Here is a 57,671-nt window from a genome sequence, read left to right on the forward strand (position 1 = left end):
TGCGGAGACGACTGGACCCGGAACGGTGACCGCTGTTAGGGGCTTGCCGCCGTAAGAGCGTAGCGATGTACGGCGCGACGAACTTAGAGACTGGCTGCCCGCACTTGGCAGGCAGGCTCTAAGTCGCACCGGAAACCGCGGTTTTTGCGGTTGGAGGTTTCGCCCTAGCAGCGGCCACCGTGGAGCGGTCCACCAGGTCGCAGTAAACCGCAGCACCCGCACCGGCCAGAACCGTCACCGAACCACCCAATCACCAAACCTACACTAAAGCTGGTAGAATAGCGGTATACATAACTTGGGGGTAACGAGGATGACGCAATACATAATTGGCGTGGATATCGGCACGACCAGTACCAAGGTGATTCTGTACGACGAAGCAGGCGCCCAGCTTGCTCGCGCCAACAACGGCTATGAGCTGTACCAGGACAGCACCGGCATGGCGGAGGAAGATCCCGACACGATTTATCAAGCGGTGATTCACGGGCTGGCCACGGTGATGCAAAGTGGCGGGGTGCCTGCTACCGACATTGCGGGTCTCGCTTTTTCCGCCGCCATGCACAGCATGATGCTGGTTGACGGCGACATGGCGCCATTGACCCGCCTGATGACGTGGGCCGACACGCGGGCCCGCGATGCTTACGATGTAATTTGTGATGCCTTCGATCAGGACAACCTTTTCGATCACGTCCCAATACCAGCGCACCCCATGACACCTTTGGCTAAACTCATCTGGTTGCGTGAACAGAATTCCGCTCTGCTCAGCCAGACACGGTACGTTTTGGGTATCAAGGAGTACGTGCTCCACCGTATGACCGGCGAGCTCGTTGAGGATTATTCCGTGGCGAGTGCCACCGGATTGATGGATGTGCAAACCATGCAGTGGTACGACGGCGCCCTCAAACTCACAGGTATCCGTCAGGAACAACTGCCGACTTTGGTAGATACGAATTACCAAATTCATGGGCTTCGTCATGCTGTAGCGGAGGCGACCGGCCTGGACGTTGCCACCACGGTGGTGGTTGGCGCCAGCGACGGTGCCTTAAGCAATTTGGGCTTAGGCGCGACGCAGCCGGGTGACGTGGCGGTCAACGTGGGGACGTCAGGTGCCGCCCGGGTCATTGTTGACCACGTTGTAACGGATCCCCATCACGCTTTGTTCACGTACTACGTGGCGCCGCATCAATGGTTGGTTGGCGGGGCGCTGAGTAACGGTGGCAACGTGTTGCGGTGGGCGCAGACGGCTTTGTTCCCGCACCTGCCAGACGCAGCCAGGCAGGTGGGTACGACCAGTGAGGCCACGCTCATGCACGCGGTGGCGGAATTGCCGGCGGGTGCGGATGGCGTCCTGTGCGTACCGTACTTCAACGGTTCCCGCGCGCCGTTGTGGGATCCCGATTCGCGGGCGTCATTCTACGGACTGAGCGCGCAGCACACCCGGCCGCACATGGCCCGCGCGGCGCTGGAGGGTGTGGCGTATGGGCTCAAAGTTGTGTTGGATGACCTAGAGGACTTAACTGGGCGCGCGGTAACCATCCGCGTGGGCGGAGGGTTGGCGCAAAGTGATGTATGGCGCACGATGTTGGCGGGTGTGCTGAACCAAGCGGTGATGGTGCCCGACAGCGTGGATAGTTCGGCTCTCGCGCTGCCATTATGGGACTACGCAGCCTGGGCATTGACGCGGCCGCGATGGAGCAGACGGCGCAGTCTGCGGGCAAAGTTGTGGAGCCGGATGAGGCCGATGCGGCGGCGTACGCGACTTTGTACGGTATCTGGAGTGAAATCATCTACAACAATGATGAAGTGGATGACCAGCTGGCAGCGTTTCAGGCCGGACGGAAGTGGGAGATTTAGTGCGAGAGCGAGTGTCTCATCAATTGCTTGCTATCTGCGAAGCCTCTGGTGGTAGTCTGATCACTGAATGCGTGACTGTACTTTACGGGTACCACGAATTCCCAACGTTTGTGTTTGTCCAAATTCAGCTGGGTGCCACGAACTGACGGGTGCCGGTAAAGTGGTGGTGGAGTGTGTCCGGAAACATGGTTGATACTGTAGCCTGAGGCCGCGTCGGTTGGTTGGTGAGTTGGAGGCGTGTGGGTCGGAGTGGTAACCACTGCCGGGGTGCAACGTTCTTATGGCTTTAGCCATTAGAACGCGACGAATTCTGAGACTGACCGGTGGTTTTTCGGGCAGGCTCAGAATCGCGGCGGAAACTCGCCCGCACTTGGCGAGTTGTAGCTTCGCCCTAGCAGTGGATTACCGCGGAGCGCCCACGAAAGCCGTAACTCACCAACCCGACCTACGCTGCCGGTTACCACCAGCCTAGCAATCTACGGAGTGGTTCACAAAGCCGCAACTCCACCACCACTTTGCCAGCACAGCACTCACTATACAAAAAAAACGTCCTGCAACCATCTGGCTGCAGGACGTTTCATTTACCTAAGCATTTTCTTTGGCAACGGGACGCCAGATACCCAGGATCAACCCGGCGACGACGGCACCGACAATCAGCGATACCAGGAACCCGACTTTCTGGTTCGTCAGGGCCAGGGCAACGATCCCACCGTGAGGGGCCGGCACGTTCACCCGGAACAGCTGGGTCAGGGCACCGGCAATTGCGGAACCGATGACGGAGCTACCAATGATGTGCACGGGGTCAGTGGCAGCAAACGGAATGGCGCCTTCAGTGATGAAGGTTAGACCCAAAGCGTAGTTGGAGATACCAGACTGACGTTCCTGTTCGGTGAACTTCTTCGGGAAGAACGTGGATGCTAGGGCGATAGCCAGTGGTGGAATCATCCCACCAACCATGACGGCGGCCATCCAGCGACCATCAGTGTAGTTGGATGCGGAGTAAATCCCGATGGCAAAAGTGTAAGCGGCTTTGTTGAAGGGGCCACCCATATCGATACTCATCATCGCGGCGAGGATTGTACCCACCAGGATGGCGTTACCAGTGCCCATGGATTCCAGGGCGCCAATCAAAGCACCGTTGATGGCAGCAAAGATTGGGTTCACGATGAAGAACATGACCAGACCAATTAACGCGAGGCCAATTACCGGATAGATCAGGATGGTTTTCATCCCGTCCAGACTGTGCGGCATGTTGGCGAACAACTTCTTCAGGCCAACAACCATCCAGCCGGCAACGAACCCGGCAACCAGGCCACCCAAGAATCCGGCTGGGTTCTGGGCTTTAACGAAGGATGCGGCGGTCAATGTCGCCATCCACCCACCAACGAACCCGGGCATGAGGGCCGGCCGGTCACCGATAGAGACGGCAATGTAGGCGGCTAGAACGGGAACCAAGAAACTGAAGGCGTAGTTACCCAGGTTGTTGGTGAACGTGAACAGTCCGGAGTGGGCACCCGCGTACCGTTCAAAGATGAAGGAGATGGCCATGATGATACCACCACCAACCACGAACGCAGCATGTTCGATACACCGTTCATCAGGTCCTTGTAGATGCGGTTCCACAAGCTGCCGGATTCTTCCTCTTCGTCATCCCCGCCGCACCGTTGCCGTGGAAGATGGCACCCTCGTCGTTCAAAGTGGTGTTAATCAACTCTTCTGGCTTCTTAATCCCGTCAATTACGGGGTGGTTGATCAGGTGCTTGCCGTCAAAGCGGTCCATATCGACCTTCTTGTCGGCTGCGATGATGACACCTTGGGCGCGCGCAATGTCGTTGGCGGTCAGCTTGTGCTTAACCCCTTCAGAGCCGTTGGTTTCGACCTTGATGTCGACGCCCATCTTTTCGGCTTGTTCCTTGAGCGCGGCTTCAGCCATGTACGTGTGTGCAATCCCGGTAGGACAGGCCGTTACGGCCACGATAAACGGCTTTGCGCCGGTCTGGATGGTCGCCGTTTGTGGGGCAGGGGCCGCTTCCTTAGCGTCGTCCGCCGCGTCTTTGGCTTCCTTAGCTGCCTGAGCGGCACTGAACAGGCTGACCACGTCGTCAGGTGTCTGGGCCTGCTTCAACTGGGCGACTAGGTCCGGGTTGATGAGCAGGGAGGATAATGCGGCGAGGGCCGCCAAGTGGGTGTTGTCGGCACCTTCAGGGGCGGCAATCATAAAGAACAGGTGGACCGGCTGGCCGTCCAGCGCGTTGAAGTCAATCCCGGCGTCGCTCTTGGCGAAGAGTACGGTCGCACGGCTTACGGCTTTGTCCTTAGCGTGCGGCATGGCGATGCCGTCACCGATACCGGTGGTGGATTCACCCTCACGCTTGCGGATGTCATCACCGTAAAGTTTGGCGTCAGTAATAATGCCTTGTTCGGCGTACTTGGCAACCATCTCATCGATGGCTTCCTCCTTGGTCGTGGCCTTGAGGTTCATAATCATGACGTCTTTAAGTAGTAGTTCGCGAATGTCCATGATAGTTGCTCCAATCCGTTTGGTTTATAGTTCTTCGATGCTGACGGTGGCCAGCACAGCGTCAATCTTTTCCTTATCGGCCAGGTCGGTTGAGAACGCGGTGGCGCTCCCGCAGGCGATGGCCGTTTTAAAACTCGTGAGTGCTTCGTGCGTCTGGGCAAAGGTGCCAGTGAAACCGGCCAACATGCTGTCGCCAGCCCCAACCCAGTTCTTAACGTCGCCCTTAGGTACGGTGCCGTGCCAGGCGTGGTCCTTAGTAATCATCAGTGCACCCGCACCAGCCATCGAGACGAGGACGTGTTGCGCGCCCATTTCGAGTAAGCGGCGACCACGTTCCACCACCTGCTGGAGGTCGGTGTACTCGTTGTCGGAGAAGAGTGCGGCCAGCTCGTGGTGGTTCGGTTTGACTACGAGCGGGTGCTCTGGCAACGTGTCTAGCAGCGCCTGACCGGTGGTGTCGATGACGAAGTCGGCCCCGTGTTGGTGAATCAGCGGAATCAGGTCGCGGTAGAACGAGTCGCCCAGGCCTTGCGGGATGCTACCAGCCATCACGACGACGTCTCCAGGCTGGAGGGCATCGAACTTAGCTTTGAACGCCGCAACGTTGTCCTCCGTAATGGTGGGGCCAGCGCCGTTCAGCTCGGTCTCGCTATCGGCTTTGAGCTTGACGTTAATCCGCGTGTCGCCGGCTGCTGGTGCAAAGTCGGTGTGTAGGCCCAGCGCGTGCAGGCTATCAGTGATGAATTCGCCGGTAAAGCCGCCGTTGAACCCCCAGGCTGTCGTGGGAATGTCGAGGGCCTGCAGAATCCGGGAGACGTTGATGCCTTTGCCCCCGGGCAGCTTGACGGCACTGGTGAGGCGGTTGACCGCCCCTAACTCCAGGTGGGGCAGGCCGATAACATAATCAATGGCGGGGTTCAGTGTGACTGAGTAAATCAAGTGCAGTACCTCTTTCTATTGCTGACGGACAGTCGGTGAATGTAGTGAATCAACGATGTTGCGACATTCATTGTACGGACTGCCCAGCGTCTCGATATCAGTGGTGATGATGGTGTGGGCCCGTAGCCCTACAATCTGGCTAAAGCTGGCCTGGTCGAACTTACTGTGGTCGGCCAGGATGAAGGTATCCACGGAGTGATCAATTGCCAGCCGCTTAATGGCGGCTTCCTCCGGGTCGGGGGTGGTGACCCCGTAGTCCGGGTGGATGCCGTTGGTACCAATAAAGGCGATGTTGAAGCGGAAGCGTTGCAGTTGCTGCGCTGCTTCGGCACCAATGACCGCTTTGGTGGTGGGCTTTAGTTGCCCCCCCAGCATGATGCTACGGATATTGTGGTCGGCCAGCAGTGATGCGTTATCAACCCCCGGGGTCACGACCGTGATGTCCGGAACGTCGTGCAGTAACGGCACCAGGTGCGCGGTCGTCGTGCCGGCGTCCAGGAAGATCAGGTCCCCGGCGCTGACGGCGGCCACCGCGGCTTGGGCAATCGCTGACTTAGCGTTAGTGTTCTGGTTGGCCTTCACCCGGACGGTCGGCTCGTCGCGCAGTCCGCCGCGGCGTTTGGCACCACCGTGGATCCGCTCGAGTAGACCTTCGTCCTCGAGGTCCGCCAAGTCGCGGCGGACGGTGGACGACGAGGTGGCCATGTCCGAGCAGAGGCTCTGGACGCTGACCATGCCGTCGCGGTCGAGCACGTGGAGAATATGGCGTTTGCGTTCGTCTGTAAGCACTTTCATCACCTTCCTGAACTTATTATACACGGAAAGTAACCATTGGCAACCATAAATGCGCAAAAAGCGTCAAAAAAAATGTCCAGGTGACCGCACAAACATTGCCGTTACAGCATTCGCCTATCGATGTAGTTTGCGAATTGGGTGCTGATTAACCGGTAAATACGACTTATTTACGTACATTAGGACATTAAAAGGCGACACCGTGCACACTTTTGGTGACTTTGTTTGGCAACCTATATCGAAAGAATTCAAAATAGTTGTAGCAAAGCGGCTATGGCGGGTGTACAATCTATTTAGAAAGATATCTAAATAGGGGGGCGAGCCAAATGGCAATGACCGAAACGTTAAAGGCGATTGCGGACCCGGTGCGGCGTGAGATTTTGGAGTTATTAAAGCAGCACTCATATTCTGCCGGCGAGATTGTCGACCACTTTGAACTGAGTCAAGCAACCGTGTCCTACCATTTAAAACTGTTGAAGCAAGCGGAATTAATTTCGGAGCGGCGTGAAAAAAAACTTTATCTACTATGACATTAATGCCAGCGTGTTCGAGGACGTGCTGACGTGGATTTACTCGATTGGAGGCTCACATCATGAATAAAACTAACCGTGTTCTGGCTTTTACGATTGCCGTTATCTGGCGCGTACTGTACGGGTGGGCCCATTATCCGGAATTACCAGCGCGCATGGCCACCCACTGGGGATTTAACAACCAGGTTAACGGGTGGATGCCTAAGGCGATGGCTGTTTACGGCATACCCGTGTTGATGACGTTGCTACAACTACTATTGGTCGGTATCACGCGGTTGAATGCTAACCATAAGGGCGAGGCGGTGCGCTTTGAACGGTTGCTGTACGCCATTATGCCGACGATTACAGTTATCCTGTACTTCACGACGATTCAGGCCAATCTGGGTAGTGATATCGACATTCGGCGGGTGGCAATCATCGTAGTGGCCATGATGTTCATGGGGATGGGTAACTACCTGCCAACAGTGCCCGCTGGCTATAACCGGACGCTGAATGGTATGCACAAAGCCGCGGCGGACCCTCGTACCTGGCCGCGAGTTGCCCGGGCGATGGGCTACACGATGGTCGGTGGTAGTTTGTTGATGATTGCCAGTCTGTTTGCACCCCCGATGGTGTCCGTGGCGGCGCTGGCAATCGCGGTGGTTTTGCTGCTGGCCGTGAGCTGGTGGGGGTACCGACTGTCGGTTCGGCAAGGATAATTATCGTGATGGCCGTGGAAATGAGGTCGTCCACCAAAAAAGCATCGGCCCACGTTGACGCGGGACGATGCTTTTTGGTGTGGCGGAGCGGTGACCAGCTAGTTGTCTTCACCGATGTTGAGAATCTCGGCGAACGTCAGTAGCAGCCACAATTTGGGACTAATGAGTTTGATTGTATTCGTGGGTGTAAGTCGCGCCAGGATGATCTGCGCGTGGCCCCCTTCAGGAAGGTAGTAGGCTGACACGAATCCAGCGTCACTAGTCGACCAGAAGTAGGGGATGGCCGTAGTTTGGTTGATAAATTCAAAAATTTCGATGTCGGTCCGGGCGGCAAGAAAGCGGCGAATACCACGTTCGTCAAAGCCGGTGTACTGGTGGCCCTTGGCGTCGCTTTTGTTGGTGCGGCGCTGTGCCACCAGTCTTTCCAGACAACTTTGTCGGCATCGGAGAGCGCTGCAATCACCTGGGTGACGGGGCGTGCGTCCTCCGGCTGGCGGTACGTCATCGAGATACGCGCATTGATGTTCAGCGTGTGCGCGATGATGATGGCCTCGGGATGACGCTTAATACGAGCGGCGGTGTTGCGGACCCGCCCCACGCGAGCGAGGTAGCGGACCACCTCCAACACGGTGAAGAATATCAGCACGCTCCACGGCCAAAACAGCACGATGTTAGCCGACCAGAAACTGGGGGTCGTTAATTGGTACCAGTACAGCGCCCCCAAAGTGGGATCGGATAGGTAGACGAACAGGCTGGTGAGTGCTAGGAGGATACTGACCGTCCACATGAGGTCGAGGATGGTGGTCCACAACCGGCGCACCCAAACCGTCGACCACACGACGCGGCCGCGGGTGAGTTGCTGCCGCAGTTGCGCAAGGAGCTCTTCTGATGTTCTGGCCACGGTAATCACCTCCACGACAGCCTTTGATGTGGTGCACTCCTGTTATTATATCAAAGACTGGGCTTGTGACCACCGATGGTTACCAGGATTAAACAGTTTTGGGCTCGAATTACGCCGGTTGAAGGGTGATAACTTTGGTTGCTACGGCGTCAATAAAGTGTTGGTCGTGCTCCGTGAGTAGCATGGTGGGTTGAACGGAATTGATGACGTCGATGAGTTGATCCTGGTTGAATACATCCAGGTAATTCAGCGGTTCGTCCCACACGTAGAGGCCGGTTGGCGTTGCCAGACTAGCAGCGAGCTCCACCTTTTTTTTGCTGACCGGCGGACATTTGCTCGATGGGCACCGCAAATACGGACCGTTCAACGCCTAGCTGCTTGAGGTTCCGAAGCAATTCTTGGTAATCAACGCCCCTTTGTTCGGCAAAGTCGCCGAGGAGACCGCGATTATCGGGAAAAAGCTGGCGGACGTGGCTTGCCTGTGCCGACTGCACGACGGTAATTTCGCCGTCAACGTGGCCGGCAAAGTTGCCCTGCAGCGCCTGATGAGTGAGGTCTTGCCCGCACCGTTCGGCCCCACGACGGCTACCTGTTCGCCGCGCTTCACGGTGAACGAAACCGGCGCGAACAGGGGCTGGTCGCCGTAACTCAGACTGAGGTTGCGGACGGTAATCAGGACGTCGTGGTGGTCCGGTGTGTACAGCATATGGAGCGGCTCGATGTACTCCACGTTTTGCAGCAGTTTTTCCTTGGCCGCAATTTCATCGTCCATACGGTGTTCCAGGTGCTTGGCCTTCTTCATGGTGCGCGCCGCCCGTGCGGTGATGAACCCCTTATCGGCGATGGTGCCGTCGCCCTGGGTGCTCCCCTTCACGTGGCGGTTACCGTGCTTGTCGGCCTCCCGGTTGCCGGACCAGTCCCGCTTGGCCCGCGCGGTGGCCTGCAGTCGCCCGATGTCTTTGCGCAGTTGGGACTGTTCCGCCTGCTCGCGTTGATCCTGCGCGTCTTTGGTTTGCGTATAGGTGGCAAAGTTGCCCTGCATCAGCGTGATGCCCTGTTTCTCGATGGCGAGGGTATGATCGGTGACGGCATTAAGAAAGTCGCGGTCGTGGGCGACAACGATGTAGCCCTGGCGCTTACCGTTCAGGTAGGTAGCCACTTGCTCGCGGCTAGCGTGGTCCAGGTGTTGGTGGGTTCGTCAATAAGCGGGAAGCTGGTGTTGTCGGCAAACAGTACGGCCAGCAGGAGCTTGGTTTGCTCGCCGCCGGATAGGCTGTCAAAGGGGCGGTAGAGGGTATCGCTGGGCACGCCCAGGAGCGTTAATTCACGCTCAACCATCCAGGTTTCGCTAGTGGTAATATCGTCGATCACCATCCACGCGTCACGGGAGGTGTCACGGACCGGTTGCGGAAAGTAGGTGACGGGTACGGGCACGTTGATGCTGCCGGTGCCGGTTAGTTGCCCACGCAATAGGTTGAGCAGGGTGGATTTACCGCGCGTTACGGCCGGTTAAACCGAGGTGCCAACTGGTATCGAGGTGATGCTTTGGTCGGTGAAAATATCGTCCTGGCCGGGATAGGCAAAGGTGAGGTGGTTAATAGTAATGGTGGACATGATGGACCTCCTTGGGGATACGCAAACGCCGCCAGTCCGGGTGGTGTAACCAGACTGGCGGCGCGTTTATACAAAGCGGGCATGGTGCCCCGACTTTGCGGACCGGACCTTGAAGCGTTGTTCTAACCAATCATGGCGACACCAAACGGAACCAGTACGTTGACTGGCGGCGTGGTGACATGCAACTGTGATTGGTTAGTTCTTCAATGGCCGCGGCCTCCTCTCGATTTCTACTGCCAATGTTATACCATGCCGACCTGACGTGCGTCAACGGTAGTGGTTGGTGACGGCAGCGTTGGTCGAGGTGGTGGGCTCCGGCTTACGTGGGTGCTCCGCGGTAACCACTGCTAGGGCGAAGCTACAACCCGCCAGGTGCGGGCGTGTTTCCGCCGCGATTCCAAGCCCGTCCGGAAAACCACCGGTCAGTCTCAGAAGTCGTCGCGTTCTAACGGCTAAAGCCAATGGAGCTCTCGGACTGGCTGCGCCATTCCTGCGAGAAGCAGGCAGTGGTTACCATTCCGACCCCACACGCCTCCGCTCACCAGCCCGACCGACGCGGCCGCCCGCTACTGTGTCCACAACCGCTACAGTCACGACACCCAGACCCAAAGTCCTCCCGCTGTTTCCCATTATATGTAGTAATGTCGGAAAACACCGTAGTTTGAGTGAACAATCGCGTGAACACTTCCTGCACGGGGAATACGGCGGGACTTCGAGGCGCGTTGTCAAAATTGACAGTCTAACTTCACACCGTGCCGGGCATGGATGGCCACGCTATTTTAACGTTATATCAAACTTATCTATTCATTGTAACGACTGACATCTACCGTTGGTCGTACTGGTGTGGTGGCTCCGGTCGCGGGGACCAGCCGCTCAACCGGAGCCATCACGCTAGTACGACCAGCCACTAGCAGTGGTCCACCAAGTCGCAGTATCCCACCAGCCAGAACCACCAATAGCACGACGAAGCCCCCGACCAAGGCAGGCCGGGGGCAACGTGTTAGTCTTCATCTAGATACTTAGCCAAGCGTCCGGCCTGGGTGGCGTCCACCGCGGCCGTGATGCGCGTGCCGTTATCGGTGTACTCAGTCGCGTCAATCTTGAGGTGGTCGTTAATGTAGCTGACCACCTGGCCGTCGCTAAACGGTATCAGGTAGCGGTGCGTTTCTTCGTGGGCGAACAGTTTCTCCTCGATTAGGGCCGCTAACTTCTCCAGTGACGCTTGGTCACGCGCGGAGAAAATCAGTTCCGAGTCGCCGACCATTTCGGGGTAGACGGTATCGGCACGCAGGTCGGCTTTGTTATCGATGATAATAGTGGGCACGTCGTGAATGCCGATGTCGGCCAAAGTCGCTTCGGTGACCGCCATCATGTCCTGGTAATGCGGGTCAGCGTAGTCCACCACGTGGAGTAGCAGGTCCGCGTTCTTGGCTTCGGCCAACGTGGCCTTGAAGGAATCCACCAGCTTGGTGGGTAACTTACTGACGAAGCGACCGTGTCGCTCAATAGGAACGCGCGGTTGCTCGGCAGCTCGATTTTGCGCACCGAGGTGTCGAGCGTGGCGAACAGCATGTCCTTCTCCTCGACGTTCTTGGTCTCACCCTGCTCGGCAAAGAGGTTGAGGAGACCGTTCATGGTGGTGGACTTACCGGCGTTGGTATAGCCGACTAGGGCGACCGTCGGCAGGTGGCTCTCGTTGCGCTGGGCGCTGCGGGTCTCCTCGTCTTTGGCCTCATCGGCGAGCTCCTGCTTCAAGCGACTGATGCGCTTGGTGAGGCGCCGTTTGTCCAGTTCGAGTTGTGTTTCACCACTACCACGGTTGGCGAGGCCAGCCCCACCAGCACCGGTACCAGCGCTTTGCTGGTCAAAGTTGGCGTTGCGCTGACGCAGCCGGGGCAGGGCGTACCGTAGCTGGGCGATTTCGACCTGGGTTTTGGCCTGCTTGGAGCGGGCGCGGGTCCCAAAGATGTCGAGAATCAGCTGGGTGCGGTCAATGACGTCCACGCCGATAATCTTTTCGAGGTTGCGCAGCTGGCTGGGAGTCAGCTCGTCGTTCACGATGATGGCTTGAGCGCCTTTCAGCCGGGCCAACTCGCCAATTTCTTCGGCTTTGCCTTTACCAAAATAGGTGGCGGCGATCACCTGGTCGACGTTCTGGCGCACGGAGTCGACCACCACGTAATTATTGGCCGCAGCGAGATTGGCCAGCTCGGTCATTGTGTAATCAAAGTTCGGTTGGCGCCGGGAGATGCCGGCGACGATGGCGTTGGTTTGTGTTTCGGGCATAAAAAAAATCCTCCTCACGGGCACGTCGGTTGAGCCAGCGTACCTGATGCGATGCTTGTGGTGTACCCCACAACATAGTAACTGTGCGATTGCGGGTGGTTAACAGGCATGAAAAAAAAGGGCCGCTGGGGCCCTACAGGTGCTCGATTACGGGCACACGTATCAGTCAGCGCACTGTTTCATTAACCTGCCAAAACAACACTTCTAATACGCATGTCCTTGCACCTCTTTCCGGAATAATTGTCCTCATTGTACCACATCCGTCCCCGTGTCTGGGGTGTTAGTGAACACAAAGTGGGGTGAACACGCGGGTGGACTTTGGGACTGCGGCTTACGTGCCCTCCGCCGTGGATTGCTACAGTAGTGTTGGCGGCCGCGTCGGTCGAACCGGTGAGCTGCGGCTTACGTGGGGTGCTCCATGGTAACCACTGCTAGGGCGAAGGCTCCAACCCGCCAAGTGCGGGCGTGTTTCCGCCGCGATTCAGAGCCTGACCGAAAGCCCACCGCCACTTTGCCAGCACTCCCCCAAAAAAACTATTTGGCCAGGAACATGTGCATGTAGACGCGGTAAGATAGGAGTCCGAAGACAATGATTGAGCCGACTAGCCAAGCAACGGCGATTATATCGGTGTGCTGGCCGACCACTGCCGCCTGGTCGAGTAGCCCGCGGGCCGCATTGACAATCGGAGTCATTGGTTGGTGGTCCGCAAAAATTTGGATGGGTTTCGCCATTCCTTTAGTAGGCATGAGGCCGAACTGACAAACAGCAGCATCAACAGAACGTACGAGAAACCACCCGCTGATGCGTAGTTATCCGCTTTGAGTGAAAACGGGACCGCCAGCAGCGTGATGCCCAGGCCAAAGAGGACGGACAGGCCCAGGAACATGAAGGCTGAACCAAGCGTTGCGTCGGTCCGGTAACCCATCGCCACGCCGACTAGGAAGACCAGCGCTTCGGCAATCAGCATAAAAATTACTGACGCCAACACGTGTGAACCAAGTATTACCCAGCGCGATATTGGCAGTGAGTGCAACCTATCCAGGAACCCCGACGTGCGGTCGAAGTTGATGCGCATGGACGTATAGGCTGAGCCCATCGCCATTGTCAGGAGCAAAAATCCGGGCAAAGCATAGCGCAGGTAGGCGGACGCGCCGTTACCGTTGCCAGTAACGATGTTGCCACCCATGACGTACACAAAGAACAGTAGCATGAACATCGGCATCGCAATCACGGTGATGATGGTGTCCGCATTCGTCAAATTTTGACGAATAATGCGCCCCGTGAGGACGCCGAGTTGCTTAATGGTTTTCATATTTTTCCACCTTTCCAGTGACGTCCAGAAAAACCGACTCCAGGTTAGTTTCGTCACGGTCGAAGTGCTCAACGTTAATTTGGGCGTCCAGTAGGCTTGCCAAAGCAGCGTTACCGCTGTCAGCGGATAGTGTCACACCGTGTTCGGCCTGCACATAGTGAATGCCTGCTTTAGACAAAGCCGTTCCTGCCGCATCCTGGTCGGAAGGGGCGACCTGCAGCGTGTACGTAGCGGCGACGCGTTGCTTGATTGCCGCCGGGGTGCCGTATTTAACAATGGTGCCGTCATGGATAAAGGCTATATGGTCGGATAGGGCGTCGGCCTCATCGAGGTACTGCGTGGTAAGGAAGACCGTTTTACCGGCATCGCGAATTTCGCGAATCATCTGCCAAAGCTCCAGCCGGTTCTGGGGATCCACCCGGTTGTGGGCTCGTCAAGAAATACGATTTGCGGATTGCCGATCAGTGACATCGCAATATCTAGGCGTCGGCGCATACCTCCTGAGTAGGTTTTAACTTTTCGGTGTAAAAAGTCGGTCAGGTTCAACCGTGTTGCGAGCACGGCAATCTCCGCCCGCTCGTTCCTGACCCCACGAAGTTGTGCAATTAGCCGCAGGTTTTCGGCACCGGAAAATTCGCCGTCAAGTGTGGCAGTTTGCGCGTTCAGGCTGATTAGCTTGCGCACTGCGTTGCCATCTTTGCGTGGGTCGAAGCCCATGATGCTCACGGTGCCAGAGTTTGGCAGGGAGAGTGTGGTCAAAATGTTGATCAGGGTGCTTTTGCCGGCACCGTTAGCGCCCAGCAAGGTGAAAATTTCACCTTGTTGGACGTCAAGGTTAACGCCTTTGAGTACTGAGAGCTCGCCAAAGTTTTTGGTAACGCCGCGGACTGTGATTGCGTTCATGATTGCTCAGCCTCCGCCACCTGTTTGCGCAGCTGATTGCGGTACTTTATCAGCCAGAGTTCGTCGGGGTATTGTGCCATGATGTTTTCGGCGAATTCTACCGGGTCATCACCGACAATTTGTAGGACGGGCACGTTCTCCGCTGCGTTTTCCTGGAAGATACGCAAAATTTCTTCAAGGACGTCCATCATGGCCCCACTGCGGGCGAAGTTCCACATATATTTGGTGAGGGCGGTTACGGTTGCTGCGTAAGGCGCGGGTAAGGCCGCGACGTCCTTAGTGAACTGCTTGTAGCGCTTTTTGTCCTTAATCATGTTGTTGATGCTACTTTTAATGTTAGGCATGGCTTTGCTCCTTCAATTTGTTCATGGTAGCGCCCAGAAAGTCCCATTTTTGCCAGAATTCGTGCAGGTATTGTTCACCTGCTGGGTTGAGTGTGTAGAACTTGCGGGGTGGGCCCATCTCGGACTTACGCCGGTCGACGTTCAGCAATCCCTTTTTCTCGAGTCGCAGAAGCACGGTGTAGACGGTACCTTCAACGATGTCTTCAAAGCCGAGGTCGACCAGGTAGGTGGTGATTTCGTATCCGTACGTTTCGCTTTGGGCAATACGCTGAAGGACGATACCTTCGAGTGCACCCTTCAATAATTCGGTTAGACCTTTCAATTCGTTCACCTCTCAAAAGCTGCTAGCTAGCTGGTTGCACTTAACGTTCGTTAGTAATTGTCGCCTACTCGGTAATACTAGGTACGGGTACATAGTAACGGTAGGTACTGGGAATGTCAATACGTCTAGTGTAGGTGACCCGAACCCGTGGGGTAGCGGAAGACGGGGTTCACGAGTACCTGTCTGTCTGCCGCAGTCCCCCCCGCAAGAATGGCCAGGTTGTATTTATACTCATCGTTGCTATACGGGGTAGGTAAATGTGCAACATAACTATCTGGTCAATGCAAGGATCAAGCTTCGAACTAACGGGTGCTGGCAAAGTGGTGGTGAAGTGGAGGCATTGTGCTGGAAGACGTGGTTGCAACATTAGTAGTTAGAGGCCGCGTCGGTCGGGTTGGTGAGTGGAGGTGTGTGGGTCGGAGCGGTAACCACTGCCGGGGGGTACCGCCGTAGGAACGCAGTGACGTACGGCGCGACGAATTCTGAGACTGACCGGCGGGCTTCCGGGCAGGCTCAGAATCGCACCGGAAACTCGCGTGTACTTGGCGAGTTGGAGGTTTCGCCCTAGCAGTGGATTACCGCGGAGTGCCCACGAAAGCCGTAACTCACCAACCCGACCAACGCGGCCGGCGACCACTGCTGTGGCAACTACGGCGCAGGGCACAAATCCGCAACCCCACCGCCACTTTGCCAGCACACCCACCCACCTTTGCCAAACCAGGGAAGTTTGGTAACATGGTTGAGGCACATTTACAATGCAATTTTTCATTAAAATACATATCGAGGACCAACCCATGCGTCGTTTTAGCAATAAGTCACCCGGTCGTCAGTCCAGTTGTTTGCTGTAAACACTAGACTGAGGACATAAAATATGAATAATCAACAATCGCAACAACGCTTCATCCCCTGGGTGATCGTCGGCCTGATGGACTTTGTGACCGTCATCGGCTTTGACGATATTATCTACAACTTCCAGAACCAGGGGCTCGTTGCCGTCTTCACGTGGGTCGTCATGACGGTGCTGTACGTGATTCCGTACAACCTGATTGTGGCCCACATGGCTCGCAGTTCGAGGATCGTGGCGGTGGCATTACCTCCTGGATGCGCGCGGTGAATGGGGACAAAGTTGGCTACTTTGCCGCGTGGTTCTACTGGATTACTGGTTTGCCGTACGTGGTGGACGTCGCCAACTCCGTCGTTATCTCGCTGGGGTGGATCATTACCGGTAACGGTGACATCCAAAGTCACCTGGGCAACGCCTGGTTTGGTATCCTAACGGCCGTTATCTTCGTTGGCTTCATCTGGTTCCAGCACCTGTTCAAGAACCGCTCGCTCGAGATTCTCAGTACCATTGGTGGTGGGGCCATGTTCCTGATGACCATTCTCTTCGTGGTCATGACGTTTGCGGGGTTGACCTCGGGTAAGCCGATTGCGACCCACCCGTTCAACTTGCACGCCTTTCTGCCGAAACACTTTGACTTCCGGTTCCTGGCCACCTTTGGCCTGTTTGTCTTTGCGATGAACGGCTCGGAAATCGCGGCACCGTACACCAAAGACATGAAGCACCCGTCCCGGGACTTCCCGAAAGCCCTCAAGATGATTGCCATCATGACCATGTTCCTAACGCTGTTTGGTACGTTCAGTCTGGGTGTGTACTTCAATGCGCACCACCTGCCGAATGACCTCAAGATGAACGGTTCGTACTACGCGTTCCAGGCTATTGGTCGCAGTACGGGATGGGTAACGTGTTGATGTACATCTTTGCCGCCGTCCAGGGTATCTACATGTTGGCACAACTGGCCGTGATTCTGGATGCGTCCACGCGGATCTTCCTGGGTGACGTGGCCAAGCAGTACATGCCCAAGCAGCTAACCAAGCTGACCAGCGACGGGTTGCCAATTAACGGTTACTGGCTGACCACCGCTATCTGTGGCATCATCATGGCGCTAGCGGGGATGTTGCCGCAGATTAACGACATCTTTAACTGGCTGTTGAACCTGAACGGGATCGTCAGCCCAGCCAGCACGCTGTTCCTGTTCTGGGCGTACATTATGGTTCGTAAGCACAACGAACAGTATCACGGTGGCGATTACGTCTACCTAAAACACCGGTGGGCCGGGTTGACCGTCGGCTGGTGGATGTTCGGTATCACCGCGCTGCTGGCTGTCCTTGGATTCTTCCCGGTCGACGCCGTGTTTGGTACGGGTAAGTGGACTATGGAAATGATCCTGAACATCGGGGTGACGGCCGGTATGATCGTCCTCGGTTTCCTGATGCCGTGGGTGGCAAAACGCCAGGCTGCGGCCCGTGGCGGTATCGCCTTTGGCAAAGGGACGTGGTACACCCTGACCGGTGTGATGCTGGTGGTACTGATTGGCCTGACCTCATGGGGGTTAGTTGAGTCGCTGCTACCAGCCAGCATGGGGCTCCTCCGCTGGCTCGTGGTACTGGCGGTCGACGCCGTGATTTTCGTAGTTGTTTGGGGGATGACCAAGGATGGTCGCACCCAGGTCAGCAGCTACCAGGATTAATTAATGGATACAAAGTAGGGGACGACGCCGTTGCGGTTGTGACGGGTGGCGTCCTTTTTGCGTGCCAGTGATTGTTCACTGCACTTTTCAGCCTTCCGCCCGATGAATCGGCGCGCAGAGACCAGTACTATAATAAGTGTTCCGCGGTTATCAACGTGTAGCCGCGTAGTAACTGTAAGTAATCAAACGGGAGGGTATCATTATGACTAACCAAAACGTCGTGTCTGTACGCGACCTAACAAAAACATACGGTAAGAAGGGTGAAAAGCAGTACCAAGCGTTAAAGGGGATTAGCTTTGACGTGGCGCCCGGCGAGTTTGTCGGCATCATGGGTGCAAGTGGCTCTGGGAAAACCACTTTGTTGAACCTATTGAGTACCCTGGATCAGCCAACGAGCGGCTCCGTCACCATTAACGGTACGGACGTGACGCAGTTGAGCGGCGACCAGTTAGCTGACTTCCGCGCGCAAACGATCGGATTCATTTTTCAGGACTTTAACTTGCTAGAAACCCTGACGGCGCGGGAAAACATTGCTTTGCCACTAGCACTGCAAAACGTTCCGTCCGGCCGTATCGCTGAGGACGTGGACGCCATCGCGCAACGGCTGGGCATTACGCCCATCTTGGATTCCTACCCGAGCGCCATCAGTGGTGGGCAAAAGCAGCGTGTCGCTGCGGCCCGTGCGTTGGTGCACAAGCCGGCCATCCTCTTTGGGGATGAACCGACGGGGGCCTTGGACTCCCAGAGCGCCCGGGAGTTACTGGAAACGATGAAAATGTTGAACACTGACCAGGAAGTACCCATCCTGCTTGTCACGCACGATCCGTTCTCGGCGAGCTACGCCCAGCGGATTTTGCTCATCAAGGACGGGGTGATCGGTCAGGAAATCAAGCGTGGGGACCGCAGCCGCGAGGAGTTTTACCGCGAACTGCTTGACGTCCTCGGCACGTTCCAGAACTAGGGGGTGTCGAGATGCTCAACAAACTAGCGTTATCGGGTATTAAAAGCCGCCTCCGTGATTACGTCGTGCTGTTTTCCGGCCTGGTCATCGGCAGCGCCATCTTCTACATGTTCATGGCGTTGGCGACCAACGACCAGTTCCAGAAGGCAAATTCGACGGTGTCCGTTACGCCGATTATCTTCGGCTTTGGGGCGGTATTACTCGCCATCATCACCTTTGTGTACATTATTTATGCCAACTCGTTCCTGCTCTCACTGCGGCAGCGGGATTACGCCCTGTTCATGATGCTGGGTGCAAAGTCGCGCAAGATCAGTCGCCTGATTTTTACCGAGACGCTGGCACTCGGTGTCGGCGCCACGCTGGTCGGGACCGCTATCGGTGTCGGGCTAACCGGTGGGGTGAGCCAACTGTTGCGGCAGATGCTGGATGCCCCCGCGCGACACCTGGTGAGCCTGTACTGGCCGGCGGTCCTGACGACCATCATCTTCTTTACCGTCCTGTTCTTCCTCGCGGCGTTGGTCAACGCCCGCAAGATGCGGCGGACGCCGGTGCTGGAGCTGCTCCATGCGGACACGCAGCCGGTCATCGTGCAGCGTCGGCCGGTACGGGAATTGCTGCTAGCTATTCTGGGTATCATCAGCCTCGGCGTTGGCTACTGGGCCATGAAGGCCATTAACCACCTGGGCATTAACAGTATTCCCATCGCGCTAGTCACCATTGTTTTGGGTAGCTTCCTGCTGGTCGGGGCCGTGGTGACATCCATTGTGGGGGCGCTACGACGCAACCACAAGTTCGCACAGAAGAACGTCCGTAGCTTTACCCTGGCCCAGATTGGGTTCCGGCTCCACTCGTACACCGCAATCTTGGCGGTGGTGTCCATCCTCTTTGCCTTAGCACTGGGTGCCATTACGGTCGGGCTGAACTTCTACCAGGAAACACCGACAATGACTAACGCACTGAGTACCTACGACGTGGTGCTGCACGACCCGACTACGGCCACGCAGCGTGAGGCCGACAAGTTGACGGGGGTTACCAGCAAGGTTACTTACGACGTCAAAGTGGATCAGTCCAACAACACCGCCTACTTCCAAGCGGATGAGGTGAACGCGCACCCGGTACTCGAGGTGAAGGCCAATTTTACCAAGCGTGACGTGATGCAGTATTCTCAGTACAAAGCGGATACGGCCAAGGAAAATACGGTCGAGTACCAGAACGCATTCTTAACGCTGACCACGATGAACATCGCGGGCGGCTCCAAACTGCGGTTTGTGGACGCGCAGTCTTATGCTCGCGCAGGTGGGCAGGTGCAGAAAGTGGTGACTTACCGGGTTAGTGATTTACGCGCCAACATTCCGGTCATGAAGAAAATCCATGAAATGGAAATTAAGCGTTACCCACAGCTGATGAAGCGTTCCGCACCGGATAAGTACACCATGTACACCATGATGAACGGGATGAACAGTGGCTTTGCCTTCATGGGCTTCTTCCTGGGGCTGGCGTTCCTCGCCATGCTTGCCAGCACGTTGATGTTCAAGATCCTGTCGGGGGCTGCCGCCGACAGGGCGCGTTACCGGATGCTATCCCGCATGGGTGTACGGCCCAAGCTGCTACGGAACTCGATTCGAACCGAAATCGGTGTCCTGTTCGGAGTGCCGGCAGTGCTGGGGGTAGTTCACGTATTGTTCGGACTCCAGCTGTTTAAAGCACTACTGATCAATCCGTATGCTGGTATCTGGGTGCCGTTTGCCATCTTTGCGGTGCTCTACATCCTGTATTACGTGCTCACCGTGTGGCTGTACAACGGGATTGTCCGTCCACGCGAGTAACCGCAATTAACGAACATTGAGCTAAAATCAAAGCGGGATGTCCACATTTTTACCATGCCGGACACATGTCAATTAATTTGGGCGTGCATTTAGGACGGTAATGGAGGATAATAGATGTGTGTTTCTCACGTGGGTGATGGCAAAGGCGCGGCGGAATGCTGTTTCGGCCGTGTCATGACATCAACCGATTAAACCAATTTTGATTATTAAAAAGCGTGTGCGTTTGCAACCAGCTTGCTGACGCGCACGCTTTTTCGTGTAAGAACTGGGCCAATGCAGTTTCGAACGATTTATGAAAAATGTGTGGCGATTGTTCTTGTTTTACGTGAATATCAGTGGTATCTTTTTTTTGTAAGCAGGGAACGGACCCTTAAAACAGAGGAGGACTTGTAGTGAAATTCACTAAGGTAGCGACTGTGGCGGCGGCCGCAGCATTGACGGTAGTTCTGGCAGCGTGTGGTTCGAGCTCGTCCAGCTCGAGCAAGACGAGTAAGCACTCGGTTGCGTTGGTCACCGATGGTGGTGGTGTCGACGACAAGAGTTTCAACCAGTCAGAATGGGAAGGGCTGGAAGCTTGGGGTAAGGCCAATGGTCTGAAGAAGGGCGTTGGTGGTTACAACTACGCCCAGAGCGATTCCGAGGCCGACTTTACGCCGAACGTTAACAAGATGGTGCAGGCTAAGTACGCTACCATTATTGGTAGTGGCTACAAGCTGAGCAAGACCATCAAGGCAGCGGCACAGAAGAACCCGAAGACCAACTTTGTCATCATTGATGACGTTATTAACGTGAAGAACGTCGCTAGCGCAACGTTTAAGGATAACGAAGCGGCCTTCTTGGCTGGTGTGGCTGCAGCTGAAACCACTAAGTCAGGCAAGGTTGGTTTCATCGGTGGTGTGCACGGTGCCGTTATCGACCGTTTTGAGGCTGGTTTCCGTCAGGGCGTTGAGCAGGTCAACAAGGACCAGAACAAGAAGGTTACTGTTGACGTGAAGTACGCTAACAGCTTTAGCAAGCCAGATGTTGGTCAGACGTTGGCACAGACGATGTACAACAACGACGAAGACATCATCTACCAGGCTGCTGGTGGTACTGGTTCCGGGGTCTTCTCCGCGGCCAAGAACGCCATCAAGTCCAAGAAGGTTTGGGTAATCGGTGTTGACCGTGACCAGACTGCCGAAGGTAAGTACAAGGGCGGCAACTTGACCCTGGCTTCCACGGTTAAGGGTGTGGACACGGCCGTTAAGGACCTGGCAACGGATGCTAAGAAAGGCAAGTTCCCTGGTGGCAAGACCATTGCGTACGGCCTGAAGGGTGACGGTGTTAAGTTGGCCCGCGACAACATGAGCGCCTCCGTATGGAAGGACGTTCAGAAGTACCGGACTGACATCATCAACGGCAAGATCAAGGTCGCTGAAACGCCATCCGCATTGAAGTAACCTAAGCGTCGACGAACCGGGGCCACTACGCCCCGGTTTTTCTATACCCTCCTTGTGGCTTGACGTAACTTGGCGTGGATCAAGCCGGGCTTGCTGGTATTGCGCTCCCGTGGACGTGGCACCGACTGGCTGCGGTGGGGAAGGCTCCAGCCCGCAAAGAACGCGGTCTTCCGCCGCCACTTAGAGCCTGTGGAAACCCACCACAGTCTCTAAGCTGGTCTCGCCGTACGTCGCTGCGCTCCTACGGCGTCCGCATACGCGGACCGTAAACAGCCAATCGGTGACACATCCACTCCGCTCCATACCAGCAAGCCCGGCTCGACCCACACATAGTGGCGTCGTCAGCAGATGGGTAGACCACGAACAGCGCACTATGCCCATGGCCTGGGGCTGCTGGTGTTACGCTCCCGTGGGTATGGGCACCACCGGCTGCGGTGGAGAAGGCTACAGCCCGCAAAGAGCGCGGTCTTCCGCCGCCACTTAGAGCCTACGGAAAAGCGCCGTAGTCTCTAAACTGGTCTCGCCGTACGTCGCTGCGCTCCTACGGCGTCCGCATATGCGGACCGTGAACAGCCAGTGGTGCCCATACCCACTCCGCTTCACACCAGCAGCCCCAGCCCTCCAATTGCGGAGTTTACAACCTTGGAGACTGGATTGGTGGCCATAACCGATAATGGCTAGCTAGCATACCAACTATAGTGGGGGTAGGTGTAGTCCACGAACAGTGAGGCAGATGCAACACCAATAGAATTCGAAATGGTGTTCATAGACACGCTAGGTACTCGATGTATTTGAAGTTATAGAACTTGATTTGTGAATAGGGTTTTATATAAGTCTGTTAACGCCGCCTCTAATTTAAGGGAGGTGTTACAACCCGCATCGCTAGCAGTATCCGTACTTATCCCCACACACCCTCGAGTGGAAATCGAACTAGCGGAGAACCTGAGTGGGGTGTGGCTGGGACTGGGGGCCGGAGCCGACTGGGTCCGGAACGGTGACCGCTACCAGGGGGTACCGCCGTTAGGGCTTTAGCCCTTACGGCGCGACGATATTCAAGACTGACGCTGGGTTTGCGGCAGCTTGAATTCGCGCCGGAAATCGCGGGCTTTGCGATTGTAGGCTTCGCCCTAGAAGCGGTCACCGTGGAGTGACCCACAAAGGCGTAGGCTCCCAGTCCCAGCCGCGCCCCGCTCAGATTCTAACCACCCAGTCCATTTGCGATTGTAGGCTTCGCCCTAGAAGCGGTCACCGTGGAGTGACCCACAAAGGCGTAGGCCCCCAGTCCCAGCCGCGCCCCGCTCAGATTCTCACACCACTAACCGTTTCCACCAGTGAATGATGTGGGGATGAAAACGGATAATGTACGGAAAATTTATAATTAGGCGCAATTACCAGTATCGGAACGGGCAGAAACACGGTAATATATTAATAGGTATTTTGGTGGTCGCAACAAATCAGCCACAACTGGTAGTATGATAGACACCAGTGGCGGCGTACACCTAGTGGGTGGCCACCGCCTACATAATTGCAGAGGAATAATTCATTTTTGGTGTGCGTGGATAGTAACACGCATGCTGGGGGACCAGCTATATGGCTACAGCAGCAATTGAGATCAATCATTTAACCAAAGCTTTCGGTACTTTCAAGGCCAACGATGATATTTCCATTTCTTTTTACAACGGCCAAGTGCACGCACTGTTAGGGGAGAACGGGGCCGGTAAGTCGACCCTGATGAACATGTTGTCGGGCATTTTGCGCCCCACTAGTGGTGAAATCAAAATCAAGGGTCAGGTGGTAGACCTCCACTCGGCCAAAGACGCGACGGACCTCGGAGTGGGGATGGTGCACCAGCACTTTATGCTGGTCGACGCCTTTACCGTCCTGGAAAACATCATTCTGGGCGCGGAGCCAACCAATGCCGGTCGCCTCAACAAGAAACAGGCGCGGGCGAAAATTCAGGCCATTCTGGATCAATACGATTTGGAGCTGGATTTGGACGCCAAGGTGAGCGACATTTCCGTCGGTATGCAGCAGCGGGTGGAGATCGTCAAAATTCTCTTCCGTGACGCGGACGTGCTGATTTTTGATGAACCCACTGCGGTGTTGACGCCGCAAGAAATTACCGAGTTACTGAAAATTATGCGGAAGCTCGCGGATGAAGCAAAGCCGTCATCCTGATTACGCATAAGTTGGAGGAAATTCGGCAGGTGGCCGACTACACCACGATTGTGCGCCGGGGGCACGTCATTCAGACCGTGAAGACGGCCGATGAATCCGCTGAGGACCTGGCCACCATGATGGTCGGTCGCGCCGTCAACTTTGCACTCGACAAGGCCCCTTACCAGGATGGGCCCGCCATCCTGAAGATTGAGCACCTCGACGTGGTCGACCACAAGAAGGTTCACCGCGTCCGGGACTTCAACTTAACGGTGCACGCCGGTGAAATTGTCGGCCTGGCCGGGGTCGATGGTAACGGGCAAAGTGAGCTGGTCAAAGCGCTGACTGGTTTGATGCCGGTTGCTAACGGGACGGTGACCGTGGGCGGTAAGGACACGACCCACGCCAAGCCGCGGCAGGTCACCGAATCCGGTGTCGGCCACATTCCCGAAGACCGGCAAAAGTTTGGCCTGATCATGCCCATGTCCGAAATTGATAACATGAGCATGATGGAGTACTACCGGCCACCTTTGGCCCACCACGGTGTGCGTGATGCCAAAGCCGCGGCGGAAATGACCGCCCGGTTGAACAAACAGTTTGACGTGCGGATTGCCGATATGCACAATTCCGCTGGCTCCATGTCTGGTGGTAATCAGCAAAAGCTGATTATTGCCCGGGAAATGAGCAGGGATCCGCAACTAATGATTGCCATGAACCCAACCCGGGGCCTGGACGTCGGTGCCATTGAGTTTATTCACCAGCAGATTCTGAACGCGCGGGCGGCAGGACATGCGGTGCTACTAATCTCTTATGAACTGGATGAAATTCGTCAGCTCGCCGACCGGATTGCCGTTATCCACGCGGGGCACCTAGTGGCGACTGAGGATGCGGAGAACTTGACTGAACAACAAATTGGTTTAATGATGGCCGGCTCTGGCCAGCAGGACAAGGAGGCCACTACCAATGCGGATTAGTAAAACTTGGATTCGTAGCATCTGGATCCCAATCATTGCGGTCTTCTTAGGCTTACTGGTGGGTGCCATCATCATGCTGCTGTCGGGGTTCAACCCGATTCAGGATTACGCCAACATGTTCATGGGTGCGGTGGGTACACCTAACGCCATCGGTGAAGTGTTGCGGACCGCGACCCCGTTAATCTTGACGGGGTGCGGCTTTGCTATCGCAAACTCGGCCGGTTTCTTTAACATTGGTGTTGCCGGCCAGGCGCTGCTGGGCTGGGTGGGTGCCGTCTCCTTTGCCCTCTGGTTTCCCGATCTGCCCCGCATCATCATGTTGCCCGGTGCTATCATTGCCGGCGTCATCTGTGGGGCCATCTGGTCCGGGATTGCCGGCGTGCTGCGGGCCTTCTTCGGGACCAGCGAAGTGATCACGACCATCATGCTGAACTACGTGGCGTTATACGGTACGAACGCGTTCGTGAAGGGCGTGCTGGCCAAAGGGGATAACGATTACTCCCCGACGGTTCCAACAGCGGCACGGTTGCGGACACCGTTTCTGGAAAACTTGACGCAAAACTCGACCTTCCATTACGGACTGATTATTGCAATTATTGCGGCCATCTTCCTGTGGTGGCTGATGCGGAAAACAACTTTGGGTTACGAAATTCGGGCCGTGGGGATGAACCCCGACGGTGCACGGTACGCGGGGATGTCCGACAAGAAGACGATTATCCTCTCTATGCTGATTTCCGGCGCTTTTTGTGGATTGGGCGGCGCCGTCGATGGTCTTGGTAACTACGAGAACATCATCGTGAACGACGCCATGCCTAGCATTGGCTACGACGGCATGTCCGTGTCGCTGTTGGCGGGCGGTTCGGCCATCGGGATCATCTTTGCGGCCGTGCTGTTTGGCCTGTTGAAGATTGGTGGACTGAACATTTCCATCATGTCGAACACGCCGTCAGAAATTGTGGACATCGTGATTGCCGCCGTCATCTTCTTTGTCGGTGCGCAGTACATCATTCGTTACGCGTTGAACACCAGCGCGCGGCGCCAGGCTGCGCGTAACGCCAGCAAGGTGACCGCATCAACGGCTGCGGCCGCGGGCGTAGCGTCTGGACCTGGTGACGCGGAGGCAGACCAGCCGCGGGCGGGCGAGATACCGCCACGCAAACGGGGCCAGAAGCAAAGCAAAGTCGAACAACCGGACCACCACGATGAACACGATGGGGAGGCGTAATCAATGGACTTACAAGTAATCTTACTGACGTTAGTATCAACAACGCTTGTCTATTCCGCCCCGCTCATCTTCACGGCTATTGGCGGTGCGTTCTCCGAACACTCGGGGATTGTCAACGTTGGTCTTGAAGGCATCATGGTCATGGGGGCCTTCGCTGGCTCGGTGTTTAACCTCACCTTTGGTAAAGAACTGGGTGGCCTGACTCCCTGGCTAGGCCTGATTGCCGGCGGGGTGGTCGGTGTATTGTTCTCACTCATTCATGCCGTGGCGACCATCAATTGGCGGACTGACCACATCATCAGTGGTACGGTGCTGAACCTGATGGCACCGGCGCTGGGGGTGTACCTGACGCGCTTGCTGTATGAAGGCCGCGGGCAGACCGCAATTTTGCAGCACCCGCTATCCACTACGACAATCCCGTTGCTGTCGAAGATTCCGGTCATTGGACCAATCTTTTTCACCAAGACGTCGGTGGTGGCATACCTGGCATTATCGTATCGATTTTCTGTGCGTGGGTGTTGACCCACACGCGCTTCGGAATACGCCTCCGTTCAGTCGGTGAGCATCCCGAGGCCGCTGACTCCGTCGGCATTTCCGTGTACCGGTATCGGTACATGGGTGTAATGCTCTCTGGGTTCCTGGGCGGTATCGGTGGGGCCGTGATGGCCGAATCGATTACGCTGAACTTCTCGGTAACCACGATTGTGGGCCAAGGGTTCATGGCCCTAGCGGCGATGGTCTTCGGTAAGTGGCACCCAGTTGGAGCCATGGGCGCGGCCGTATTCTTCGGCTTTGCGCAGAGCTATCCATTGTCGGTGCGTACATTCCGGTCATTAAGTCGATGCCGGACGTGATTTTCAGTATCGCGCCATACCTGATTACCATCATTGTCCTGGTTGCGTTCGTCGGGAAGTCGGCGGCACCAGCAGCAGATGGGTCAACGTTTGTGAAAGCTAAATAGTGATTATGGCAAAGACGGTTTCCGGGGTATACTTGGAAGCCGTTTTTTTTAGTGTCTTCACTATCGGCTGTTCCACACTGTAACGTTGGTTCTTGGTGGGTCGTTTGGGGGCTACGGATTTGTGAGACGCTCCGTATTGACCGCTCCTAGGGCGAAGCTCCAACCCGCCAAATGCGGGCGTGTTTCCGGCACAAATTCAGGCCTATCCGGAAACCCACCGGCCAGTCTTGAATCTCGTCGCGCTGTACGTCGCCTCCGGCTCCAACAGCGGTTCCCCCCCGGGAGCGGTCAATACTCCGGTCTCAGTCGCCTCCCCCCCAAACGGCCCACCATACCGGTAGCGCGGTCCTAGTGTGCGAGAGTGATAGCAATTTTCTAAATAACAGTGCCCGCGGCCACGATTTGCCACAGCGGTTGGAATTTACCAAGTGTCAAACACGTATTGCTCGGGTAACATCACTTGATCAATGTTGACAGTGCATAAACGAACTCTCAATTTGTTCCTGGGGTACGGGAACATACCATAAATGACTGGCATCTAATGGTTTAAATGTAGGTATGTAGCTCATTCTAAAATTATTCTATTTTGGAGTTGAACAGTTAACCTAGGTTTGGGTGGTGGGGATGGCGGAGGTAGCCGGCCACAGGCAACCCCAACTACCGGAGCCATCCCCACCACCAAACCGGTCGGTAACCCTTGCCCAAATCCAGCGGTGATAATGGTATGATGAGGGTATCAAGAAAACATTTGGGAGGCCCCATCATGGAACCAGTAACTGTCTACCTCGTGCGCCATGGTCAGACTTATTTGAACAAGTACAACCGGATGCAGGGTTGGTGTGACTCGCCGCTGACTGACAAAGGTGAGGCTGACGCTGACCGGGCTGGCAAGTATTTACGTGAGATTCACTTCCAGCGGGCGTACTGTAGCGATACCATGCGCGCCCGGAACACGGCCAAACACATTTTGGCAGCCAACTTGTACCCGGGTACGCACCTGCACCTGACCGAAAACTTTCGGGAGCAGTGCTATGGCTACTTTGAAGGCGACGATTCTGCCCGTACCTGGTACGTCATCGGGATGCCCCACGGCGGGTTGCGGACCTTCCACGAAATCATTAAGGAACACGGCATGGACGCCAGCAAAGACTTCATGGCTGCCGCCGATCCGTTTGGTGACGCCGAGGACGCGCGTACGTACTGGACGCGACTGATGCACGGGTTCAAAGAACTGCGTGACGACAATCCCGATGGTGGGGACGTGCTGATGGTGAGCCACGGCACGACCATTCGCAGTATCGTGGATAAGTTCGGTCGTCAGGATGGCTACGACGTGTCGGTGAGTCCAAAGAATGGCAGTGTCAGCAAGATTCAACTCACGGATGACGGTATCAAGGTATTGAGTTATAATCAGGTTCCAAAGGATTAAGGCTAACGTTTGATGATGGAGACCACGGTTGCGGCCGTGGTCTCTTTGTTTGCTTAGAGGATGTATTACATAAGTGATTGGGGTAATTTTTAATAAGGCGGTAGATAACCATGCATTTTTTTTGATAATACGTTTTCGTCGTTAATTCACTCAAATAATTTTCGCTATTTCTGGATTGGTCAGTGTGTGTCCGTTATGGGCACCTGGGTACAGCGGACCGCACAAACGTGGTTGGTGTACAAGATGACCAATTCAGCCTTTCTGGTTGGTTTGTTGTCCGCCGCCCAATTTTTGCCGATTCTGCTATTAACGCTGGTGGCTGGTACGCTCATTGACCGGTACTCCAAACGCAAAATTTTGATTATTACTCAAAGTGGTTTCCTTGCTCTGGGGGTGGTCATGACAGTGTTGGTGTACACCAACGTCGTCCAATATTGGGAAGTCATAGCCATTGCACTCGGTTACGGGGTACTCCAAAGCTTCGACACAACGACACGCCAGTCGTTTGTCGTCGAGCTGGTTGGCCATAAGGACCTTCTGAACGGGATTTCGCTTAACTCGACGGTGTTTAACCTGGCCAAAGTGGCCGGGCCCTCGCTAGCCGGGCTCTTGATGGTCAAGTTTAGCCTCGGCTTCTGTTTCTTGGTGGATGCGGCCAGCTACCTAGCCGTGCTGTTGGGGCTGTTTCTAATTAAGCAGACCCATCCACTGGCAACGCCGTCCAAGAAGCACATTTGGTCAGACGTTAAGGATGGTTTGCGCTACGTGTGGAGTCACGCGGAAATTCGCCTCAGCGCGGAAATGATGTTGATTGTCTGCACGCTTAATTACAACAACAACGTTATCATCCCCATCTTTGCCAAGGAGGTGCTACATTCGGGTGCACAGACGTACGCTAGCCTCCTATCCGCAACGGGTGCGGGCTCGTTAGTTGCCGCCATCCTCATGAGTTACCTGTCCCGCTTTGGGTTGCAGCGCAACATTTACCTGATGGTGGGCATCGGCACCGCGGCGTTGCAGGCGGCAATGATTGTTGTGCATTCGTACGGTGTCGCAATGATACTGATGGTGGCAGTGGGCTTTTGTAACATGCTCTTCCTCAACCAGTCGAACGCGGGTTTTCAGTTTAAGATTCCCAACGAACTACGCGGCCGTGTGATGAGCGTGTACGTACTGTTAAACCAGGGCACGACGCCGGTCGGCAGCCTCTTTGCTGGTGGGGTGATGGATTTGGCCAGTGGTGTCTGGGGCTTTCCTGCCTGTGGGTTGCTGGCACTGGCACTGCTGATTCCTGTGCTGTTGAGTCAAAGGCAGCTGGTCGCCCGGTGGTGGCACGGCGCCACGACCAACTGATTTGTAAACTTGGTGTTGGTTGGACGCAACCATCAAGCGTGACGGCGCGGGTTCACCGCAACCGCTTTCTATGCTATTCTGAGTAGGATTAGTGAATTTGTGAAAGTGGGTAGAATGGATATGTATAAACTGATTGTGAGCGACCTGGACGAAACCTTGCTGCGCGATGACGGAACGATTTCGGATGCGAACGTGGCGGCGATTAAGGCGGCGCGGGACCAGGGGGTGAGGTTTGTGCCCAACACGGGGCGTAGCTTCACGTCCGTGCGCGCGTTGCTTGACACTTTAGGCCTGGCCGGGCGTGACGATCAGTACGTGATTGCGTACAACGGTGGGGCCACCGTCAGCAACCTGAACGACCGCGTGGTGGCAGCGAACCCCATGGATTACGACGTTGCCCGGCGGATTTTTGAGGTGACCAAGACGTTTCCCGACACCGACACGCACATCTACACGCTCAACGAGATGTTTATGTACAACCCGCGGGCTGACGACGTGGGGTACCTGCGCACGCGAGGTGCGGATTTTACCGTCATGCCGGACGACGACTTCAGCCGGTTCCGCGACCTGCAGATTATGAAGGTCATCACGATGAATCCCGACCCCGCCGTGCAACGGGCCGTGGCCGACCAGGTGATGGCGGTGATGGACCAGCAGCTGAACCTCACGTTCTCAAGTGGCATCTACACGGAGTTCAACCCGCTCGGCGTGGATAAAGGGGTGGCGGCACTGCAACTGGGAGCGGCATTGGGCATCCGCCAGGAAGAAATTATCGGCATTGGCGATAACCTGAATGACCTCCCGCTGTTACAAAAGGTGGGCATGCCAGTCTCCGTCGCGAATGGTCGGCCCGAAATTAAGGCGGCGGCCAAGCTGGTTACTGATGCCGATTATGAATCAGGCGTGGCGGAAATGATTAATCGTTTAATTCTCCAGGCATAATCAGGTTAATGTGTGGTCGTGATTCCAGCGGGATTGCGACCCTTTTTTTTATGGTTAGATTAATTCAATAACGCACAAGCAGAAAATAATCTATCCAAAATTGCACGAAATATAGTTAGTTTCTTATTAGAGATGTGTTAAAATTGAGACGAATTAGTTCACGATGTTGACCTAGTCATGTGTTCATTGGGGAATGGCTAGACGGGCGACTGCGTGACGTTAGGACGTGTAAGCAAAGGTTCACGGAGACGGTTGGTCGCGAGTACGGCAACAATCAAAGGGGGACTTTGCATGACTAAGAACAATGCACCGCGATATACGGCGGAACAAACTGAGCATTATAAGATGTATAAACAGGGCAAAATATGGGCGTTTGCGTTAATCAGTACTCTAGCTATTGGAGCGGGGACCTTGCTTTGGGTCACGACACCGTTAGTGCGGATACCAGCAGCACACCGGTGACGGCCACCACCAACGCACGGACCGCGACGAGTGGCAACACCGCCCAATTAAGTGCTGCCAGCACCAGTAGTGCGACCAGCGAATCCAGTAGCGTTGCACCTAGCAGTGCGTCCAGCGACGCGACCAGCACAAGTAGCAACACTGCCGCCAGCAGTTCAGCGACGAGTACCAGCAGTACGCCGGTGAGTGCGGCCAGCACCACTAGTAGCGCGGCCAGCAGTAACGCCGTCAGCGCCACGCCCACGAGCGTGACCAGTAGTGTCGCTAGTAGTGCTACCACGAGTGCTGCAACCAGTGGTGTCGCTACCCAGACGTTGGTGGAACCCACCAGCGCGGCTTTGAGTGGTGCTAAGTCTCACGCCGCAGCTCAATACTCCACCACAGGCCAGCCGCAACAGGTGAACGCCGTGGCGGCGGCACCGGCAGATACTAGCAACGCGGTACTTAAAACATCCACGGCGACGGTAGGTTACGGTAGTAATCAAAAGGAACTATCACTGACCTTAGTAATTACCAACCCACAGGCGGGGGATGTCTACACGGTGACCATCCCGGCCGATACTTACATTTTACAATTTGATAGCGTGGGTGGCCTGACAGCTGACCAGGGCACCACCACGACGAGTAACAACGCGGATGGTACCAAAACTATTACTGATACCTTTACCACGAGTCAGTCTGGTGTGGTTACCCAGATTATTAAATATATACTTAAAACGAATTATAGTGCTCAGGACAAGCCAATGACGACGATTGGCTCGGTGACCAAGACCGTCACTTACACGGTGAACGGTGTGGCTCAAACACCGGTGACCTTTACCCAAACCATTCAGCCGTATGCATCGATGACCGGGATGAGCCTGACGTACCCGACCGGTAGCGCCACGACGGCCTTGCAAAGTGGCACGGAGTACGTGTTCAGTTACAATGTGGGTGAAGCCAATGGAATCCTGGACAATGACTACCAGTCGGCACGGGTGAATTCAGCCGTCAATTATGGCACGACGCTGACGATTGCTGTACCAGCTGGCTTTGCACTCAACGCAGGGGATACCGCCAAATTGAATGCGTTTACCGATGCTACCACCATCACGCAGCCCGGTGGCGCCGGCACAGATATCATAATTACCGTACCCAAAGGTCCGGTAGTCAGGGCTGGGAAGTCGCTGCTGCTTACCGTTTGGCCGGGTCCTTTACCCAGGCGGCCACGGACAAAGACACAACGTACACGGCCACAAATGCGGGCGCAATGAGCCAAAAAGTGGACGACGCGGGCACCGTGTACACGGCAACGAGTCCCACCCCGTGGTCCGTGGTGATTGCGGGCAGCGATAGTGCCGTGAAAACTGCGGGGGTCGTAACGGCCACCGGTAACAGCAGTACTACCCAGGATAAACTGGTCCTCGATAATGACACGACCAATGACCCCAGCTATCTAACCCAGTTCACCTTTGCCAACAACACGGTTGCTGACCAGAAGAACGTACAGTTTGATCTGGATATTCCTGACGGTGTGGTGGCAACGGGAATCGTGGTGCCCAAAGGTGAAGTGAGTGATAAAAATTATTTACCTGGCGACCTAACGTTCACCTACACACTGACGTTAGCCGATGGCACTACGGAAACGGGTACGGCCGCTGGTGGTGACACCATCACGAGTACTAACGGTGCCGCCATTCGCCATGCGGCACTTGTTGTGAACGAGTTGGCCGCAGGTGCCGCGTTAAATTTAACCGGTGCCCTGACGACAAAGGTCGGCAATGTCATCACTACGAACAACACTTTCAGCGTGCTGGGGACGCTCAACGCGACCCTGGACGATGGGACGGCCGTCAAGAATGGTGATGTGCTGATATTTGGGATTAGCATGACCTTTGACGGCCAGTCGGCACCATCCGCCACTGCCAAAATGACCGAGACGGTTACCGAACCCTACGCTGCTGTTTATGGCTACGTACTCCAAAACAATCAGGCTCCCGGCGCGACGAATGCGGGCACAATGGCCATCATGACCACTGGTAACTTTGCACACACGACCGACTCCATTTACGAACCGATTTTCTACTACGTCATTCCCACCGCAACCACCTTTGTGAGTGCCACGAACGTTGATCCAAGCGCCACGGTGTCCGAATTCACCGCTGATGACGGTCGCACGGTAGTCAAGATTGATTACACCGGGACCGGCCTGTCGGTTAAGACGACAACCGGCCAAGTGCAACTGAACCTCGCCAACAAGGCCGACGCCTTACCCGGTACGTACTCGTTCGCAATGTACATCTACTCGCCGACCACCGCGCTGGATAATGCCACCAAGGTGACGGACACGAGCTACACGGAGGGTAACGCCGACGCCGTTAGTTTCTATCACGGGCAAGGTATTAGTGCGTGGACCATCAACACGGCGGGTATCTTTACCGACTTCACCTTTGCGAAGGGAACGCAGGATACCGACGCTGTGACTGCTGGTAACAGCAACGCATACGCTACCACGGACTCGCACTTCTACGTGTCGTTGGTGAACACCGCTAACGACGGCCAGGATCACGACGGTACCGTCATCGTGAACCTACCCACTGAGGGCGACAGTGAGGCTCTGGCTTCACCTTTGCCCTCTCCGGGCCCGTCACCGTACCGGTCAATTACACGATTGCGGACGGTACTGGTGCGGTACTGAACGCGACCGTACTCTACTCGACCAGCCGTGCTAACGTGGTGAATAATCAGGCCAAAGTTGATACTAGTAGCTACATGACTGCTGACCAGCTAGCCACCGCCGGCATTGCGTGGAGCGACGTCCGCTCCGTACTGATTAGTATTGCAAACATTGCTAGCGTCACGTCGACCGGGCGAATTGACCTGACCGGTATGCCCGTTGATGGCGCCGACCATACGGATACGACGGGGTACCTCCAGACGGCGCTATCCATTGATGGCGGTGCGTACTCCGTGACCGGTAAGGCTCAAGGTAGTTCCAACCTGACTTTGCGTGGTTACTCAACTGTCAGCGCACGGTACCACTACGTTGACGTCAACGGCAACGACCAGTACATTGATATTCCCGACTTGACGCAGACGCTGGAAAATGGCGTCGATCAGTTGGCCACGTTGCCGACGAGCTACGACGAACTGTCCACGGTGGACCAGAACCTGATTCCGGAGGGCTACGAACTAAGTGGCACGTACAAGGTATTCGCGGCGGACGGCAAGACCGCGGGCAAAGCAGCGTCGGGGGTGGTGGCCAGCCGTGACTTTGACGGCGACATTATTCAGTACGAGCTGCAGGGCAAGTACGTCGTGACCTTTAATGTCGTTAACGACACGACCGGTGAAACTACGGTGGCGAAGACCGTCCGCGGTGCATCGGGTCAGCAAGCGACTTTCAATGTTGATGTGCCTAACGGCTATATGCTGTCTCCTAACCAGGAAGCGGGTGTCACCGTAACCAAGGGCGCCGTGAACTACACGCTGACCGCGGTGGACCAGCAAGTAGTCAATGTGCACATCGTTAAGGTCAATAATCTGACTGACGATTTACAGTACGGTTTGTCAGAAGTAACGGATACCGGCACGGTGCTCAACAGTAGTACGGGTACTGCCACCGCGCGGGTGACCTACGTATTACTTGGCAAAGATGACAACGACACAGCCACCACGATTGCTGCAAATATTGGCGCAATGGGGGCTCTGGCGCAGTTGGTTACTGATGGGTATACCCTCGTTGGAATCAAGGCCACAATCAACGGTCAAACAGTGACAGCGGACATCGGCACGGACACGTATAATACCCTCGTTCAGCGGCTCAACCTGAACGCCATGGCGGCCGGGGCCTTCTTTGACGCTCCGACGTATTACAACCGGTACTTTGACACCACGTTCAGTTTGTCCGCAGACCCAAACGTTCAAATTCAGCTGGTTGTCAGTGCGGATCCGCAGACTGTGAACGTTATCTACAAGGACGCAGACAACAACAATCAGCAAGTGGGTGCCACCGTACCAGTCACCGGGACCACGGGTGCAACCTATAACTGGACCGCCTCCGTACCAACTGGCTACAAACTCGCAACCGGCCAGGCTGCCACTGGCAGTTACGCGTACACCACGGCGGCCGACCAACAGATTGTCATCTACCTGGCGCACGAGCACGCGCAGACTACGGAAACGCGCGCGTACACAGTGACTTACACCGGCGCACCCAAAGACAAACTACCGGCTACCAGCACCCAGTTGGTGACCTGGAATGAGGATATCGACGCGGTTACCGGGGCCAAAAACTGGACGCCGCAGTCCACGCCAGCAGTCGTCGCAGTGACCCCAATCGCGGGCTACACGGCCAGTGATACCGCCGTGGCCTTTGTGGTCACCGCCCTCAACAACGAGGACCCAGTGGATGAAAGCAAAGTGGTTACCTACACACCAAACGCGCAGACCACGAATATTCAGTACGTGGACGACGATAATAACGGTGCGCAGGTTGGTGCTCTACTTCCAATTAACGGGACGACGGATTCGAGCTTCACCTGGACCACGGACGTGCCTGCAGGTTACCAGCTGGCAACCGGTCAGGTCGACGGTGGCCGCTACACCTTTGCCGCCGCGGATAACGCCCCAATCGTGGTCCACCTGACGCATGCACACACCACGGCGACTAGCGCCGTGGACTACACCGCCCACTACCAAGGGGTGGCGAATGGCGGTACACCGGCGGACAAGGCAAAGCAGATTACGTGGACCGCGGACACCGATAACGTGACCCACGTGACGACCTGGACGAGTGGCCAACAAAGCATCACGGTCGACTCACCCGCAGTGGCCGGCTACACGGCTGACCGCACTGCCGTCACGTTCACGGTACCGGCGACCACTACGACGGCGCCAACTGCCCAAACGCAGACGGTGACCTACACGGCGGACAAGCAGACCACGATTCTCAAGTACGTGGATGACGATAACGGTGGCGCGCAGGTTGATGCGTCGGTACCATTTACGGGGACCACGGGCTCGAGCTTCCGCTGGTCCACGGACCTGCCGCAGCATTACCAGCTGGCAACCGGTCAGGCTGACAGCGGCACGTACACCTTTGCCGCGACGGAGAATGCGCCAATCGTGGTGCACCTGACGCACACACACATGGTGACAACCAAAGACGTGGATTACACCGTGCACTACCAGGCGTAACGGACGGTGCCAACCCAACCGACGGCCAGCAACAGATTACCTGGACGGGCGATACCGATGACGTGACCGGCAAGACCACGTGGACGAGCGGCCAGCAAAGCGTCGCGGTGGCTTCGCCGACAGTGGCGGGCTACACGCCGGACCAGGCCAGTGTCACGTTTACGGTGCCTGCAACCAGCGTAACGGCACCAACCGCAAAGACGGCGACGGTCACCTACACGGCAAACGGGCAGAGCACAACGCTGAGTTACGTGGATGATATAACCGGCGCCACGGTCGGTATGCCAACCACGCTGACGGGGGCGACGAACAGCACTACCGGCTGGACGGCCGTCGTACCAACGGGCTACGTGCTGGCAGACGGTCAGGCTGCAGTTGGCAGCTACACCTTTGCCGCGACGGGGAATACGCCGATTGTGGTGCACCTGACGCATGGAGAGAGCCACGGTACTGCGACGACGAGCCGCACCATCACGTACGTGGTGGCGGGTAACGCGACGCAGGCCCCGGCCGCGGTCACGCAGACCGTGCAGTGGCGCACGACCACGGACCTGGTCACTGGCGCCACGGTGGCGACGCCGCAGGGCAACTTTGCGGGCGTCACTACGCCGTACCTGCCGGCGACGACCCGCGACGGTGCGCAAACCAGCTGGCAGCCGGACGTGGCGAACGTCGCGGGCATGCAGCTGACGGCGCAGACGGGGATGCCGACCAATCCGGCCGATGTCACCGTAACGTACCGGCCGTACGCGCAGGTTGACACCAACGACCCGCACGTGTGGACGAAGCACCAGGTCGGCCCGGCCGTTTACGCCGAGCAGTACGTGGTCAACTTTGTCACCACTACGGGCAAAGTCGTGGGTACCACGCAACTCGTCGGTAATGCCGGCAACCAGTTCGGTGTGACCGCACCGACCGGCTACCACTTCGTCGACAAGGCGGCCGGGACGGTGACGTTGCCAGCAAGCAATACGGCGGCCATCAACATCCTGGTGGCGGCCGACAGCGTGGATAACGACGGCACCAAGACGCCAGGTGGGGATGACGACAACACCACCCACCACCTACCGTCAACCGGTGACAATACGACCACCACGGGCGCTGGCACGCAGGGCAAAGGTACCGCGACGGACGCAACCCGGACGGTACCGACTGCAGCGTGGACGTTACCAACAACTGGGAGCACGAACCATAGCCTGCCAGCAACCGGTGGCCGGTCGTTACCACAGACTGGTGACCAGCAGAACGCCTGGGCCATCCTCGGGGTGGGCCTGCTGACTGCCACGCTGGGGCTCTTCGGCATCAAGCGTCGGCGCGACACGGAACGGTAATTTAGGGTAAACAAATGGCTTCAGGTTTGACCGCTACGGTCTGACCTGAAGCCATTTTGCGTGGAGTGAACCCGCGGGTGGCCTTGGGGACTGCGGCTTACGTGCCCTACGCCGTAATTGCTGCACCCGCACGCTCCGGACGTTCCGTCCTCCCGCGGATTCTGGAGTCAAAGAAAATCACTTTGTCTCCAGAATCTGCCGTTGTAACTCGCGTTGCTCGAACGGCGCTTTGGGGTCGCAACAACTACGTCTCCGGGCACGACGCCTCCGTCCCCAAGCCCACCCGCGGTTCCCGCTACTGTAATAGTTCCGTCCCCATCATGATTGTATAACTGGCCGGTTTAATCAGTTGTCCGTATATCCCATCCGCGTGTACACCGTCGCCAGCAGGATGCCGAACCCTAGCACCAGCAGCAGGGCAAAGTCGACTTCGGCTCCCAATACCGTGGCGCTCGTCGTGGTCATACTCAACGTAAACGCCGCGATGACTGCGACATCACACTGGTGCCCAGCGAGCCGGCGTATTGCTGCATCATACTGAACAACGAGTTCTGGTCGGATTTCTGCGTCCCGCTAACCTGCATGCTGCCGTCGGAAATGGCGACCCCGAACCCGGAGTTAAAGCCCAGCCGCAGCACCACGTACAGGCCAGCAATACCAACCACGGTGAGGCTGTCCGTGAATACCCAGAGGAGGGTCAGCGCAACGCAGACCATGATGCTGCTGAACAGCAAGGGGATGGTTGCACCGACGCGGTCATACACGCGCCCGGCGAGCGGGGCGGTCACGGCACCGACAAGGCGCCGGGCAGCAACATCAGTCCCGCCGTCATGGCTGACGCCCCCAGTACGGTTTGCGCGAGCAGCGGCAGCACGAGGGAGAGACCGATGTTGATGAACTGGAGTCCAAAGTAGGCTAGCAGCCGTAACCGGAGCACGGGTAGTTTAAGGATGCGGTAGTTAAGCAACTTACGGGTTCCTTCCGGGCGTAGATGGCAAATACAAGCGCGATGACGATACTACCGGCCAGCCAGAGCCAGAATGAGCTACCAGTCCAGCCATAGGTTCCCGCACCGTTGAAGGCAAGGACGATGCCGGCGAACAGAGCCGCCAGAATCACCATGCCGAGGTAGTCGAAGCGCTGCTGCCCGACACCCGCGGCTTTACCCGTGATGGTAGTGGCACCCAGAGCTGCAATGATTACAAGTAGCGGTAGGATACCGATGAAGACGGCCCGCCACGACCAGATGCTGGTGAGGACGCCGCCGTACGTCGGGCCCAGCGCGGGTGCGAGCGATACGATGACGCTGGCAAACCCGGTGTAAACGCCCAGCTGGGTATGGGGGACGCGAGCAAAGATAATTTGGAACATCAGCGGCGTCGAAATCCCGGTGGCGACGGCCTGCAGGAGGCGCCCAGCGAGGAGAATGGGGAAACTGGGTGCAAAGAGGCACAGCAAGCCGCCGATCAGGCAAATGGCGACCGCATAGAGAAAGAGTGGCCGGGGATTGAAGCGTTTGAGCATGTAGGCGGTGGTGCTCATGACGATGGTGACCACGAGCAGGTACGCCGTGGTGAGCCACTGCACGGTATCGAGGGTGACGCCCATCGTTTTGATGAGCGTGGGAAAGGTGACGTTCATCGACGTTTCGACGAGGATACCGACGAATGACAGCAAGCCGACTGCTAGGATTGATAGTTTGGTCTTGGTGGGGACTGATTTTGTTTCTGGGTGCATTATGCGGTACTCCTTTACATGTATGTTGTTTGTGGAGAACTGGCGGGTGGGCGGCAGCAGTCCCGTCTCTTTGAATGGTAACTCCGTACTAAAATATACCCGCAGGTTCTCGCAACCTGGGCTTGGCAATTAAAACTGTCGGTGGCTAACTTGCGGGAGTTGGTTGAGCAAATTATCGTTTTATGGCAACAAAAAACCGGCCCCGGGGCTTTACGCCCCACCAGGCCGGTTACTATTGTTAATCGTTAAAGTTCCCTGTTTCCACGTCGCTAATGAACTGCTTCAGGTGCTTGAAGTACACTGGAGCGTTGTCAATCATGTGGTGGTGTCCACCATCTGGCGTCGTTACTAGACGAGCGTGTGGAATTACCTCTGCCATCCGCTGGGCGGACTTCATCGGCATCGTTTCGTGCTCGCCGAACGTCAGGAGAGTTGGCACCGTGATGTTGTGAATCTGGTCGCGCAGGTCAAAGTCCTTGAGCTTACCAGTGACAACGAATTCGTTGTCGCCCTGGAAGACGTTGTAAACGTCAGTTGCCATCGTGCTAATCAGGTGACTGATTGCCGGTGGCTGCTTACGGTCAACGTAGCCGGCGTTGAGGATATCGACGTAAGACTGGTACTTCGGGTCGTCCCAGTTGCCCGCTGCTTCCTGTTCCTTCATGTACTTCACGGCTGAAGGTGGCAAAGCCTCTTCGCGGACGAGGTTGATGTGTTCAACGTACTCGTCAATATTGTCGGTCATCGAACTAACGATGGCCCCTTTGAGGTGCTCGCCGTACTTGAGCGCGTACAGCTGCGTCAGTGCGCCACCCCACGACTGACCGATCAGGTAAAAGTTGTCCAGGCCGAGCTTCTGGCGAACTTCTTCGACTTCATCCAGGTAGTAGTCGTAAGTGAGATACTTGGCGGCAATTTCCGGGTCAGAGTAGTCCGGCTGGTCAGAGTAGAACGAGCCCAACTGGTCGTACATATGTACCTGAACGCCGAGGTCAGCCAGTTCTTCACCAAAGTTTTCCCAGTACTCATGCGTGCCACCAGGGCCACCGTGCAGGCAAAGGAGGTGAATGTCGCCTTCGCCTTGTGTGTTGGTCCACAGGTGGTACCCGTTATCAAGCGTGATGATAGTTGTGCCTTGCTTCATTGTGTGGGTCACCTAGTTTCTTAATTAATATAGCTTCATTTTAGCACAATTAGGGGGATGTTCGACGGCCGTCTAGTTAATGCAATTGCACGTTGAGTAGCACCGATTCCTGAGACTTTCGTTAGTCCAGAATTTGGACTGAATGTTGGTCGGCTGCACTTTGAATTGGTGTGGGCAAAGTTACATCGCACGCAATGTAGTCGAGGTCGTGCATTTGGGCGCTGATGTATAACTGGTGTTTGCCGACTTTGGTACTATCAACTAACAGCATACTCTGGTCAGCATTGGCTGAAAAAGCATGCTTAATTCCAGACTCCAAGTCGTTGGCGTCCGTGGCTCCCTTGTCAGTTAGGCCACGGCATGAGAATACGGCCAAATCTGCCTGGTAGTTGGCAATATCTGTAATGGCCTTGTTACCGCCGACATTTTGCAAAACGGAATTAACGCGTCCGCCTAGCAGGCTAACGTGCCAAGAACTGTTTTTGGAACACTCAATCGCGGGCACAAAGCCGTTTGTGACGATGTAGAGATTATCGATGCTCATCAGTTCACGGATGAAAACCAGTGTGGTGGTACTGGAATCGACGAACAAACACATACCGGGGGAGACAACAGTCGCGGCCTTTTGGGCCAGTTGGCGTTTCTCCTTGAGGTTAAGGGTGGCGGAATAATCGTACGGCACGTCCTCAGGATCACGAATAAGCGTGATACCACCAGTAACCCGGCGAACGAGCCCCATCCGTTCCATATCGCGCGTATCACGACGGATAGTTGCTTGGCTAACGAATAGTTGGCTAGCGATGTCGGAGTAGCGACAGAATTTTTGATTATTGACTAGTTTGAGAATCTGTTCTTGGCGTTGGTAGGGAATCATAATGTCACCTCATGACAATGCCTTTGCGAAAATACAACTTAATTATGACAAAATTTGAAAATATTTCAACCTTTTCACCACTCGTTGTCAAATTATTGCAAGCTCGATATACTCTCCAATGTAAGCGCTAACGAAAGGGGCAAACATTATGGCATTAATGGGATTAGACCTCGGTACTACCGGGGTTAAGAGCACCATCACTGACAATGCGGGCAACATTCTTTCGGCCGCATATCAAGAGTATCAAACCACGATTCAGGGTGAGTGGGAATACGAACTCGATCCGAGCACCGTTTGGGCTAGTACCAAGTACGTGATTAAGGAGTCCAGCAAGTTTGTCGACGAGGAAATTCTGGCGGTCAGCGTTTCTTCGTTCGGTGAAGCGTTTGTCGCGGTGGACGAAAACGGTGAGCCGCTCCTCAACACGATGCTGCAGACGGATATTCGTGGCAAAGAGGAATTGGCGGACTTGTTGACGCGGATCTCGACGGACGAAATTCGTGCCAAGACGGGACTTAACCCGGCGGTGACCTTTTCCGTCCCTAAGATTATGTGGATTAAGGCCAATCATCCCGATTTATACAGTCACATTCACAAAATTCTACTGTACGGGGCCTACATTCTATACAAGTTGGGTGGCGTGAGCGCCATTGATTATACGCTGGCTGACCGCTCGCTGGCCTTTAACGTGACGGCCAAGGACTGACGATGATATCCTGTCTGCCGCGGGGATCCAACGTGAATTAATGCCTGATGTTTATCCGTTAGGCACCGTCGTCGGCACCATTAAACCCGAATTAGCGGATGTTTTAGGGGTCAATCGGGACATGAAATTAGTCACCGGTGCCCACGACCAGATTTGTGTCTCAATCGGTGCGGGGACAATTGAAGAGGGTATTGCAACAAACGGGATGGGCTCGGTCGATAATATCTCGCCGGTTTTTACGGATTTGTCGCACCTCGAGGACAACGCTAAACATAACTACCCGTCCGTGCCGTACATGGACGGAAAATACACTACCATTTCGTATATCTATGATGGTGGCACCTCACTGAAGTGGTTCCGTGATGCCTTTGGTTATCAGGAGGTAGCCGCGGCCCATCTTGCGGGGGTGAGTGTGTACGACATCTTTAATAAGTATATCCCTCAGGAACCCACGAACTTGTTGGTGTTACCACATTTTAGCGGGGCTGCCGTACCCTATTTCGATGAGGATGCACGCGGCATGATAGTGGGTATTTCCAGCGCGACTCGAAAAACTGATATCTACCGGGCTTTAATGGAAGGCGTGGCCTTTGAACAGCGGATGAACATTGAAAATATGGATCGCGGTGGCATTCACATTAACAAGGTGCGCGCGACGGGTGGTGGCTCCCGTTCGGATATGTGGCTGCAAATCAAAGCTGACATATTTAATCGCGACGTCGAACGGGTCCACATGAAGGAATCGGGCACGATGGGTGTTATCATCATGGCCGGTGTGGCCGTTGGCTTGTTCGATTCATTTGCTTCGGCCATGAAGAAGCTGGTCACCATCGACAAGGTGTTCCACCCAGATCCAGCCAGGGTTGCGTTTTACAACCAGCAGTACAAAAAGTATTTGGCACTATACCCATTTAGTCAGCAGTTACGGTTACTTTAGGAGGAAAAATAATTATGGTTTTAGTTAACGCAAAGGAATTAATTAAGGACGCAAAGCAGCGGCATTACGCCATCGGTTCGTTTAACGTGACCGACATCGAGATGGTTCGCGGCATCGTGGGTGCGGCAGAAAAAGAAAACTCACCGGTGATTATCCAGTTCGCGGAACTGCACGACAACTACGTACCACTCGATGTGATTGGTCCGGTCATGATTAACGCGGCAAAACACGCGTCGGTGCCGGTGGTTGTGCACTTTGACCACGGGGTGACGTTTGACAACATCGTGCGTGCCATGCGGTTGGGCTTTACTTCCGTGATGATGGACGCCTCCCAGGATGACTTCGAAACTAATATTGCCCGCACCAAGGAGATTGCTAAAATCGCGGCGCCACTGAACGTTTCGGTTGAAGCCGAACTGGGACCGATGAACCGTGAAGGTGGCGGTGATGACGTTGACTACGCTGACCTGGACAAAACGTACACCAATCCGGAAGAGGCACAGCAATTCATCGAACAAACCGGCATTGATATGTTGGCGGTTGCGTATGGGACCGTGCACGGGGTTTACACGCAGGCACCCCACTTAAACTTTGGCCGGCTGAAGGAAATTGCTGACCTCGTGGATTTCCCACTGGTCGTGCATGGGGCCTCCGGGTTATCGGATGATGAGTATCGTCAGTCCATCGACAACGGGATTTGCAAGATCAATTACTATTCTGAAATGGTGCACCGGGTCGCGATTGAGGTGCAAAAGCGCCTCACGGAAGGACTCCAAAACAAGCAGTTATTCATCTCGGATGTAAGCCCGTGGGAAATTGAAATTGTGGAAAAGGAAATTCGTGAGCGCCTGCGTGTATTTGGTTCGACCGGCAAGGCATAGGGGGTGAGCCGATGCAATTCTTTGTAGATTTACTGAGTCAGCCGTCAATCATTGCCGGTATCGTCGTGATGGCTGGTTTGATTGCGTTGCGGAAGCCATTCACCGAAGTGATTGGTGGTACGATCCGTGCCTTTATTGGCTTCATTGTTCTGCTGGCTGGCACCAACATTATTGTCGGCGTGCTGAATAATTTCGGGAAGCTGTTTACCAAGGCATTCAACATGCACGGTATGATTCCTAGTAACGAGGCTGCTATTGGGATTACCGTCGCCAAATACGGGACTATTGCTACTTTTATCTTTGTTTTTGGTTTGATACTCAACATCCTGCTAGCGCGGTTTACTAAGTTTAAGTATATCTTTCTTTCCAGTGATCACGCTTTTTACATGGCGTGCTGCCTAACACCAATCATGGTTCTTAGTGGCATGAATACACTCGAATCAATTATCTTTGGTTCGATGGTGCTGGGCGTTATTCTCTGCGTATTTCCTGCCATTGCGCACCCAACCATGAAAATCATTACTGGGCGCGATGACATGAGCTTTGCACACTTTGGGACCATCGAGTATTGGTTTTCCGCCAAGATTGGTTCCTTGGTTAACAAGAAAAAGAAGTCGAAATCGATTGAGGAGATCAAATTTCCTCAGGGCCTAGCCTTTCTGCAAGATAGTAATGTTTCCGTGATGATTGTGATGACCATTTTGTTCTTCATCGTGACGGCTGTGGCCGGTCCCGAGTACGTCGGCAAGTTAACCACGTTGAATCCATACGTGTGGGCGTTAACCCAGGCGGCACAATTTGCTGGTGGCATTATTGTCCTGGTAACTGGGGTGAACATGTTGCTAGATGAAATCACGCCGGCGTTTAAGGGCTTCAGTGACAAGATTGTGCCCAACGCCGTTCCTGGTTATCCATTCGCCATTCTCTTTAAAGGCACCTCTAACGCGCTGTTGGCTGGGTTCCTCATGAGTCTCCTGGGCGGTCTGCTGTCCATGGGTGTACAAATACTGTTGGGCACCGTAGTGGTAATTCCCGGTATCGTGATGCACTTCTTTTGTGGTGGGATTGCGGCAATCTTCGGTAATGCGACGGGTGGTCGCCGCGGTGCTTGATTGGGCCATTTCTGTTCGGGATTATTCTGAGCTTTACCCCATTACTGGCGACGGGGCTCTTTGGTTCATTAGGGTTCACGACGACTTACTGGTCTGATAGTGACTTCAACACAATTGGGTCCTGCTGGGGACGGTGGCTAAGATGGGTCAGTTGCCAATTATCATTGCTTCAATTATTATTTTCGCCTTTCCGTTTGTGGCCACGTTGTTTGGCAAGAAGGCAGTCAAGTAAGGATATTATTTGATCTAAAATAAATGGTGAGTACTGATTAGAGAAAATGCAACGTTTTGCGATTGTTGGACAGGTGGTCTAAGGGTCGTTGAGCGTTGTATTTTTGTTGGTTTCTATGACTACGAAGCAATTGAATTGTTCTGCAATGGGGGGAGATGGAGGCCTGCATGGGGGCGAACTTCTTGGGCCTTGTTGGCATCCCTGAAAATATAAGCAAAGTACGACGTAGCAATGACGATTGGCCTGGTGGTATGTTGAATATTACCGGTGAACCACGAATTGACGGGTGTCGACAGGAGGTATCTAAAGTACGGGTAGTTTATTTTCTGATGTCCTGGTTGGTGAATGGTTTGATACATCAATATAAATGATGATGTACTTGTACATCACGGACTTCGATGATATACCTTGGCTATAGAGACGGGGGGTGACCAAAATGGATAGGCTGGATCGAATTATAGGTGAATACAAAGTTCGTCGTATTGGCAATTCAAACGTCATTACAATTCCCAAAACAATGAATTTTCGACCAGGAGACAGAGTGATTTTGAGGTCGAACGAGGCTGGAACAAAGGGGAGTTTTGAGAAGAAGATTTCTGGGAACCCGTGGGAAAACGGCCAGTTCGATAATTTTGATTTTCGGGCAGATATGAAAATTGTTGGTAATTTTGGCGTGGGCAAAGATGTTGGCCGTGAAAATGAGAAATGGTAGTAGTGCAACAGGGCAACCTGGTGTAGATTGATGCTGAACTCTACATTGTTCATGGTAACGAGAACATCAGCTTGAACGCGCAAGAAGTTTGCCACCTGATGATTGTGATTTCTACTGTTATGGATATAGATTATATGTTTTAAAGGGAGCTAACTTTCGCTGTAGCTCCTTTGTTTTGCTGTTTCAACTAATTTTGAGTGACTACAGGTCTAAATATAGTCCTCAAGAAGAGGATGACTGCGTATCTGGCCGACGGGGCGTGACTGGTTAATCACGAACTAACGGGTGCCGGCAAAGTGGTGGTGGGGTGGATACATCGTGTCCGGAGACGTGGTTGCAACATTGGTAGTGTGAGCCCGGCCAACGCTGCCGGTGACCACTACTGCTGCAACCCCACCGCCACTTTGCCTGCACGACTACCACATTACAATATAACGATAGGCAGACACCACCAAAGTGTCCAAAATCGCCGGAATTGCCGCGCCGACGCTTGAAGAAGATTTCTAATAGTGGTACCATATTACAACGATATTTTTTTTAATTTCGGTACAAAAAGGGGGTTGGGCCTTGGAGGACTCAAATCAGCAATACGAACAGCAACACCTGGACGATACGGTCCACGAACTCCACGCCGCTGACAAACGGTTAACGCAGGAAATTGCCAAGACGCAATCCGAAGAACGCAGCATCAGTGACAACTTCTTCAGCGACTTTTCCATTAACCTGACCAACGACGATGAAATCATCGAGACCGCCGCCTCCGTGCAGCAGCAGCAACAGCTTCTCGATGAGCGGGCCAACGCCCACCGACAGTCGACCGTGCAGTTGGGCACCGTCAAGCGGTTGCTCAAGAATCCGTACTTTGCACGCATTGACTTTCAGGAGGCCGGCGAGAAGCCTGAGACCATCTACATCGGCCTGGGCAGCTTCACCGACGCCAACGGGCACTTCCTCATCTACGACTGGCGGGCGCCCATCAGCTCCATCTATTACGATGCAAGCTGGGCCAGGTGACCTACCAGACGCCGGATGGCCCGCAAAGCGTGGAGTTGAGCCTGAAGCGTCAGTTCGTAATCAAAGACGGTGTGCAGATCGAGACCATGTTCGACACCGCCGAGACGATTGGCGACCAGATGTTGCTGGAAGTGCTGGGCGAAAAGTCCGACACCCAGATGAAGAGCATCGTGACCACCATTCAGCGCGAACAGAACCAGATCATCCGGGACACCACGGCCGACCTGCTGTTCGTGCAGGGCGCGGCCGGCTCCGGGAAGACCAGCGCGGTGCTACAGCGGGTGGCGTACCTGCTGTATCGCTACCGGGGGAACCTGACGTCCAGCCAGGTGATCATGTTTTCGCCGAACCAACTGTTTTCCGATTACATTGGCAATGTGTTGCCGGAGATGGGCGAGCAGAACATGGTGCAGTTCACGTACTACCAGTACGTGACGCGGCGGACGCCGGGGCTCAAGGTGCAGAATCTGTTCCAGCAGTTCGAGGCTAACCAAACACCTTTGCAGGCCAAAGTGGCGGCGCTCAAAGAGAGCGATGCGTTCTTCCACGCGACCGAGGCGTACGCCGAACACCTCCGCAGCGCGGGCGTCCGGTTCAAGGACATCCGGTTCCGTGACGGCGTGTTCTTCAGCCGCAAGAAGATTGCGGAAATCTTCTATAGTTATAACCAGAACTATAACATGAACAACCGGCTCCAGGCGACTAAGGAGCGGCTGACGTCGATGCTGAACCGGCGGGTGGGTTCTGAGACGCGTGCAAAGTGGGTGCGTGAGGCGGTCGAGAACCTGTCCGAAGAGGAGATCCGCGACCTCCAGTCGCAAGGCCAGCCGGGCGAGTTCAAGGATAGCGACAGCGAGTTCCAGTTTTACGCGCGCCACATCGTGACCAACGCGTTTGAGGACATCGATGCGGCCATCATCCGCAACCGCTTCTTGAACGTGCGGGCGCAGTACGTGGCGTTCCTGCGCGCGGTACCGGAGTTCCTGGACGTGACGAAGTTTGGCATCACGGTGGATGAATGGGCGCAAAGTGTCGAGGAGTTTGTCGACCAGTTCCGCGAGCGGCAGCTGACGATGGCGGACGCGACGCCGTACCTGCACCTGTACGACCTGATGATTGGGCGTCACGGTGACCGGAAGATGCGTTTCGTCTTCATCGACGAAATTCAGGATTACACGCCGTACCAGCTGGCGTATCTGCAGAAGAGTTTCCCCCGCGCGAAGTTCACGCTGCTGGGTGACTTAAACCAGGCCATCTTTACTGGTAGTAGCGCCCGTAACCTGATGGGGTCGGTCACGAAGATGTTCGATCCAGACAAGACGCGCGTGTGCAGTTGACGCAGTCGTACCGGTCGACGGCGCAGGTCACCGAGTTCACGAAGGCCATCCTGAAGAGCGGCCAGAAGATTGTGGCGTTCAACCGGCAGGGCGACTTGCCGCAGGTATTGGTCCGCAAAGACGTGGATGCGGCCTTCGCGGCTTTGACCACGCAACTACAAACGAACGCGGCCGACCACGACGCGACGGCGGTCATTACCCGGTCGTTGGGCGACGCGGAGGCGCTACAGGCGCGGTTGCACGCGGCGGGGCAGAAGTCGACGCTGATCCGGTCGGAGAACCAGCGGCTGGTACCGGGCGTGCTGATTGTGCCGTCGTTCCTGGCCAAGGGGCTGGAGTTCGACGCCGTCGTGGCGTGGGACGTTACGGCCGCCAACTTTGGCGGGGATGCGGACCGCGAGCTGCTGTACACCATTTGTTCGCGGGCGATGCACCGACTGACGGTGATTGCGGCGGGGACGGTTTCGCCGCTCATCGCAGCGATCGACTCCGACCTCTACACAACTGAACAGTAACCTCCATGGCGACTACCTCCGGGTGGTCGCATTTTGCGCTTTTGTGTACGAACGCGCGGGTGGCGTTTGGGGCTGCGGCTTACGTGCCCTACGCCGTAGGTTGCTACACCCGCACGCTCCGGACGTGCCGTCCTCCCGCGGATTCTGTAGCCAAAGGAAATGCACCTTTGTCTACAGAACCTGCCGCCGTACGTCACTACGTTCCTACGGCGCTCTGGGGTCGCAGCAACTACGTCTCCGGGCACGACGCCTCCGCCCCAAACACCACCCGCGGGTTCCCGACAGTCAGGAGGTTGCCACTAATCGGCTGTAATAGTCATTAGAGGTTACGTGGATAATGTTTGTCGTTCACGCTAACGTGGCGGTGGAGATTCGGTCGGGTGCGGAGACGACTGTATTCGTAACGATGAACATCTATCGTTGGTCGTACTGGTGTGGTGGTGGAGGTTGAGTGGTTGGTACCTGCGACGGCTGTATGCCCGTAGTTCTGTTGGTTTACTTCCGGTTTGGGCTTTAGCCCTTACCGGGAGTTAACTCAAGTGACCGTCGCAGACTGTCACTTGAGCGACCTCAGAATCAAATTGGCTAGACCGAGTGGTTTCCTCGGGCTAGGGCAATTCGCGGTAGCCCGGAACGGGCGTGAGCGTGAGGCTCACAGCACCGGTCGCGGGAACCAGCCGCTCAACCGGAGCCAGCGCGCCAGTACGACCAGCCACTAGCAGCGGTCACCGTGGAGCGGTCCACAAAGTCGTAGCACGCAACAGCACCCGCACCGAGCAGCGCCGCCACCGTAACCCGTTATTTGTGGTAGAATACGCACATTAAGGAAAGTGTGGAGGCAACAGTTGTGGTGAATGATGCAGGACAGTACCGGATGTTCGACCGTGCGACGTGGGCGGCGATGGGGCCCGCCAACGGGACCGACATTACCGCGGCGGAGATCGACCGCGTGCGGTCCCTCAACGATAAGCTCAGTATCGACGATGTGCGCGACGTCTACATGCCGCTCGTCCGCTACCTGCGGCTGCGGCGCGATAACTACCTGCAAACCGAGCAGGCCAAAGCCGGGTTCCTCGGTACCGGCGAGCGGGTCGCGCCCTTCATCATCGGCATCAGCGGCTCCGTCGCGGTCGGCAAGAGCACCTCGGCGCGACTACTCCAGCTGCTCATGAACCGGGTGATGCCCGATCTCAAAACGCAGATGTTGACGACCGACGGCTTCCTCTACCCGAACGCTGAGCTGGAGCGCCGCGGTATCATGGCACGCAAAGGTTTCCCCGAAAGCTACGACATGCATGCTTTGCTCCAGTTCCTCATGGACATTAAGCTGGGCCGGCCCGCCAAAGCGCCAGTGTACTCGCACGAAGAGTACGACGTCGTGCCCGGCCGCTTCACCACGGTCGACCAGCAGGATATCGTCATCGTCGAGGGGATTAACGTCCTGCAGACGGGCGGCGACGAGCCCATCTTTTACTCGGACCTCTTTGACTTGGCGCTCTACGTCGACGCGGCGCCCACCGACATCGCGCGGTGGTATGAGGAGCGCTTCTACAAGCTCCTGAGTTTAGCCAAAGACGACCCGAACGATTACTACTATGATTATGCCAACGGGGACCCGCAGGCGGCGGCCGACCTGTGCCGCTGGGCGTGGGACGAGGTCAACTTGCCCAACCTGGAGGAGTACATCCTGCCGACGCGGGCGCGGGCGGACGTCATTTTGCATAAGCGCGCCGACCACACGATTGATACGGTGGCGGTGCGGCGTTTCTAGGTGATTGACCGGCCCCGTAAATACCGTTAGAATTGTTACAGCGATTAAACCATTAATATCAAAGGAGTGTGACATGGTGGCTACTGCGCAAAACAAGGACTACGACAAGATTATCGTGCTCGACTATGGTAGTCAGTACAACCAACTGATTACCCGCCGTATCCGTGACTTTGGCATCTATTCAGAGCTGAAGCCGCATACGATTACTGCCGCGGAAGTGCGTGAACTGGCGCCCAGGGGGATTATTTTCTCCGGCGGTCCGAACTCAGTTTACGATGAGGGGGCCCTGGGCGTGGACCCAGAACTCTTTGAACTCGGCATCCCGATTCTGGGGGTTTGCTACGGCATGCAGCTGATGGCAAAGGAGCTCGGTGGCCGCGTCGAGCCCGCCACGGAGCGTGAATACGGGCACGTCGACATCGACGTGCTGGCGGACACGCACCCGGTGCTGTTCCGCGATTTGCCGGAGCGCCAGACCGTGTGGATGAGTCATGGGGACCTCGTGCGCGAGGTGCCAGCCGGCTTTGTCACGACCGCAACCAGCACGAACTGCCCGATTTCCGCCATGGCGGACGACCAGCGCAAGTTCTACGGTATCCAGTTCCACGCCGAGGTGCAGAACACGCAGTATGGTGAGCAGATTCTGCGCCACTTTGCGTTTGACGTTTGTGGTGCCGACGCCAACTGGAACATGTCGGACTTCATCGAGGACCAGGTGGCGGCCATCCGCGCCGAGGTCGGCGACCAGCAGGTGCTGCTCGGTCTCTCCGGTGGGGTGGACAGTAGCGTGGTGGCGGCCTTGTTGAACAAGGCGATTGGCGACCAGCTGACGTGTATCTTTGTGGACCACGGCCTGCTGCGCAAGAACGAGGCGGACCAGGTAATGGACAGCTTGGGCAAGGGCCTGGGCGTGAAGATTATCAAAGTGGATGCGGCCAGCCGCTTCCTGGGTGACCTCAAGGGCGTAACGGATCCGGAGCAGAAGCGCAAAATCATCGGTAAGGACTTCATCGAGGTCTTCAACGACGAGGCGCGCAAGCTGCACGGTATCGACTACCTGGCACAGGGTACGCTGTACACCGACGTCGTGGAAAGCGGCACGGACACGGCGCAGACCATCAAGAGCCACCACAATGTGGGCGGCTTGCCGGACGACTTAAAGTTCAAGCTGATTGAACCACTGAACAAGTTGTTCAAGGACGAAGCGCGCGAACTCGGCGAAAAGCTGGGCATCCCGCACGACCTGGTCTGGCGTCAGCGTTCCCAGGTCCCGGCCTGGGCATCCGCGTGCTGGGCGAAGTGACGGAGGAAAAGTTGGCGATCGTGCGCGATTCCGACTGGGTCCTACGCGACGAAATCGCCAAGTCCGGCCTGCAGGAGAGCATCTGGCAGTACTTCACCGTCCTGCCAGGCTTCCGCAGCGTCGGCGTGATGGGCGACGGCCGGACGTACGACTACACCATCGCCATCCGTGCAATCACGAGTGTTGACGGCATGACGGCCGACTTTGCCCGCATCGACTGGGATATCCTGCAGAAGATTTCTGCGCGGATTGTTAACGAGGTCGGGCACGTCAACCGCGTTGTGTATGATATTACTAGTAAGCCGCCGGCAACGATTGAATGGGAATAAAAGGTATATGTTAATTGAACCCGGAATGTTGATTTAACGGCATTTTCGGAAGATACAAAGGATACGATTGGCGGGAAAATTGTTACGTTCCCCGCCAAAATCCCCGCCAAGTTTGGGCCGAATGAGGTCTGAACTGGCGGGGATTTTGCGTCCAATAGCATTGGACGGTTGCCAGTTTTGGTTTTCATTTGTGTAGCTGTATAAACACAATTTCTTACTGACGCTGATTGTCTCGTTCTCGAAATCGATGTTTTTTTTCGGGGAATAGTGGTAACTTTACCGATATGTATCGCGTCATGGATTGTAGTCAGAGGATGGATGAGCAGAAGCGTTGATAGTACTTCTTGGAATATAATTATCTTGATAAGCTGTTAAAATCCCTCTTTAAATTTTCTGGGACGAAAGCCTCCTTATGAAGGAGAGCAAGGAAAAATGTTGCACTTATTCTGTGACAAATCGCTATGTATGCGATTATGATTTGTAGTGTACAATTAACGTTAGTATTTACACGGGTTGGTTCGTATACGGGGGTTTTTCCATGAGTAGTAATTTTGAATTCTTAAAAGGAATTAAGGATGCTGAACAATTTGTTGGGCCACTTGAAACGGCTGAGCTTATGTACGCAAATCAAAAGTACCAGCAGGTGCCCGGAATTGTGCGTAATGTACCCGAGGGTGTGGCTCGATACGTTCTGAAGAAACGTAATCATGATTTTTCAGGAAGCTTTTTCGAGGCGCTTTCCTTAATTCGCAAAAATGGTTATGTTACGCAGGACGTAATGGACATATTGGATGATATTCGCCGTAAAGGCAACACTGTTTTACATGACGTTAATGCTCAAGTTTCAAAGGATGACGCATGTGAGACACTACTTAACCTTCACAAACTAATGTATTGGTTTGTGTACTCTTACTGTGGGTTCCGACAAAGCGTTCCTAGCTTCAAGGAACCCGTTTTATACACTACATCGGCTAAGACATTAGTTTATTCATTTACGGCGGATGATCTTGTGCAGTGGCCACAGTACGCTGGACGTCAAAAAGTTGGTAAAGCCACCTATCATGGTGAAATTGTTGATACTACACCGAACAGCCAATTTCTACATAGTGCAGCGCTAAAACGTATCAAGTCGTACGCTGGAACGATGGGAGTTAAACCAAATATCGAATGGGTTGAGGCTGCCTATCGGGAGGTCAATGGGCATGGTGAATGGTTTGACGACCACGCAGTCCATGAAGTTCTCGATAACTCAAATATCAAGAGGGACCCTAAGCTGGTCGAAGGGTCCGCTCGTGAGTGGTACGTTACGGATGTTGATACTGTTAAGAATGCCATTGCGGCGGTTCGTGAGGGAAAATCATTTATAAATGCGCCGACTGTTGTTGGACCAAAGATCAAGCTACGTCCTGAACAACAAATTGCTATCGACAGGACAGAAAAGGTCTTCAAGACGAAAAAAAAATGGTGAAAAGAAAATGCTTTGGAATGCCAAAATGCGTTTTGGCAAGACCCTTAGCGCCCTTCAGCTAATCAAGAACCAGCAATACAGTCGTGTTCTTATCATGACACACCGCCCCGTTGTTCGTGATAGCTGGTTTAAGGATTTCGATAAGTTAGGGATGCCTGGATACCGATATGGTTCAAAACAAAAGCATGACGCTTCTTTGGAACAATTAGTCGATGATGGTGGCAGATTTCTTTACTTCGCTAGTATGCAAGATTTGCGTGGCTCTGAATGGGCTGGGGGCAAGGCCGGCGACAAGAATGAGCTTATTGCAAAAATTGATTGGAATCTAGTGATTATTGATGAAGCCCACGAAGGAACACAGACAGATTTAGCGCAGGCCGTGATTAAAGGTGTGGTTAAGGATGCGACTCGTGTCCTTGAGCTTTCGGGGACTCCGTTCAATTTGATTGACGGGTACGAACCTGAGCAGATTTTCACATGGGATTACACGATGGAACAACAAGCCAAAGCACATTGGAATGTTGATAACCCCGATGAAGTAAATCCTTACGCTGTATTGCCGAAGGTCTCTATGTTCACGTTTGAAATGAAAAATAGCTTTCAGGATAGTCGGTTCCTTGACTTTGACCAAAAGTCGTTCGATTTCCACGAATTTTTCAAGGTGGATGATAATGGCCGCTTTGTATACGAAACAAAAGTTAACCAATTTTTGAACAATATTACGTCACCATCTAAAAATACTAACTTCCCGTACTCAACCGAGAAATTTAGAAATGAATTGAGACATACTTTGTGGTTGTTGCCATCAATTGCTGCGGCTAAGGCACTAAAGGCACTGATGGAAAAGCACCCTGTATTTGGTATGGAATATACCATCGTTAACGTGGTTGATGACGGTAAAGAAGATGGTGCTAGTGAGGGAGACTTAAATCGCGTTCGCGACGCTATCACCAAGCACCCGTCGAAAACTAAGACCATTACCTTGACTGTGCGTAAATTGACAACCGGGGTTAATATTCCCCAGTGGACTGCCGTTATGTTCCTGTCCAATACTAACAGTGCAATGCAATATCTACAGGCAGCATTTCGGGCCCAGACGCCATACGCCGATAAGGAGATGGGGATGAAGACGGACTGCTATATCTTTGATTTTGCGCCTGATCGTGCTTTGAATGTTATGGCTGCTTCGTCTCAATTGGATACTGGTGCTGGTAAACTGCAAACAGACGATCAAAAAGAGAAAATGGGTGAGCTGCTCAATTTTCTTCCAATTATTGGTGAACAGAATCAAGGCATGGCGCCGTATAATGTTGATAGTTTGATGACTCAGTTGAAGAAAGTTTATGCTGAGAAGGCGGTTCGTACCGGGTTCGATGATGATTCGCTGTATAACGACGAATTGTTGAAAATGGATGAGGCCGACCTTAAAGACTTTAACGACCTCAAGGCAGAAATTGGTACGACCAAAGCCCAAAAGAAACCCAATACAATTGACGTTAACCATCAAGGACTTACCGATAGGGAGTATAACGATGCCGAAAAAGCAAAGAAAAAGCATAAGAAAGATTTAACTACTGAGGAAAAGGAACTTCTGGAAAAAGAACGTGCTCTCAAGAAACAACGTAAGACGATGATTTCAGTCTTACGGTCCATTTCCATTCGTATCCCGATGATGATTTATGGAATGGATATTCCAATTGAGAGGGATATTGATATCCAAACATTTGTTGACAAAGTTGATGCTGAATCATGGGCAGAATTCATGCCAAAAGGTGTCGATAAGGCAAAGTTCAAGAAGTTCTCCAAGTATTATGATGCGAATATTTTCATTGAGGCTGGTCGCATTATTCGCCAGCGAGTTAAGCGAATGGACCACATGGAGCCTTTGAGGCGTACTGCAGATATTGGTGAGCTATTCGGAACCTTTAAGAACCCAGATAAAGAAACTGTACTCACTCCATGGCGTGTTGTGAATATGCAGTTAGGAAAGACAGTCGGGGGGTATTCCTATTTTGATACTACGTATAATTACACCTCAATAGATGGTGATAATGCTACGCACTGGGTTGATACTGAAATGACAAAAGATATTTTTAAACCTGACACCCGAATACTTGAAATCAATTCTAAGACTGGACTTTATCCGCTATATGCAGCCACATCGTTGTACTATCAAGAACAGGCACGGCTGAGCGAACGTACTGGTGGCAAATTTACTGCCAAGGATGAAGACGAAATATGGCGAAATATTCTGGCTAAAAACATTTTTGCTATTGCTAAAACTCCGATGGCTAAACGCATAACAAACCGAACTTTGTGCGGATATCATGAGTTCGGCACAAACGTTGTATATGTTGATGGTATTGTTGAGAAGGCCAAAAATTCAAATGATGAAACGGTTCAGTATGTGCTTGATGCATTCAAAGAAAGGATTGTTAATCAAATGAAATTTGATGTGGTTATTGGTAACCCACCGTACCAAGAGTCGGAACGTGGTGATAGCAAAAGCAAGAAGTCAATTTATCAGTATTTCATGGAACTGTCGTATCAACTTTCAGAAAAATCAATAATGATTACGCCTGCTCGGTTTCTATTTAATGCGGGGGATACTTCCTCGATCTGGAATGAGAAGATGTTAAATGATTCGCATTTACGAGTGGTTATGTTCGAAAAGCATAGCGGAAATATTTTTCCCAAAACTGATATTAAAGGCGGAGTCGCAATAACTTTACGCGATACTACAAAAGAATTTGGTAAAATTGGCACATTTACACAGTTCGACGAGTTACGTCCCATTCTGGATAAGGTGCGGTCTAAACGAACTGATACTTTGAATAGTATCGGTTTCTCTCGAACTATCTACAGATTAACTGACAAGCTACATCAGGATTTTCCGGACGCTATTGAACGGTTAAGTGCTGGTCATAAATATGATATGTCATCGAATATAATGAAGCTGCTTCCTGAAGTGTTTTATCATAATAAACCTGATGATGGGAATCAGTATATTCGCATACTTGGAAAGCCAAAAGACACGAGAATTGAAGAATGGATTCGGCGGGACTATGTAACTGACAGGCCTGGGTTAGATAAGTACAATGTCTTTTTGGCAAGTGCTATTGGTAGTGGTGAATTTGGCGAGCCCTTAAGCGATATGTACATTGCCGAGCCTGGCGTTGGACATACTGAAACGTTTATTAGTATTGGAGCATTCGATACTAGGTTCGAAGCAGAATCAGCTGAAAAATATCTGAAAACCAAGTTTGCTAGAACCATGTTGGGGATATGGAAGGTTACACAGAACGGACCAATATCCACGTATCGCGAAATTCCTGTACAGAATTTTACGCAGGACTCTGATATTGACTGGAAAACTTCCATTAGGGATATAGACAATCAATTATTCGTGAAATATGAATTAAGCGACGATGAGGTCCAGTTTATTAATACCCATGTAGAGGAGATGAACTAATGGTTGACGAAAACCTCATAAAATCAAATGAACGAGTTAAGGCACATGGTGAGGTTTTTACCCCTAAACGAATTGTAAAGCAAATGCTTGATCAGCCGGAGCTAGTCGAATCCTTGAATGATTTATCGACCACATTTATGGAACCGGCTGCCGGAGAAGGCGCGTTTTTAACTGAGCTGTTGAGAAGAAAGTTGAGTCTGGCAAATAGGCTAAGCACGGACCTAAAGTCGTATGAAGCAAATGCGGAAATTGTTCTTTCATCACTTTATGGTATTGAGCTTTTAGAGGACAATGTCGAAGTTCTAGTTATGCGGATGTACCATATTTTTAGTCAGTATTATTTC

General features: G+C 54.4%; 34 protein-coding genes and 11 pseudogenes (1 of these 45 running past the window's edge). 28 read left to right on the plus strand and 17 right to left on the minus strand.

Going from position 1 to position 57,671, the window contains the following annotated elements:
- Positions 1-310: 310 nt before the first annotated feature.
- Positions 311-1,906 carry a gluconokinase gene (locus JCM12539_RS02435; protein ID WP_054648990.1) on the plus strand — a complete coding sequence of 532 codons (1,596 nt, stop codon included), beginning with the start codon at positions 311-313 and terminating at the stop codon, positions 1,904-1,906.
- Positions 1,907-2,436: 530 nt separating this feature from the next.
- On the opposite strand, the pseudogene JCM12539_RS02440 reads toward JCM12539_RS02435, so the two are convergent.
- The 3 genes and pseudogenes from JCM12539_RS02440 to JCM12539_RS02450 all read right to left on the minus strand — a co-directional run bounded on the left by JCM12539_RS02440 (position 2,437) and on the right by JCM12539_RS02450 (position 6,100).
- Positions 2,437-4,372: pseudogene (locus JCM12539_RS02440) on the minus strand (PTS fructose transporter subunit IIABC).
- A 24-nt stretch (positions 4,373-4,396) separates the two neighbouring features.
- Positions 4,397-5,311 carry a 1-phosphofructokinase gene (gene pfkB / locus JCM12539_RS02445; RefSeq protein WP_054648992.1) on the minus strand — a complete coding sequence of 305 codons (915 nt, stop codon included), beginning with the start codon at positions 5,309-5,311 and terminating at the stop codon, positions 4,397-4,399.
- A gap of 15 nt (positions 5,312-5,326) precedes the next feature.
- On the minus strand, positions 5,327-6,100 hold the full coding sequence (locus JCM12539_RS02450) for a DeoR/GlpR family DNA-binding transcription regulator (protein WP_082405292.1): 774 nt from the start codon (positions 6,098-6,100) through the stop codon (positions 5,327-5,329).
- Between the two features lie 329 nt (positions 6,101-6,429).
- Between JCM12539_RS02450 and JCM12539_RS02455 the strand changes: the two are divergent.
- Positions 6,430-6,703, plus strand: a pseudogene (locus tag JCM12539_RS02455) (autorepressor SdpR family transcription factor).
- A complete protein-coding gene (locus JCM12539_RS02460; protein WP_054648996.1) occupies positions 6,696-7,331 on the plus strand; it encodes a DUF1648 domain-containing protein in 636 nt (211 codons plus the stop codon). The pseudogene JCM12539_RS02455 and the gene JCM12539_RS02460 overlap by 8 nt, the downstream one beginning before the upstream one ends.
- A gap of 136 nt (positions 7,332-7,467) precedes the next feature.
- Here the strand turns inward: JCM12539_RS02460 and JCM12539_RS13020 are convergent, their stop codons facing one another.
- From JCM12539_RS13020 to JCM12539_RS02495, 9 genes and pseudogenes are all read right to left on the minus strand, one after another.
- A complete protein-coding gene (locus JCM12539_RS13020) occupies positions 7,468-8,232 on the minus strand; it encodes a hypothetical protein (RefSeq protein WP_156302007.1) in 765 nt (254 codons plus the stop codon).
- 109 nt (positions 8,233-8,341) lie between these two features.
- Positions 8,342-9,846, minus strand: a pseudogene (gene abc-f, locus JCM12539_RS02470) (ribosomal protection-like ABC-F family protein).
- A 1,000-nt stretch (positions 9,847-10,846) separates the two neighbouring features.
- Positions 10,847-12,132, minus strand: a pseudogene (gene hflX / locus JCM12539_RS02475) (GTPase HflX).
- Between the two features lie 534 nt (positions 12,133-12,666).
- On the minus strand, positions 12,667-12,825 hold the full coding sequence (locus tag JCM12539_RS13780; protein ID WP_225350193.1) for a hypothetical protein: 159 nt from the start codon (positions 12,823-12,825) through the stop codon (positions 12,667-12,669).
- Positions 12,822-13,445 carry an ABC transporter permease gene (locus JCM12539_RS02480; protein ID WP_225350194.1) on the minus strand — a complete coding sequence of 208 codons (624 nt, stop codon included), beginning with the start codon at positions 13,443-13,445 and terminating at the stop codon, positions 12,822-12,824. Before JCM12539_RS02480 ends, JCM12539_RS13780 begins: the two co-directional genes overlap by 4 nt.
- Positions 13,432-13,830 (minus strand): ATP-binding cassette domain-containing protein, encoded by a 399-nt coding sequence (locus tag JCM12539_RS13785; protein ID WP_225350195.1) that lies wholly within the window; start codon positions 13,828-13,830, stop codon positions 13,432-13,434. The genes JCM12539_RS02480 and JCM12539_RS13785 overlap by 14 nt, the downstream gene beginning before the upstream one ends.
- Positions 13,827-14,348, minus strand: a complete 522-nt coding sequence (locus JCM12539_RS13790) for an ABC transporter ATP-binding protein (RefSeq protein ID WP_225350196.1) — start codon at positions 14,346-14,348, stop codon at positions 13,827-13,829. Before JCM12539_RS13790 ends, JCM12539_RS13785 begins: the two co-directional genes overlap by 4 nt.
- Positions 14,345-14,692, minus strand: a complete 348-nt coding sequence (locus JCM12539_RS02490; protein WP_054649000.1) for a DUF1048 domain-containing protein — start codon at positions 14,690-14,692, stop codon at positions 14,345-14,347. Before JCM12539_RS02490 ends, JCM12539_RS13790 begins: the two co-directional genes overlap by 4 nt.
- Positions 14,685-15,014, minus strand: a complete 330-nt coding sequence (locus JCM12539_RS02495) for a PadR family transcriptional regulator (RefSeq protein WP_054649002.1) — start codon at positions 15,012-15,014, stop codon at positions 14,685-14,687. Before JCM12539_RS02495 ends, JCM12539_RS02490 begins: the two co-directional genes overlap by 8 nt.
- 871 nt (positions 15,015-15,885) lie before the next feature.
- Between JCM12539_RS02495 and JCM12539_RS02500 the strand changes: the two are divergent.
- The 15 genes and pseudogenes from JCM12539_RS02500 to JCM12539_RS15470 all read left to right on the plus strand — a co-directional run bounded on the left by JCM12539_RS02500 (position 15,886) and on the right by JCM12539_RS15470 (position 37,783).
- Positions 15,886-17,545, plus strand: a pseudogene (locus JCM12539_RS02500) (APC family permease).
- A gap of 202 nt (positions 17,546-17,747) precedes the next feature.
- Positions 17,748-18,506, plus strand: a complete 759-nt coding sequence (locus JCM12539_RS02505; RefSeq protein WP_054649004.1) for an ABC transporter ATP-binding protein — start codon at positions 17,748-17,750, stop codon at positions 18,504-18,506.
- Positions 18,507-18,517: 11 nt separating this feature from the next.
- Entirely contained in the window at positions 18,518-20,332 is a 1,815-nt protein-coding gene (locus JCM12539_RS02510; protein WP_054649006.1) for an FtsX-like permease family protein, read from the plus strand.
- 392 nt (positions 20,333-20,724) lie between these two features.
- Positions 20,725-21,771 (plus strand): BMP family lipoprotein, encoded by a 1,047-nt coding sequence (locus JCM12539_RS02515; protein ID WP_054649008.1) that lies wholly within the window; start codon positions 20,725-20,727, stop codon positions 21,769-21,771.
- Between the two features lie 1,590 nt (positions 21,772-23,361).
- Positions 23,362-24,902 (plus strand): annotated as a pseudogene (locus JCM12539_RS02520) (ABC transporter ATP-binding protein).
- The gene (locus JCM12539_RS02525) at positions 24,892-26,127 is read left to right on the plus strand and encodes an ABC transporter permease (protein WP_082405293.1); all 1,236 of its coding nucleotides are present in this window, start codon (positions 24,892-24,894) and stop codon (positions 26,125-26,127) included. The pseudogene JCM12539_RS02520 and the gene JCM12539_RS02525 overlap by 11 nt, the downstream one beginning before the upstream one ends.
- 3 nt (positions 26,128-26,130) lie before the next feature.
- A pseudogene (locus tag JCM12539_RS02530) lies at positions 26,131-27,088 on the plus strand (ABC transporter permease).
- 763 nt (positions 27,089-27,851) lie between these two features.
- Positions 27,852-28,517: a histidine phosphatase family protein gene (locus tag JCM12539_RS02535; RefSeq protein ID WP_054649011.1), complete on the plus strand. Its 666-nt coding sequence runs from the start codon at positions 27,852-27,854 to the stop codon at positions 28,515-28,517.
- A 114-nt stretch (positions 28,518-28,631) separates the two neighbouring features.
- Complete coding sequence (locus JCM12539_RS02540; RefSeq protein WP_054649013.1) at positions 28,632-29,870, plus strand: MFS transporter; 1,239 nt, start codon at positions 28,632-28,634, stop codon at positions 29,868-29,870.
- 114 nt (positions 29,871-29,984) lie between these two features.
- A complete protein-coding gene (locus tag JCM12539_RS02545) occupies positions 29,985-30,812 on the plus strand; it encodes a Cof-type HAD-IIB family hydrolase (protein ID WP_338043275.1) in 828 nt (275 codons plus the stop codon).
- A 345-nt stretch (positions 30,813-31,157) separates the two neighbouring features.
- Positions 31,158-31,274 (plus strand): KxYKxGKxW signal peptide domain-containing protein, encoded by a 117-nt coding sequence (locus tag JCM12539_RS15025; protein WP_369396047.1) that lies wholly within the window; start codon positions 31,158-31,160, stop codon positions 31,272-31,274.
- A complete protein-coding gene (locus tag JCM12539_RS02550; RefSeq protein WP_054649015.1) occupies positions 31,229-32,527 on the plus strand; it encodes a hypothetical protein in 1,299 nt (432 codons plus the stop codon). Before JCM12539_RS15025 ends, JCM12539_RS02550 begins: the two co-directional genes overlap by 46 nt.
- On the plus strand, positions 32,524-33,951 hold the full coding sequence (locus JCM12539_RS02555) for an autotransporter outer membrane beta-barrel domain-containing protein (RefSeq protein ID WP_054649017.1): 1,428 nt from the start codon (positions 32,524-32,526) through the stop codon (positions 33,949-33,951). Before JCM12539_RS02550 ends, JCM12539_RS02555 begins: the two co-directional genes overlap by 4 nt.
- A gap of 35 nt (positions 33,952-33,986) precedes the next feature.
- Positions 33,987-36,452, plus strand: a complete 2,466-nt coding sequence (locus JCM12539_RS02560) for a mucin-binding protein (RefSeq protein ID WP_156302009.1) — start codon at positions 33,987-33,989, stop codon at positions 36,450-36,452.
- 35 nt (positions 36,453-36,487) lie between these two features.
- The gene (locus JCM12539_RS15470; RefSeq protein WP_225350209.1) at positions 36,488-37,783 is read left to right on the plus strand and encodes a mucin-binding protein; all 1,296 of its coding nucleotides are present in this window, start codon (positions 36,488-36,490) and stop codon (positions 37,781-37,783) included.
- 345 nt (positions 37,784-38,128) lie between these two features.
- On the opposite strand, the gene JCM12539_RS15475 is transcribed toward JCM12539_RS15470, so the two are convergent.
- The 5 genes from JCM12539_RS15475 to JCM12539_RS02580 all read right to left on the minus strand — a co-directional run bounded on the left by JCM12539_RS15475 (position 38,129) and on the right by JCM12539_RS02580 (position 41,538).
- On the minus strand, positions 38,129-38,254 hold the full coding sequence (locus tag JCM12539_RS15475) for a hypothetical protein (protein WP_439645109.1): 126 nt from the start codon (positions 38,252-38,254) through the stop codon (positions 38,129-38,131).
- Positions 38,251-38,547 carry an MFS transporter gene (locus JCM12539_RS15480; RefSeq protein ID WP_439645110.1) on the minus strand — a complete coding sequence of 99 codons (297 nt, stop codon included), beginning with the start codon at positions 38,545-38,547 and terminating at the stop codon, positions 38,251-38,253. The genes JCM12539_RS15475 and JCM12539_RS15480 overlap by 4 nt, the downstream gene beginning before the upstream one ends.
- Before the next feature lie 151 nt (positions 38,548-38,698).
- Positions 38,699-39,520 (minus strand): MFS transporter, encoded by an 822-nt coding sequence (locus tag JCM12539_RS15485; protein WP_439645111.1) that lies wholly within the window; start codon positions 39,518-39,520, stop codon positions 38,699-38,701.
- A 238-nt stretch (positions 39,521-39,758) separates the two neighbouring features.
- Positions 39,759-40,664, minus strand: coding sequence for a proline-specific peptidase family protein (locus JCM12539_RS02575; protein WP_054649023.1), 906 nt, complete (start codon positions 40,662-40,664; stop codon positions 39,759-39,761).
- A 121-nt stretch (positions 40,665-40,785) separates the two neighbouring features.
- The gene (locus tag JCM12539_RS02580; protein ID WP_054649025.1) at positions 40,786-41,538 is read right to left on the minus strand and encodes a DeoR/GlpR family DNA-binding transcription regulator; all 753 of its coding nucleotides are present in this window, start codon (positions 41,536-41,538) and stop codon (positions 40,786-40,788) included.
- Positions 41,539-41,686: 148 nt separating this feature from the next.
- Between JCM12539_RS02580 and JCM12539_RS15490 the strand changes: the two are divergent.
- From JCM12539_RS15490 to JCM12539_RS15035, 10 genes and pseudogenes are all read left to right on the plus strand, one after another.
- A pseudogene (locus JCM12539_RS15490) lies at positions 41,687-43,181 on the plus strand (FGGY-family carbohydrate kinase).
- A gap of 14 nt (positions 43,182-43,195) precedes the next feature.
- Positions 43,196-44,062: a class II fructose-bisphosphate aldolase gene (locus JCM12539_RS02590; RefSeq protein WP_054649027.1), complete on the plus strand. Its 867-nt coding sequence runs from the start codon at positions 43,196-43,198 to the stop codon at positions 44,060-44,062.
- Positions 44,063-44,073: 11 nt separating this feature from the next.
- Positions 44,074-45,406: pseudogene (gene ulaA, locus JCM12539_RS02595) on the plus strand (PTS ascorbate transporter subunit IIC).
- A gap of 436 nt (positions 45,407-45,842) precedes the next feature.
- Positions 45,843-46,118, plus strand: coding sequence for an AbrB/MazE/SpoVT family DNA-binding domain-containing protein (locus JCM12539_RS02605; RefSeq protein ID WP_054649031.1), 276 nt, complete (start codon positions 45,843-45,845; stop codon positions 46,116-46,118).
- 567 nt (positions 46,119-46,685) lie between these two features.
- Positions 46,686-48,984, plus strand: a pseudogene (helD, locus tag JCM12539_RS02610) (RNA polymerase recycling motor HelD).
- An 850-nt stretch (positions 48,985-49,834) separates the two neighbouring features.
- On the plus strand, positions 49,835-50,755 hold the full coding sequence (gene coaA / locus JCM12539_RS02615; RefSeq protein WP_082405302.1) for a type I pantothenate kinase: 921 nt from the start codon (positions 49,835-49,837) through the stop codon (positions 50,753-50,755).
- A 76-nt stretch (positions 50,756-50,831) separates the two neighbouring features.
- Positions 50,832-52,387, plus strand: a pseudogene (gene guaA / locus JCM12539_RS02620) (glutamine-hydrolyzing GMP synthase).
- A 538-nt stretch (positions 52,388-52,925) separates the two neighbouring features.
- On the plus strand, positions 52,926-53,855 hold the full coding sequence (locus JCM12539_RS13805) for a hypothetical protein (protein ID WP_225350200.1): 930 nt from the start codon (positions 52,926-52,928) through the stop codon (positions 53,853-53,855).
- Between the two features lie 7 nt (positions 53,856-53,862).
- Entirely contained in the window at positions 53,863-57,327 is a 3,465-nt protein-coding gene (locus tag JCM12539_RS02625) for an Eco57I restriction-modification methylase domain-containing protein (RefSeq protein WP_263849726.1), read from the plus strand.
- Positions 57,327-57,671 carry the 5' portion of an N-6 DNA methylase gene (locus tag JCM12539_RS15035; protein ID WP_369396044.1) on the plus strand. The gene runs 111 nt beyond the window's last position, so 345 of the gene's 456 nt are visible here — the first part of the coding sequence; the start codon lies at positions 57,327-57,329; the stop codon falls past the right edge of the window. Before JCM12539_RS02625 ends, JCM12539_RS15035 begins: the two co-directional genes overlap by 1 nt.

The organism is Lacticaseibacillus pantheris DSM 15945 = JCM 12539 = NBRC 106106, from assembly GCF_001311175.1.
Taxonomy (GTDB): domain Bacteria; phylum Bacillota; class Bacilli; order Lactobacillales; family Lactobacillaceae; genus Lacticaseibacillus; species Lacticaseibacillus pantheris.

Excerpts from the sequence above, each read along its gene's own strand:
- JCM12539_RS02435 (WP_054648990.1), top strand. The coding sequence starts at position 311 with ATGACGCAATACATAATTGGCGTGGATATCGGCACGACCAGTACCAAG.
- JCM12539_RS02460 (WP_054648996.1), top strand. The coding sequence starts at position 6,696 with ATGAATAAAACTAACCGTGTTCTGGCTTTTACGATTGCCGTTATCTGG.
- JCM12539_RS13780 (WP_225350193.1), bottom strand. The coding sequence starts at position 12,825 with ATGACTCCGATTGTCAATGCGGCCCGCGGGCTACTCGACCAGGCGGCA.
- JCM12539_RS02480 (WP_225350194.1), bottom strand. The coding sequence starts at position 13,445 with ATGAAAACCATTAAGCAACTCGGCGTCCTCACGGGGCGCATTATTCGT.
- JCM12539_RS13785 (WP_225350195.1), bottom strand. The coding sequence starts at position 13,830 with ATGATTCGCGAAATTCGCGATGCCGGTAAAACGGTCTTCCTTACCACG.
- JCM12539_RS13790 (WP_225350196.1), bottom strand. The coding sequence starts at position 14,348 with ATGAACGCAATCACAGTCCGCGGCGTTACCAAAAACTTTGGCGAGCTC.
- JCM12539_RS02490 (WP_054649000.1), bottom strand. The coding sequence starts at position 14,692 with ATGCCTAACATTAAAAGTAGCATCAACAACATGATTAAGGACAAAAAG.
- JCM12539_RS02505 (WP_054649004.1), top strand. The coding sequence starts at position 17,748 with ATGACTAACCAAAACGTCGTGTCTGTACGCGACCTAACAAAAACATAC.
- JCM12539_RS02510 (WP_054649006.1), top strand. The coding sequence starts at position 18,518 with ATGCTCAACAAACTAGCGTTATCGGGTATTAAAAGCCGCCTCCGTGAT.
- JCM12539_RS02525 (WP_082405293.1), top strand. The coding sequence starts at position 24,892 with ATGCGGATTAGTAAAACTTGGATTCGTAGCATCTGGATCCCAATCATT.
- JCM12539_RS02535 (WP_054649011.1), top strand. The coding sequence starts at position 27,852 with ATGGAACCAGTAACTGTCTACCTCGTGCGCCATGGTCAGACTTATTTG.
- JCM12539_RS02545 (WP_338043275.1), top strand. The coding sequence starts at position 29,985 with ATGGATATGTATAAACTGATTGTGAGCGACCTGGACGAAACCTTGCTG.
- JCM12539_RS15025 (WP_369396047.1), top strand. The coding sequence starts at position 31,158 with ATGTATAAACAGGGCAAAATATGGGCGTTTGCGTTAATCAGTACTCTA.
- JCM12539_RS02555 (WP_054649017.1), top strand. The coding sequence starts at position 32,524 with ATGAGCCAAAAAGTGGACGACGCGGGCACCGTGTACACGGCAACGAGT.
- JCM12539_RS15485 (WP_439645111.1), bottom strand. The coding sequence starts at position 39,520 with ATGCACCCAGAAACAAAATCAGTCCCCACCAAGACCAAACTATCAATC.
- JCM12539_RS02575 (WP_054649023.1), bottom strand. The coding sequence starts at position 40,664 with ATGAAGCAAGGCACAACTATCATCACGCTTGATAACGGGTACCACCTG.
- JCM12539_RS02580 (WP_054649025.1), bottom strand. The coding sequence starts at position 41,538 with ATGATTCCCTACCAACGCCAAGAACAGATTCTCAAACTAGTCAATAAT.
- JCM12539_RS02590 (WP_054649027.1), top strand. The coding sequence starts at position 43,196 with ATGGTTTTAGTTAACGCAAAGGAATTAATTAAGGACGCAAAGCAGCGG.
- JCM12539_RS02605 (WP_054649031.1), top strand. The coding sequence starts at position 45,843 with ATGGATAGGCTGGATCGAATTATAGGTGAATACAAAGTTCGTCGTATT.
- JCM12539_RS13805 (WP_225350200.1), top strand. The coding sequence starts at position 52,926 with ATGAGTAGTAATTTTGAATTCTTAAAAGGAATTAAGGATGCTGAACAA.
- JCM12539_RS02625 (WP_263849726.1), top strand. The coding sequence starts at position 53,863 with ATGCTTTGGAATGCCAAAATGCGTTTTGGCAAGACCCTTAGCGCCCTT.